The sequence below is a fragment of the Tropicimonas sp. TH_r6 genome, assembly GCF_033101155.1.
In the GTDB taxonomy this organism is placed as follows: Bacteria; Pseudomonadota; Alphaproteobacteria; order Rhodobacterales; family Rhodobacteraceae; genus Tropicimonas.
In genome coordinates, this window is the sequence record NZ_JAWMPX010000016.1 from 55,430 (window position 1) to 112,705 (window position 57,276).

Here is a 57,276-nt window from a genome sequence, read left to right on the forward strand (position 1 = left end):
TCTTCGAAGTCGGCATCGACAATGTCTTCATCGACACTGCTCGGCTCATCCTCACCCTCGGGCGCGGCTTCGCCAGCCTTTTCCTGCTCGGCCTTGTAGATGGCCTCGCCAAGCTTCATCGCGGCTTCGGTCAGGTTCTGGATGCCGGACTTGATCTTGCCAAGGTCCTCGCTTTCCAGCGCTTCTTCGAGCGGACCCATCGCCAGCTCGATCGCCTCGACGGTGGACGGGTCCACCTTGTCAGAGTGATCGGAGAGCGACTTCTTGGTCGAATGCAGCAGGCTCTCGCCCTGGTTCTTCGCCTCGACCAGCTCTTTCTTCTCCTTGTCCGCCTCGGCATTGGCCTCGGCGTCCTTGACCATCTGGTCGATCTCGTCGTCGTTGAGACCACCGGAAGCCTGGATGGTGATGACCTGCTCCTTGCCGGTGCCCTTGTCCTTGGCGGAGACCGACACGATGCCGTTGGCGTCAATGTCGAAGGTTACCTCGATCTGCGGCAGACCGCGCGGCGCCGGCGGGATGTCTTCCAGGTTGAACTGGCCGAGCATCTTGTTGTCCTGCGCCATCTCGCGTTCGCCCTGGAACACCCGGATCGTCACGGCGTTCTGATTGTCCTCGGCGGTCGAGAAGATCTGGCTCTTCTTGGTCGGGATCGTGGTGTTGCGATCGATCAGACGGGTGAAGACACCACCCAGCGTCTCGATGCCGAGCGACAGCGGGGTCACGTCGAGCAGGACCACGTCCTTCACATCACCCTGGAGAACGCCGGCCTGAATGGCGGCGCCGGAGGCAACGACCTCGTCCGGGTTCACACCTTTGTGCGGCTCCTTGCCGAAGAACTTGGTCACTTCCTCGACGACCCGCGGCATACGGGTCATGCCGCCAACCAGAACGATTTCGTCGATCTCGTCAATGGACAGACCGGCATCCTTCAGCGCAGCCTGACAGGGCTTGATCGACTTCTTGATCAGGTCGCCCACGAGGCTTTCCAGCTTGGCGCGGGTCAGCTTCATCACCATGTGCAGCGGCGTGCCGCCATTGGGGTCCATCGAGATGAAAGGCTGGTTGATCTCGGTCTGCTGGCTCGAGCTGAGCTCGATCTTGGCCTTCTCGGCGGCTTCCTTCAGGCGCTGCAGGGCCATCTTGTCTTTCGACAGATCGACGCCGTGCTCCTTCTTGAACTCGTCGGCCAGGTACTGGACGATCCGCATGTCGAAGTCTTCACCGCCGAGGAACGTGTCCCCGTTGGTGGATTTCACTTCGAACAGGCCTTCGTCGATCTCGAGAATCGTGACATCGAAGGTACCGCCGCCGAGGTCATAGACCACGATCGTCTTGGTCTCTTCCTTGTCGAGGCCATAGGCCAGCGCTGCCGCGGTCGGCTCGTTGATGATACGCAGCACTTCGAGACCGGCGATCTTGCCGGCGTCTTTGGTGGCCTGACGCTGGGCGTCGTTGAAATAGGCGGGAACCGTGATGACGGCCTGCGTGACATCCTCACCGAGATAGGACTCGGCGGTCTCTTTCATCTTTTGCAGGATGAAGGCGGAGATCTGCGAGGGCGAGTATTTCTCGCCACGGGCCTCGACCCATGCGTCGCCATTGCCGCCGTCGACAATCTCGAAGGGCACGATCTTGCGGTCCTTCGCGACCGCCGGGTCATCCTCGCGGCGACCGATCAGGCGCTTGACGGCGAAGATGGTGTTCTCGGGGTTCGTGACGGCTTGCCGCTTGGCGGGCTGGCCCACGAGCCGTTCATTCTCAGTAAAGGCGACGATCGACGGGGTCGTACGTGCACCTTCGGCATTCTCGATCACGCGGGGCTGCGACCCATCCATGATGGCGACGCAGCTGTTCGTCGTACCGAGGTCGATACCGATGACTTTGGCCATGTAAAAGTACCTCTCTTGGCGATGTTGCGGGGCGCGGGCCCTGTCAGGCTCCCGAGCCCCAATCCCATATTAACCGGCAGGGTGGCTCCCTTGCCGAGCATCCCGGGGTATATAGGAGTGCAGTCTCCCCCCTGCAAGCCGCGATGCGCCGCCGATATGAGGCAATAATGGTGAAGAAATCGAAACCAACGCCAACAATGACGATTCGCGGTGTCCGCCTGTTTCAGGGTCTGCTGAGTCGTGAGGTACAGACGGAAATGCTGGGGCAACTGCGCGAGATCGCCCGCGCCGCGCCCTTCTTCCGCCCCGTTACCTCGCGCGGGCAGAATATGTCAGTACGCATGACCTCTGCCGGCACGGTCGGCTGGATCAGTGATCGTCGCGGCTATCGTTACGAAACGCAGCATCCGGACGGGAAGGACTGGCCGCCGATCCCGGAATCGATCCTCTCGGTCTGGACCAGCGTGGCGCCCGACGCGCCCCTCCCCGATTCCTGCCTGATCAATTTCTATGATCCCGATGCAAGGATGGGCATGCATCAGGATCGCGACGAGACCGATCTCGACCAGCCCGTCGTCTCGATCTCGCTGGGCGACGAGGCGCTCTTCCGGATCGGCAACCTCACACGCGGCGGAAAGACCGAGTCGGTGTGGCTGAACTCCGGCGATGTGCTGGTGATGGGCGGCCCGGCGCGTCTGGTCTATCATGGAATCGACCGGATCCGCCCCGGCTCCTCGCAGCTCCTGCCCGACGGCGGGCGGATCAACCTGACTCTGCGGGTTGCGCGCTGACAGCGGCTGTGTTGCGCCGCATCGCGAATTTCGGCCGGATTGAGCCGCTGTCACAAATCCGTATCACAAATCTGTTCAATGGGCCGCAGCAAGAAAGGGCGGCAATCAGGTCGCCGGTTTCAGCCAACGGAGAGACCATGAAAACGTCCATCGCCTCCGCGCTTCTCCTGACAAGCGCCCTGACCGCCCCGGCCTTCGCCGAGAGCCTGACCCGCGTGGCCACCGTGCCGCTCGGCGGCGAGATCACCGGCATGTTCCTGGAAGGCGAAGACCTGTTCTTCAACGTCCAGCACCCGGCCGACGATCTCGGCAACACCTTCGCCAAGGCCACAGTCGGCGTCATCGCCAATGCCGATTTCGACGGCGGCGCACTGGCCGTTCCGGAAGGCGACGACATGAAGGTCGTCACGTCGACCCTCGGCGAATTCCAGGTCCTCGTCCAGGAAGGCGATTTCGGCAAGATCGGCCATATCGTCGGCGCCGGCGGCGAGATCAAGGTCTCGAATGACCCTGATTTCAACGCTTATGTCGCCACCGGTGACGGTGAAGGCTACCTCTTCTCCAATTGGGAAGACCGCCCCGGCGGCATGTCCCGCGTCAAGCTGATGCGCGCCGAAGATGGCGCCTACTCGGTTGACGAAGCCGATTCGATGATGATCGACTTCTCCGCCGTTCAGGGTACCTGGGTGAACTGCTTCGGCACGCTGTCGCCCTGGTCGACCCCGCTGACCTCGGAAGAACTCTATTTCGACACCACCGCCGACTGGAACAACGCCGAGTACAAATATATCGACGGCGTCGAGGCCCTCGCCTCCTATGTCGGCAACTGGCCCAACCCCTACCGCTACGGCTATATCGTCGAGATCACCGATCCGACGGGCAGCGCCAACCCGGTGAAACATTTCACCATGGGCCGCTACAGCCACGAGAACTCGGTCGTCATGCCCGACGACAAGACCGTGTATCTCTCCGATGACGGCACCGACGTGGTTGTCTTCAAGTTCATCGCCGACACTGCCGGCGACCTTTCAGCCGGCACGCTCTTTGCCGCCAAGATGACCCAGACCGCCGAGCCCGGTGCCGACGCCGCCACCACCGCGTTCGACATCGAGTGGATCGAACTGGCCCATGGCACCAACACCGACATCGAGGGCTGGATTGCCGAGTATGACGGCATCACCAAGGACGACTACACGGCCGACGCCACCTCCTACATCTCCGATGAGGACGTTGCCGCCTGGGCCGCCGGCGAGGCCGCCGACGACCGCGTTGCCTTCCTCGAAAGCCGCAAGGCTGCTGCCGCCAAGGGTGCGACCGCCGAGTTCCGCAAGATGGAAGGCGTGAACATCAACTACGAGGCGGCCAAGGACGGGTCTGTGCCGTTCATGTACATGGCGATGTCGGAGGTCGCGAAGGGCATGTCCGACGCCGAGGGCGACATCCAGGTCTCCGAGGTCAAGTGCGGAATCGTCTACGAGATGCCGCTCGAGGCCGATTTCAATAGCACCAAGATGATCCCTGTTGTTGCCGGTGGCGCTTATGACAAGAACGCCGAGGCCAATGCCTGCGACGTGAACGCCATCTCCAACCCGGACAACCTGCTGGTGCTGGCCAATGGCGACGTGCTGATCGGTGAAGACACCGGCAAGCACGAGAACAACGCCATGTGGCTGTGGAAGAAGTGATCCTGTCCCAGACGGGATGAGCACCTTTGGGGCCGGGTAAAACCCGGCCCTTTTTCCCTTCAAGGAGCACGTAAGACATGAACCGCTTCGCCGTTCTTGCCCTGACACTTTCTCCGTTTGGCGCAAGCGCCGCCGACCTCTCGGCCTTGACCGACACGAAGATGATGGAACTACGCCCGAATTCTCAGGCGATGGCCGAGGCGCGCCGGATCTATAATCCGGAAGCCCCGATCCCGCCGATGTGCTACACCAAGATCGAGGGCAAGCATAATCCCTGCTATGTCTGTCACCAGTCGAATGACGACCAGACGCGAACCAATTTCATGCAGGATGGCGACCTGCAGGCCGAATATGCCTTCTCCGAGGACGGCCTGACCAACCACCATGTCAATCTCTTCATCGACCGCTCGGTAGACGTCGCCGCGATCTCCGACGCGGAGATCCTCGATTGGATCGAGCAGGACAATTACTCGGACCTTACCGGCCGGCTCGACGCCGCCGGGTTCGAAGGCTGGATTCCGGACCTGGCGGGTTTCGAGTATATGTCGGAGGCTTTCGACGCGGACGGCCTGGCCAAGGACGGCTCCTGGTGGGTCGCCTTCAACTACAAGCCGCAACCCTCGACCTTCTGGCCCACCAATGGCTCGACCGACGATGTGCTGATCCGCCTGCCGGTACGCTTTTACACCACCGCTGATGGCGTGGAGAGCCGGGACGTCTATTTCGCCAATCTCGCGCTGGTCGAAATGGCCTTCCAGGACCTCGACCGCGTCTCCCTGCCCGACGTGGACGAGACCGTGATCGGCACCGATATCGACGGTGACGGCACGCTCGGCATGACCAACCAGATGAAACGTCGGGATTCCTATCTCGGCGCGGCCTCGGGCGAACCCGTCATCCGCATGAACTATCCCGAGCGCACCGACTTCCTGCATTCGGTCCGCTATGTCGGGATCAACGAGGACGGCTCGATCAAGACCGCGCGGCGGATGAAAGAGCTGCGCTACATGGTCAAGTCGCGCCAACTCTCCATCCCGCAACTCGCCTCCCGCTACGGCAACGAGATCCAGGAGAAGCTCGACGAGAACCTGCCGCGTTATATCGACCTGCGCGATCGCGGCATGGATAACGGCATGGGCTGGACCCTGCTTGCCTGGATCGAGGATGCGGACGGCACGCTGCGCCGCCAGACCAATGAAGAGACCTTCTTCTGCCGCGGCTGCCACACCTCCGCCGGCGCAAATATCGACCAGACATGGGCCTTTCCGCGCAAGATGACCGGCGCGGCGGGCTGGGGCTATATCGACCTCAAGAGCCAGATGGACGTGCCCACGCTCGGCGAGGAGATGGGCGAGATCGCGCTCTACCTGCAACGTGCGGGCGGCGGCGACGAGTTCCGCTCCAACACCGAGATGCGTGACCGTTGGTTCCGAAAGGACGGCTCGGTCGATCTGGAGGCGATGGACGGCAAGACCGTCTATGACCTGATCACGCCCTCGCGCGATCGTGCCCTCCAGCTCAACAAGGCCTACCGCGTCCTCGTCTCCGAACAGAGCTTCCTCTTCGGCCGTGACGCAACCGTAACCCCGCCGGTCAATGTCCACGCAACCATCGACGAGGCCACCGCCCCGACCCTGCCGCCGGAATTCCGCTACGAGCATGACATTCGTCTGAACTGGGATCAGTAAGCGCCGGGCGCCGGGCCGCTCCCGGTTCGGCGCCTATTCCAGCACTGCGAGATAGTCCTTGAGAGCGACGACCTCCGCATCCGTGAACGCGAACTCGGGCATCTGATCGAACCCCGGCAGCGCGCGTTCGAGCTGCGTTCGGGTCGCGCCACGAATATCGGGAGAGATATCGTCATCGCCTTGCGCGGTATCGCCGTGGCACTCGACGCAGTTGTCCCGGTAAAGATCCTTTCCCGACGGTACGTCCTCGGCCAACGCAGGGAATGCGGCGGCGATCAGGATCAGAACTGTCAGGCGATTCATGCGGATCTCCACGGTCTTGCGCGCGATTTCGTTCGCAAAGCTATACCGGGTTTATGTGAGTTTCATGATAGTTCGCCAAAGGCGGTCGTGATCTGGCAATTTCCCGAGGACAGCCTTATGTTCCGCCCGAACAACACGACCATGATAGAGGTTCACGTGGACGATTCCCGCGCACGGCTGACAAAAGACGGCATTCGGCTCTACGAACAGGCCGATTTCCCGGGCATGCATGCGGCCGGAAAGCTGGCCGCCGATATTCTCGATCGCGTGGCCGAGCTTGTCGTCCCCGGCCAGACCACGGCCTTTATCGACAAGGCTGTCGAGCAGATGGTGACCGATGCCGGCGCGACCTCGGCGACGATCGGCTACAAGGGTTACCAGCACGCGACCTGCATCTCGGTGAATCATGTCGTGTGCCACGGCATTCCCGGCGACAAGAAGCTGCATGACGGCGATATCCTGAATATCGACGTGACCGTCATCGTCGATGGCTGGTTCGGCGATACCTCGCGGATGTATGTGGCGGGCAAGCTGCCGCGCAAGGCCGAGCGCCTCGTGCAGGTGACGCATGATGCGCTGTTCAAAGGTATCGAGGCGGTCAAGCCGGGCAATACATTCGGCGATATCGGCCACGCGATCCAATCTTACGTCGAGGCCCACCGCATGTCCGTCGTTCGCGATTTCTGCGGCCACGGACTCGGGCGCGTCTTCCACGCCCCGCCCAATGTGCTGCATTACGGGCGCCCCGGCACCGGCCCGACCCTCGAAGAGGGCATGATGTTCACCATCGAACCGATGGTCAATCTCGGGCGCCCCGAGACCAAGGTGCTCTCCGATGACTGGACGGCGGTCACCCGGGACAAGTCCCTTTCGGCCCAGTTCGAGCATTCCATCGGCGTCACGGCGGACGGATTCGAAATCTTCACCCTCTCGCCGGCCGACAAGTTCCACCCCACCTGGGGCTGAGTTGCATCGGAAACCCGGTTTCCGAACCGCGCCCATACATGTCTCACCCTCGCGTGACCTGACGTTTTCTCTGACACAGAGCCTGTTGTGGCTGCGGCTTCCGTTTCGTAAACACGTCCAGCGCCTGCCGTCGGCGGCGTTCCGGATGACATTCACGACAGGAGACTCGTCTCGTGCCCATCACCCTTCGCAGCCTCGCCCTCGCCGCAACCGTCGCCACATCGGCCGGTCTTGCCTCGGCACAGGAAGTGACGCTGCGCTTCCAGCACTTCGTTTCGCCGAAATCGGCCAACCCGACCTATTTCATGGCGCCCTGGGCGGAAGCGATCGAGGCGCAATCGGACGGACGCATCAAGGTCGAGCTCTATCCGACCATGGCGCTCGGCGGGAAGGCGCAAAGCCAGTATGACATGATCCGCGACGGCGTGATCGATGGTGGCTGGGTCATCCCGGGCTACCAGCCGGGCCGGTTCCCCGAGGCCGAGGCGTTGGAACTGCCCTTCATGATGCCGAAATCGGGCGAGAAGAGCTCGGTTGCTGCCTGGAATTTCACCCAGAAACACCTGATGGACGATTTCGCCGATGTCCATCTGATCGCCGCGCATATGCACGGCCCCGGCATTGTCCACAAGAAGGGCGGCGCGATTGGTCAACTCGAGGATTTTGACGGGCTGCGCCTGCGCGGTCCCTCGCGCCCGGCCACGATGCTGCTCGAAAAGCTCGGCGCCAACCCGGTTGGTATGCCGGTCCCCGCCTTCCCCGAGGCACTGGCCAAGGGTGTGCTCGATGGCGGTGTGATCACCTGGGAGATGTCGCCCTCGCTCAAGCTCAACGAGCTGACCGACAGCCACACGGACGTCGCCGGCAACAAGGCGCTCTACAACCTGTTCTTCATCTGGGCGATGAACAAGGACAAGTACGAGAGCCTGCCGGACGATCTCAAGGCGGTGATCGACGCCAATTCCGGCCTGATGGCCTCCGCATGGGCCGGCAAGGCGCATGACACAGGCGATGCGGTCGGCCGTCAGGTCATGGCCGATGACGGCAATGAAATCGCCGAGCTGAGCATGGAGGAAACTGCCCGGATCAAGGCTCTCGGCGAAGAGGTCGTGACCGATTGGACGATGGATGTCAGCAAGCGCGGTCTTGAGGGCTCGACACTTGTCAACGATGTCCGCGAGATGGTCGAAGAGGTCATGCAATAGGCACATCGCATACAGACCAAATGAAAACGGCGTCCCTTGCGGACGCCGTTTTCATTTCCGACAGACTGTATCAACAGGCGCCAACCTGAGCGCCCGCGGGGGCGCGAGGCAAAAGTGTTGGCGCGGTACGCGCCACCGCCAGGTTATTCATCCAGCGCTTGCAGGATGGTGATATGCGTCTCGCCATATTCCCGGCGGTCCAGCAGCTCGAACCCGTCCGGCGGAAGCTGCGGCGCATTCTCTTCCCAGACGATCATAGTTCCGGGCGCAAACCATCCGCCCTCGACACAGGAGTCTATCGCCCGCTCTCCCATCCCCTTGCCATAAGGCGGGTCAAGAAAGACCAGATCGAACCCCGGACCGCGATTGACACCCATCCGCATCGCATCCCGCCGATAGAGCTTGGTCGTGCCATAGGCGCGCATCTTCTCGATGTTTTCCCGACAGAGGGCCCGCCCCTTCGCGCCGTCGTCAATTAAGGTCACCTGTGCGGCCCCACGCGACAGCGCTTCCAGCCCAAGCGCCCCGGTTCCCGCAAACAGGTCGAGCACCCGCGCGCCTTCGACTGGATCGCCATGGCTATGCGCCAACAGGTTGAACAGGCTCTCCCGCACCCGATCCGAGGTTGGCCGCAGATGCGCCGCCGTATCTCCCTTGCCGACCGAGGCCAATGCCAGTCCCTTGTGTGTCCCGCCGATGATCCTCATGCGCGCAACAATGCCTTCAGGTCGCTTGAGGGATCGGCAAGCATCACCGGATCGGCGTTCTTGCCCGCATCGATCAGCCGTTTGCCGACCATATAGGCCCGTGGCGCGTTCATCGCATCGACCGCAAGCAGTCGCTCGCCAGCAAAATACCAATGCGAGACGGCGCCTTCCTTCTCGTCCGGTCGCACAACCACGCGGTCATACCCCGTGTTCAGCCCGGCAATCTGCAGCTTCACGTCATACTGATCCGACCAGAACCAGATCTTCGGATCATAGGCGACATCCGCGCCCAGCATGTTCAACGCCACCAGTTCCGCCTGATCAATCGCGTTCTGCACGCTCTCCAGCCGGATCCGCTCGCCGTGTCGGGGGAAGGAAGCGCAATCGCCCGCCGACCAGATATGCGGGTCCGATGTTCGTCCCTGCGCATCCACTGCAATACCGTTCTCCAGCGCAAGCCCGGCCGCTTCGGCCAGTTCCGTCGCCGGCGTCACACCCACCCCCACGATCACGAGATCGACCGACAGCTCCGTCCCATCCGTCAGCACCGCACCCGAAACACGCTCGTTACCCGTCAACCGTTCCAGCCCGACGCCTTCGCGCAGATCGACCCCATGAGCTTGATGCAACGCCCGGAAGTAGTCCGACGTCTCCTCCGCCGCGACCCGCTGCAGGATCCGCTCAGCCATCTCGACCAGCGTCACCTCGAGCCCCAGCTTCGAGGCCACGGCAGCCGCTTCCAACCCGATATAGCCGCCACCAACGATCAGTACCCGTTTGCCTGCAACCATCTCCGGCGACAGTCGGTCGATATGATGCAGCCCGCGCACCACATGCACGCCGTCCAGCAGCCCGCCAATCGCCGGTGGCAACCGGCGCGGAACGGCGCCTGTCACCAACGCAAGCTGCTCATATTCCAGCACATCTGTCCCGAGGACGATCCTGCGCGCCGCCGCGTCAATTGCGTCGACCCGGCAATCCGTCCGCAGGGTGATGTTGTTCTCCGCATAGAAGCTCTCGGGCCGCAGGAAGAGCCGTTCCACGGCCATCTCCCCCAGCAAATACCCCTTTGACAGGGGAGGGCGCTGATACGGCGGCGCATGTTCCTCGCCAATCAAGGTCACCTTGCCCTGATAGCCGGACGTCCGCAGCCTGGCAGCCAGCGATGCTCCGGCCTGTCCGGCGCCGACGATTACGATTCCCGGCATCTTCACCTCCTGTGGAGCCCGCGCGGCAGACCCTACAACCGACAGCGCCGAATGCAATCGTCCGTGCGGGTCCGCGCCGCCCTCTTCGGCGCACTCAACATGAGTCAGCCAGCTTCGCGTTCCATCACACTGGCCAATGCCAGATCGCTCTCGCTCAAGCCGCCGGTATCATGGGTTGTCAACCGGACGCGCACGGTTCGGTAGATGTTTTCCCATTCCGGGTGATGATTCATGGATTCAGCCTGCAAGGCGACACGGGTCATCCAGCCGAAAGCTTCGACGAAATCGCGGAACTGGAACTGCTTTTCGAGCGCCGTTCCATCGGCATCCAAGGTCCAGCCGAGCGACAGAAGCGCCGCGACCGCGTTGGGATCAGGTCGGGAATCAGTCAATCATGTTCCTCCTCAATGCGCCGGAAGGGGCCGTAGCTGGTCAGGATTTCCTTTTCCTCATCCACGGCCCGTGCTTCCGCCTCCAGAAACTCCGCGATCGCCCGCGCAAACCCGCGATCGGCCACCCAATGCAGCGAATGCGTGGTCACCGGCAGATAGCCTCGCGCCAGCTTGTGCTCGCCCTGTGCCCCTGCCTCGACCGCTTTCAGACCATGGGCAATCGCGTAGTCGATGGCCTGATAGTAGCACGCTTCGAAATGCAGGCAGGCATGCTGTTCGAGTGCTCCCCAATAGCGGCCATAAAGCGTTTCCCTGCCAATGAAATTCAGCGCCCCGGCGATGTTGCGGCCGTCCCGTTCAGCGAGCACGAGCAGGACATCGTCGCGCATAGTCTCGTGCAGGATGTCGAAAAAGGCGCGGGTGAGATAGGGGCTGCCCCACTTTCGGCTGCCGGTATCCTGATAGAAACGCCAGAAATCGTCCCAATGCTCCGGCCCGATCTCGTCGCCGGTCAGCGTCCTGATCCGCCCACCAAAACCCTGCGCAACCCGCCTTTCCTTTCGAATCGTCTTGCGCTTGCGCGAGGACAACGCCGCAAGGAAGCCATCGAAATTCTCGTATCCGGCATTTTCCCAGTGAAACTGTTGATGCACGCGATGCATCAGGCCCATCTGCCGCCCCGCCTCCGCTTCGGCCTCGGTGCAGAACGTGACATGGAGCGAAGACAGTGCATTCTGTGTTGCCAACTGCACCGCCCCCTGCACCAGCGCCGACAGCCCGACCGTTTCGCAATCCGGCTTCACCAGGAAGCGCCGACCGGTGACGGGCGTGAAAGGCACGGCCATCTGCAACTTCGGGTAATAATCCCCACCGGCATTCTCATATGCATGTGCCCAGGAGTGATCGAAAACATACTCACCCTGGCTGTGGCTCTTCGCATAGAGCGGCGCGCAGCCGACAAGCTCACCGTCCAGTTTCGCCACAAGGTAGGAGGGCTGCCAACCACTTCCGGGGCCAACCGACCCGCTCTGTTCGAGGGCATCGAGAAACCGGTGGGTCGTGAAGGGGTCGATGGGCCGAAACCCGTCGGACGTTTCCGGGCAGGCACAGCTGTCCCAGTCGGCGGCCGGGATGGCGCCGATGCTGGGGAGAAGCTGAACGTCGATAGAGGTCTCGGTCATGGGGTCCTGCTTTATCGCGATGCCACAGACTTGACCCTCCGCACGCCGGGATCAAGTCGGCGCGTACCCCTCGAAGGTCACGTTGTCGGCAATCTTGCGCGCCTCGATCTCGGCATCGGCCGAACGGATCGTCCAGCACAATACCGGCAGAGATCCCGCCTTGAGCTCCGCCACACGCGGCGAGTCCAGATCGCGCGCGTCGTGGCTGATGAAGCAGGCGCCCGCCGCCACGAGATCGGGAATCCCGGCAAGACGCTCGCGGGTTGACTGCGGAACCGTCGGCCAGCGACGCGCGTCGAACCCGCAAGTTGTCAACCCGCGCGGCACGTCCGGAGCAAGCGCTCCGAGTGCAATCATTGAATGCGGGTTGAAGGACATGAAAGCAATCGGCCCTTCATACCCCTGGCTTGCCGCAACAACCTCGCGCTCCAATATGCCGACATTCGGGCCGAGAGCACCGTCCTGATCCTTGATTTCCACAAGGAGCGGAACCTGCCCCGACACGATGTCGAGGATTTCGGGGAAGCTCGGAATACCGCCCGAACCGCCTGTCAGCTGGATCTTCGCCAATTCGGCGGCATTGCGCTGTCGGATCGCTCCGACCTCTCCCGTCAACCGTTCGAGGGCATAGTCGTGAAAGACCATCGCCTTGCCATCGGCCGAGAGTTGAAGGTCGATCTCGATCCCGAAACCGCCGGCTATCGCGGCCTCCACGGCCGCGCGGGAGTTTTCGGGACGCCCCGCGCTCAGGTCATGGAGCGCGCGATGGGCGATCGGGCAAGTGAGGAAGTCCGGATGTAAAATCATGGTGTATGGTCAGGCGATCTGGAAGATACCTTCGATCTCGACCGCAACGCCCAAGGGCAGCGCGGCCGCAGAGACTGCGGAGCGGGCGTGGCGGCCGGCGTCTCCAAGCGCTTCGACGAGAAAGTCCGATGCCCCGTTGATGACCTTCGGCTGATCGGCAAAATCGGCAGTGGAGTTCACGAAACCGGTGAGCTTGACAACGCGGACCAACCGATCGAGATCGCCGTTGCAGGCCGCCTTGCATTGGGCGAGCAATGCGACGGCACAGCTCTTGGCCGCCGCTGCGCCGGCCTCGACATCCATCGACTCGCCGAGTTTTCCAAGGATCAGGCCGTCCGGCCCGGTGCAGATCTGTCCCGAGACGTAAACCAGGTCACCGACCGTGACGAAGGGGACGTAGTTCGCCGCCGGGGCAGGTGCGTCGGGCAGGGTCACGCCGAGTTCGGCGAGGCGGGTTTCGATTGTGCCGGACATGGCAAACTCCTCTGGGCGGCCTCAGATTTCGCGAAAGGCCTTGTTGAAGTAATCCGTGAACGGCTTGAGCAGGTAGGCCAGCGGCGTCCGTTCACCCGTCCGGATATAGGCTTCAACAGGCATGCCGGGAAGAACTTCCTTTCCTGATCCCAGAGATTCGACTTCGCCCTCATCGAGGGCTATCTCGGCACGGTAATAGGTCAGGGCTGTGCGCTCGTCTGTGAAGGCATCGGCCGAAACCTTGGAGACATGACCCAGCAATTCCGGCGTGGTCCGCGAATCGAAGACCGGGAAGCGCAGGATAACCTCCTGACCGGTATGAATCTGGTCCACATGGATCGGTTCGATCTTCGTTGCGATAACAAGCGGACGGTCCTGCGGCACGATATAGGCCACCGGTTCGGCGGCTCTGACCACCGAACGTGGTGTATTGACGGACATGCCGTAGACAATGCCAGAAGTCGGTGCGGTGATGTCTTGCCGGGCCAATTGCTCCCGCAGCGATAATCGTTCCTCAACAAGCTCGATCAACTTGTGTTGTTGATCCCTCAACTCCCGGATCGCCTCTTCACGGCGGGCGGAACTCAGTTTCTGGATTTCGATATCGATCTCTGTACGCCGGCCCAGCGTCTCCGCGCGAGAAGCCGCGAGCTCGCCGAGCGCGCCGGAGAGCTGCGCGCGTTCTCGTTGAAGCGAAAGCACGCGCGACGCCTGCGCAAGCCCCTTGTCGAGCAGCTTCTGTTGATCTTCCAGTTCCTTGTCGATCAGGGAAAGCTGCTCCCGATAAGCACGACCCTGAGCATCGATTCCTTCGATCTGACTGCCAATTTGCTCGCTTCTGCGTGCCAGTTGCTCGGACGCGTTGAAAAGCGACCGCAGCCGCGCGTCAAAGAGCCGTCGTTGTCCTTCCACGAGATCGGCAACCTCCGCGCGCGCCTCGGCGGTGGCAAGAAGATCGACTGGAAACGTCACCCGATCCGCAGAATCCCGTTCGGCGCGCAATCGGCCCACCCGGGCGTGAACCTCGTGGAGTTGGCTCTCCACAATCGCCAGTTCCGTTCGGAGCGCAGAGGAATCGAGCACGACGAGCCTTTGGCCAGCCAAAACGCTGTCCCCTTCCTCAACGAGGACCTGGTCGACAATTCCACCTTCAAGATGCTGCACGACCTGACGGTTCTGGTCGACCTCGACTTGTCCCGTAGACACGATTGCCCCGGAGATCCGGGTCATCGCGGCCCAGCTGCCGATGCCGAATACCAGCAGAAACAGCGCGATCCCGCCAAGACAGAGGGGGACGCGAGCAGATGGCAAGGATGGCGTCGTCATTGCACGCCTCCCAACCGTTTCGAGTTCTTGATCTGGCTTGCGTTCTGCACCGTCTCCTTGAGCACATCGTCGCGCGGGCCGAAGGCACGCCGGACGCCGCCATCCAGGACAAGGAGAAGGTCACATTCCTGAATTGCCGCAGGACGGTGCGCCATGATGATGACGGAGCGGTCCCCGGCCTTGATCTGCCGGATCGCGTGGTTGAGCGCCTCGGAACCTTCATTGTCGAGATTGGAATTGGGCTCATCGAGCACGAGAAACTGAGGGTCGCCATAGAGAGCACGGGCCAGGCCGATACGCTGGATCTGCCCTCCGGACAGCCGGTTGGCCGCGGCCTTGATCTGGGTATCGTAGCCGTCAGGCAGGCGAAGGATCATCGCGTGCGCATCGGCCTTGCGCGCTGCCTCTACGATCTGGCGCGGATCCGGCATGGGCGACAACCGGGCGATATTCTCGCCAATCGTGCCGTCAAACAGGCGAATTCGCTGCGGCAAGTAGCCGATATGCTCGCCCAAAACATCCGGGTCGTATTGATCGAGCGCGGCATCGTCGAGGCGAATCTTGCCGCCTGCACACGGCCACACGCCGGTAATGGCACGAGCGAGTGTCGTCTTTCCGGAGCCTGAGGGACCGATAACGCCCATCGCCTTTCCGGGCGGCAACAGGAAGCTGACCATGCGCAGGGAAGACTGTGTCTCACCGGGCGGAACAACCGTTACCTGAATCCCTTCCAGCCGCGCGGCAGGCTTGGGCAGGGGGGTGTGCTGGAGCTCCGGCGGTACCGCGCCGAGCAGTTCCGAGAGGTTCCTCCATCCTCGCGTGAAGCGTTGGATCAACTCCCATTGACCGATTGCCAGTTCGACCGGGGCCAGCGATCGGCCGAGCAGGATGGATCCCGCGATCATTGCACCAGCCGACAGTTCGGCCTGCAAAACAAGATACGCCCCCAGGCCCAGCATTGCCGACTGCAGAAAGAGACGAAGCGCCTTGGTCGCAGAGGTAAAGCCGCCCGCCCGGTCTCCGGCTTCGAGCGTGGCCCGCAAAGCCGCCCCGCGCGCTGTTTGCCAGCGTTCGAATGTCGCGCCGCGCATGCCGAGCGCTTCAATAGACTCGGCCTCGTCGCGCATCTGGTCCGACATCCGATCCGCGACCTGGTTGAGCTGCGTGGCCTCCTGAGTTGGTTGCCGGGTGCGCCATTGATTGAGAAGGGTTACACCGATCAGGATGACTCCGCCTGAAAGTGCGAGAATTCCGAGCCATGGATGAAAGATGAAAATCGCGAAGAGAAATAGCGGCGTCCAGGGAAGGTCGAACATCGCCAGCAAGGCGGGCGATCCATAAAACCTCTGAACGACCTCTAGGTCCCGAAGCCCAGAGGAAGCCGATGCCCGCCCCGGCGCTCCGGTCTCGCTGCGCAGCACGGCGGAAAAAACACGCCTGTCCATGAGGGACTGAAACCGCGCGCCAACCCGCGCCATGACCCTCCCGCGCGCGTAGTCGAGGATCCCCATGAGCAAGTAAAGAAAGGCAACAAGCCCGGTCAGCGCGACCAACGTCTCCTCCGACCGCGAACTCAGCACACGGTCATAGACCTGCAACATGTAGAGCGGACCCGTCAGGACCAGCAGGTTGACGAAGATCGAAAACACGAAGGCCGATAGCAACAAGCCACGGTTTGCCGCCTTCGCGGCGAGGAGTTCGCTCTGATCCGTCTTCAGCCTGACTTCACGCATATTTGCCGCTCTCCCGACTTACGCCCGGTTGTCTATGCTTGCGAGCACCGCTAGGTTCGCCTCCGTTTGGGGCCGAATGGGTCGCCTGCCGGTCTGGAAGGCAAATTATGATAGATGTACTGACAAATCGTTTGCCCCGAGGGGAGAAGCTTGTTTCGCTGTCTGGCGCGTTGGCCTTGACGCTTGGCCTGGTCTCCTGCGGTCCCGCCAACATCCCGTCCGACATCAATGACCCGAACGAAATCGCCAATCGCCGGACCCATGAGTTCAACAAGTCCCTCGACCGCGCGCTCGGCGGCGGCAGCGACTCGCAAACTTCGGCGATGGATGATTCCGAGGCGCTGGATGGTGACGAAGACGCACTCTCGGCTGCGCCCGTCGAACTGGACGCGGCGGCTGGCGAGGTAAGCCCACTACTTATCGCGGTCGCCAATTTTGGCACCAATCTCGATACGCCGCGCAAGATCGTGAACAGCCTCCTGCAGGTTCGCCCCGGCGATGCCGCCCACAACACCCTGCGTTTCGGTATCAATTCGACCATCGGCGTCTTCGGCATCATGGATGTCGCTCGCGCCGCAGGTCTGCCGGAGGTGGACACGGATTTCGGCGAAACGCTGCATGTCTGGGGGGTGCCGGAAGGTCATTACCAGGAGTTGCCGATCGTCGGCCCGTCAACGCAGCGCGACACGGCCGGGCGCACGGTCGACTTCGTCATGAACCCGCTCTGGTATGTCTTCCCCTGGCCACAGAATCTCGTTGCAAACGGCTTCACCTGGGCAGAAGAGGCGACGGATCGGATTCGCTATGGGGAAACCGTCAATTCGATCCTATATGAGTCCGAAGACAGCTACGCGCAGTCCCGGCTGATCTATTTGCAAAACCGGCGTTTCGAGATGAGCCGCGGGGATTTGGCCGAAAATGATGAAAGTCTTGACCTTTTCGAGGAGTTTTACGGTGACTGACCTTACCAGACGATCCTTCGCACGGACCGCCACGCTGGGTCTGGCGGCGGCGATTCTCATTCCCGGCATGTCCGTGGCCTCGACGCCAGCTTCGGCAACGCAGCTGGTCGAGAAGCTGGTTGCCGAGATCAATAGGGTGATTGCCTCAGGCAAGTCCGAGAAAGCGATGTACCGCGATTTCGAGAAGATCTTCGTCCGGTATGCCGACGTGCCGACCATCGCCCTCGTATCGCTTGGAGCGGATGGACGCCGCGCGACAGATGCCCAGAAGCGAGCCTATGTCAGCGCCTACCAGGGCTACATCTCGCGGAAATACGGCAAGCGCTTCCGTGAGTTCATCGGCGGGCGGCTCGAAGTGAAGGGCGCCAAGAAGGTGAAGAAATACATCGAGGTGAAGACCACAGCCTTCCTCAAGGGCGAAGATCCGTTCGAGGTGTCCTTCGTGGTGACGGATCGCTCGGGCACGGAGAAGTTCATCAATATGTATATCGAAGGCGTGAACATGGTGCTGACCGAGAAGACCGAGATCGGCACGATGCTCGACCGCCGCAAGGGCAATATCGACCAGCTTATTGCCGACCTGAAGAAAGCGAGCTGACGCTCAACCGTGCATGTGCAGGATGACAGGGGCGGGCGATGATCGCCCGCCTTTTCAGTTCCGCCGGCCGAATATGTTTCCAACCTCTTTCAGAAGACGCTCGGCGACCGAGTCGCTCTTCCGCGGTTGGGCCTGCTGCGCCGGCGCGTGAGGCGTGGAGCTTGCCGTGGTTGAACTGCCGGGGCTGCGCGGGGCGGCCGTGGGTTGAGGTTGGTCCATCGGCAGCGGCTGGATCGGTTTTCCTTCGTGGATGCGCAGCATTGCCTCATGCCAGATTTCGGCCGGCAAGCCGCCGCCCGTCACCCCGCTCAGCGGCGTGTTGTCGTCATAGCCCATCCAGACCCCGGCCACATAATCCGCAGTGAAGCCGATGAACCATGCATCGCGCGCCGCTTGTGTCGTGCCCGTCTTGCCGGCGGCAGGGCGTTCACCCAGCTTCGCCCGCTGGCCTGTGCCCGCCTCGACAACGCGGCTCATCATGTAGACGAGATTGCGCGCGGCTTGCTCGGTAATGACCCGCTCGCCAATGCCGCCTTTTTCCATACCGTCCTCGCCGCTCTCATCGCCGCCCTGAAGGTCGAGGTCGACCGGGCCATACGCCGTCTCCAGCTGAAGCTCGACGATGCCGTATGGGGTCACCGAACTGCCGCCATTCAGAATGCCAGCATAGGCGCCCGACATCTCCAGCAGTGTCGATTCCGAGACGCCGAGCGCCAGAGCCGGCCCGACGGCCAACTCGTTGTCGATGCCAAAATCACTGGCGACCTTGCGCACATTGTCCCGACCGACGAATTCGGAAATCTTGACCGCAGGGATGTTGAGGCTGCTCGCCAGCGCCTCGGTCAGCGTTACCTTGCCCTTGAATTCCCGGCTGTAATTCTTCGGGCAGTAATCCGACTGTCCGGGAATCGCGACGCAATAGGGCTCGTCGGTCACGCGGTCGAGCGGACCGTAGCCGAGATCCATCGCCGCTGCATAGACGAAGGGCTTGAAGGAGGAGCCGGTCTGCCGCTTGGCCATGGTCGCGCGGTTGAAGGCGCCGGAGACCCGCGTCTCCCGCCCGCCAACCATCGCGCGCACCGCCCCGTCCGCCGACATCACGACAATTGCCGCCTGAGCTTCGGACCCCTCCTTCACCTTCTCCTGGAAGATGAACTGGACGGCTTCCTCGGCGGAGCGCTGGATGCTCTGGTCGAGCGTGGTACGCAGAAGCATGGCCTCAGTCGTCTTGCGGGAGAACAGCTTCGGATGAGAATCCATCACCCAATCTGCGAAATACCCTCCCGTCTGTGCCTGTGCGGCCTCGGAGAGAACCGCAGGATTGGCCCAGGCCGCGTCGCGTTCGGCTTCGGTCAGATAATCCTGATCATACATCAGCCGCACGACCGTATCGGCCCGATCCTGCGAGCGTTTCAGGTTGTTGGTCGGCGCGTAACGCGTCGGGGCCGGCAACAGCCCTGCGAGCATCGCCGCCTGCGCCGGGTCGAGATTGCGGGCGGGAATGCCGAAATAGCGCTGCGCGGCTGCCTCGAACCCGCGCGCCGAGGCGCCGAGATAGGCGCGATTGAAATAGATCACCAGGATCTCGTCCTTGGAGTACTTCACCTCCATCGCAAGGGAGTAGATCGCTTCCTTGAGCTTGCGGCCAATGGTTCCACGCCGGCAATCGGCCTCGTATTGTGCCTCGGTCTGGCCGGTGCTCGGATCATACGGAACGCCAAGGCAAAGCAGCTTGGCGGTCTGCTGGGTGAGCGTCGAGCCGCCATGGCCGGATAGTGCCGAGCGGCCTTCGCTGAGATTGATCCGAATGGCGGAGGCGACACCGCGCGGTGAGACGCCGAGATGCCAGTAGAACCGCTTGTCCTCCGCGGCAACGACCGCGTTCTTCAGATATGGCGACACCTGGTCGATGCTGGTGATCGAGTCGAACTGCTCGCCGCGCCAGGCAAAGACCTCGCCATTGCGATCCATCATCGTGACCGAGCCGCGCGTCCGCCCATCGGTCTGTTCGATGAAGGGGGGGAGCTGGGAATAGAAATAGAAGACCGCCCCGGCCAGAATCAGTCCCATCACCACGGATGTACGCCAGACGACGGACCAGATCAGTCGCATCACGAAGCCGATCGCCCCGCGAATCCAGCCGATGGGACCGCGCCGCTGGGGCGTCCGCCGCGTCTTGCGCGCCGTCTTCTTCGGTTTGGCCTTGCTACGGGTCGCCTTTGTCGCCGCCGGCTTCGAAGCCTTCTTGGCTGCCGTTTTTTTGGGCGCCGATTTCGACGACGCTGCGCCAGTGGCTTTCTTGCCACCGCCCGATGTGTATCGCTTGTCAGCCCGTAGAATCGGGCGTTTTCCGCCTGTGGAGCTCATGAGGCGCCTCGTCTTCGAACTGCTCTTGTTTTGCGCTTGATAGCGCGAAACCTGTCGGATTGGGAGAGCCTAGGTCGCAGGTTGGCATTCATTGACTGATTAAAAATCAGGCAAGATGGTCAATATGTGCAAAAATTGTGCATCACGCACGGATTCTGCCCTGCGTCATACCCTGCTGTTTCTTGAACATCGGCCCATCCATCGGCTGTGTGGCCCCATCACCACCGCCGGGGTCCTCCTCCCGGCCAATCGGAAGGGGAGCAAAGTTGAAACTGATAATTGCAGCAATCAAGCCGTTCAAGCTCGAGGAGGTGCGCGAAGCGCTCACCGCAATCGGCGTGCGTGGCATGATGGTCACCGAGATCAAGGGCTTCGGCTCGCAATCGGGCCATACCGAGATCTATCGCGGCGCGGAATACGCCGTGAACTTCGTGCCGAAGATCAAGCTTGAGATCGTCGTCGGCGCAGAGATGGCCGACCAGGTTGTCGAGACCATCCAGAAGACCGCGAAGACCGACAAGATCGGCGACGGCAAGATCTTCGTTCTCGACGTGAACCAGGCCGTCCGTGTCCGCACCGGTGAAACCGATAGCGACGCGCTCTGAGCCCAAGGCCAAACAGGGAAAACAAGACGATATGAAACTGAAGACATTCCTCCCCATCCTTGCCGCAGCCGCCGCGCTGCCGGGCATGGTGCTTGCCCAGGACGCCGCGCCTGTGGCGGGTATCGATGCGTCCACGGACAGCATCTTTATTCTCAACTCGCTGCTGTTCCTCGTGGGCGGTTTCCTGGTGTTCTGGATGGCTGCTGGCTTCGCGATGCTCGAAGCCGGCCTTGTCCGCTCCAAGAACGTCACGATGCAGCTGACCAAGAACGTCGCGCTCTTCTCGCTGGCCGCGATCTTCTACTACCTGATCGGCTACAACCTGATGTACCCGCTGGGCAACTGGATGATGGGCACCGACGAGACCGGTGGCTATCTCGGCGCCTTCGGCCCAGCCATCCTCGAAGCTGTCGGCATCAGCCGTGAAGCTGCCGACGATTACGGCTATGCCTCTACCGGCTCCGACTTCTTCTTCCAGCTGATGTTCTGCGCCACCACCGCCTCGATCGTTTCCGGCACGCTGGCCGAGCGCATCAAGCTCTGGCCCTTCCTGATCTTCACGATCGTGCTGGTTGCCATCATCTACCCGATCCAGGCCTCCTGGAAATGGGGCGGCGGCTTCCTCGACAGCCAGTACGGCTTCCTCGACTTCGCCGGCTCGACCGTCGTGCACTCGGTCGGTGGCTGGGCTGCCCTCGCCGGCGCCATCCTGCTTGGCCCGAGGATCGGCAAGTACAAGGACGGCCGCGTCCATCCGTACCCCGGTTCGAACCTGGCCCTGGCCACGCTCGGCACGTTCATCCTGTGGCTCGGCTGGTTCGGTTTCAATGGCGGCTCGCAGCTTGCCATGGGCACCGTGGGTGACGTCGCCGATGTGTCCCGCATCTTCGCCAACACCAACACGGCCGCTGCCGGTGGTGCGATCGCCGCGCTTATCCTGACCCAGATCATGTATGGCAAGGTTGACCTCACGATGGTCCTGAACGGCGCCCTCGCTGGCCTCGTCTCCATCACCGCCGAACCACTGACGCCCTCCCTTGGCGGCGCGACCCTCATCGGTGCTGTCGGTGGCGTGATCGTGGTCTTCGCGGTCCCGATGCTCGACAAGCTGAAGATCGACGATGTGGTCGGCGCCATCCCGGTGCACCTCTGCGCCGGTATCTGGGGCACGCTCGCCGTGCTGCTGACCAACGATGACGCGACCTTCATGGGGCAGCTGATCCCGATCATCATCGTCGGTGTCTTCGTCTTCTCTGTCAGCTTCGTGCTCTGGTTCATCCTGAAGGCCACCATGGGCATCCGGGTTGACGCGGAAGCCGAGATCAACGGTCTCGACGTCCACGAGCTTGGCATCGAAGCCTACCCCGAGTTCCACAAAGGCTGACCTCCCTTCCTGTCAGTCAAGACTGGCCCCGGATGCACCTGCATCCGGGGCCTTTTTGCTTCGATTTCCTGTAAATTTTGATGTGTGGTTCTGCGGGTAGAGTTGCCGTTTGCCGCGGTCGCGCAGAAAAAACCGCGAGCCGTGCCATTCAACGCACAGACCCAACGTTGGCTACCGGCTCAATGCGAGCATGCTGGCAGCGGCGCCGTCCACTCCTGAAGAGTCTTGCTCAGCCGTCCTTGCCCGGAACACGGATCGCGTTGCCCGTGGCCATTTCGGTGCCCATATAGGCTTGCCCTTCAGCCTTCCAGGCCCCGAAGCCGCCTGCCATATGCGCGACTGGAGCGAAGCCGGCGGCCAGGGCGGCGCGGGCGACCTTTTCGGAGCGGAGGCCCGAGCCGCAATGGAAGACGATCCGCTTGCCTTGCTGCGAGGGCAGCCGTTCAGCTTCGAAGAAATGCATCGGCAACAGCATCGCGCCGCGGATATGCTCGAAAGCATATTCCTGGATCGTGCGCACATCGACGATTGCGACCTCTCCGGCGCGGAAAGCCGTCGCGACCTCCTCGACCGTCCAGGTTTCCAGATCTCCATTCGGGGTGGTTTCGACGTCCATGTTTCTCTCCTGATCTCTTTTCGCCTGCAGGATTGGCCCCGGCTTGCCGCGTGGTCAATAATAACCTGTGCGTCAAATATGCCTTATCCAAGAATGGTCGCGATGGCGCGCGCCGCAGGGATCACAGTGTCCGGAACCAGCCCGGCCATGTTGATCCGCCCATCCCCGATCATATAGACAGCATGCGTCTGGCGCAGCGCGTCAACCTGCTCGGGCGACGCCGGCAGGCGCGAGAACATGCCATGATGACGGAGCAGGAAATCGAAGTTCTCACATCCGGTTTCGATCCTCAGCGCCTCTGCCAACGCCTCGCGCATCCCACGGACTCGCCCGCGCATGCCCGCAAGCTCTTCCTCCCAGAGGCTCCGTAGCCCGGCGTCGCCGAGGATCTCCGTCACCACCCGGGCGCCGTGATCGGGCGGAAAGGCATAGGCCTGTCGGTTGAGCCAGGCCAGCGTGTCCTGAACGGGCATCGCGAAAGACGGGGTTTCCGTCATCGCCAGAAGGACGCCGACCCGGTCGCGATAGAGGCCGAAATTCTTCGAGGCGGAAATGGTCAGCAGCAGCTCCGGCACGGCTGCCGCCAGTCGGCGCAGTCCGGCCACGTCCTCTTCCAGCCCGAGACCGAAGCCCTGATAGGCGAGATCCACCATCGGCACCGCGCCCCTCTTCAGCAGCACCTTTGCAATCGCGTCCCAATCTTCGGCTGCGAGATCGGCGCCGGTCGGGTTGTGGCAACAGCCATGCAGCAGCACGACATCGCCGGCGCTCACCTGCGAAAGATCCTCCAGCATACCCTCGCGGTCCAGCCCGCCTGTCTCCGCATCATAGTAGCGATAGGAGCGCCATGGGATTTCCAGCGTGTCGAGAATCGCTTCGTGGTTCGGCCAGGTCGGTGCGGAGCAATGGACCACCGCATCGGGCCGCACGATTCGAATCAGCTCGAAGGCCTGCCGCACTGCGCCCGTCCCACCGGGCGTGGCCAGCCCGGCAACACGCCCCGGATCAACAGCGCCGCCAAGCGCGAGTTCGCGCATCGCACCGTGGAAAGCAGGATCGCCTGCCAGCGCGACATATCCCTTCGTCTCCTGGCTCTCCAGCAGCCGCGCCTCGGCCTGTTTCACCGCCGCAAGCACAGGCGTCCGCCCCTCCGGGGTGCGATAGACGCCGACGCCGAGGTCGATCTTTCCGGGGCGGGGATCCTCCGCGAACATCTTCATCACCCGGAGAATCTTGTCGGCTTCCGGTGCCTGGTGGTTTTCGAACATGGGTATCCTTGGTCGGGGCTCAGTCGGGAATTCGGCTCGCATCGATCGGGCGTTTGAGCACACGGGTGTGATCCGTGCGCATGACCGGGTCGAAGCCGCAACGCTGATAGGTCTGCAGCGCGCGAGGGTGATCGAGCGTGTTGGTGTTGACTGTCAGCTTCTGCGTGCCCGGCAGGTCCCAGGCGGTCAGAACCGCGTTCTGCAACAGGAATCGCCCCAGACCGCGCCCGATCGCCTGCGGCACGAGGCCGAAATAGGCGAGGTTGCAGGTCTCGGGAACGCGGTGGTCCAACACGAAGAAGCCATGCGGCCAGCCCTGCCGCATCAGCGTGTAGAGCGATGTCTCCGGGTGGTGCAGCCAGCGCGCGAGATCCTCTTCGCTCCGGTCATGCATCTCTTCCCAGGCATAATCGCGGCCGACGGCATCATAGAGCGACAGGAAAAACCAGACGGGGGGATCCTCTGCCTTGAGCAGCGAGGCCGGCGCGCCCAGAGGCTGATGCGGCCAGCCATAGCTGGGGCGCTCGGTCATCTCCAACCAGGTCACCGTGTATTGCTGCGCAGTTCCGGCCGGGGTGACGCTCATCCGGTTTCGACCTTCAAGTCCGGATAGGCACCCCATTCAGCCCAGGAGCCGTCATAGAGCGCGTTCTGCAGGTGCCCGAGCCGGACGAGCGCAAGCGTGATGATCGCTGCGGAGACGCCGGACCCGCAGGTGGTGATCGCCGGCTTGTGAAGGTCGACGCCGGCACCGGTCAGGATGCGGCGCAGCGCGTCGGTCGACTTCATTGTGCCGTCATCATTGCAGAGGGTTGACCCGGGGATACTGATCGAGCCGGGAATGTGACCTGAGCGCAGCCCCGGACGCGGCTCGGGCTCTTCGCCCCGAAAGCGGCCTTCGGGACGCGCGTCGAGGACCTGCCAGTCGCCCAGCTTGGAGGCGAGCGAGACCTGCGTGACGTCCTTGACCATCTGCGACTGGCGGCGGACGGTGATATGCCGTTCGCGGATCGTGGGCGGCATGTCCTCGATCTCGCGACCTTCGGCCTTCCACTTGCCGAAGCCGCCATCGAGCACCGCCACATCCGAATGACCCATCAGCCGGAAGAGCCACCATACCCGCGGTGCGGAGAAGATCCCGGCCCCGTCATAGACGACGACCTGATGCCCGTCGCCCACACCCATCTTGCGCATCCGCGAGATGAACTTCTCCGGGGGCGGCACCATATGCGGCAGGCTCGAGCGATGATCCGAAATCTCGTCGATATCGAAAAACCGTGCCCCCGGGATGTGCCCGGCGTCATATTCGGCGCGCGCATCGCGTTCCATGGCTGGAAGGTACCAAGAGGCATCGAGCACTCTCAGGTCCGGGTTGTTCAGGTGGGCGGCCAGCCAATCCGTGCTGACAAGCGTCCTGGGGTCGCTGTGATCCATCTCTCCCTCCGTCGGCGCCATCCGTCTGAAATTGCTAGTGCCGAAGGGGCGGGGATTCAAGCATAACCGCGCAGTCGACGCGTTTCCGGTTCCGCCTGATGTGCTGCGTTTCAGCAGATGCCTTCGCGTCTCGGGCAATGGGCGGCGCAAGCAAATGCGAATTGGCCTGAAGATGGGCGGAGGCCGAACGGCCGCTCAAACCTGGTGTGAAAACGATCATTGGCAGGCCGATGGTGCCGGTTTGCTTCCGTTTCAAGCAGCGGAACAGCCAGGGTCAGGGTCGGTTTGTTGAACAAAACACAAAATGCTGTAGATTCTGACAGCACAGCAACTGGCCTTTGGCTTCATGGCAGGAGGCTTCAAGGCTGCAAATCGTCGTTTTGTTTTTCGAGTGAGTTCCGGTGTCTTTTCAAGTGTGTAGTGCAGGTAGACGAATGGCCCAGTTTCAAGCATCACGACGAGTTCCTCGCCTGTCTTCCAGAGCGCTGTGGCGCCCGCGTCGTCAAGGCAGGCAAGGCGGTCTGCCTGCGCCCTGGACGAACCCACGCCTCAAAACAAACATACTCCGCCCTTCATATTCGACCGCAACCATCCCCATATTGAAAACCTGGGTTCATACGCGCCCGGCATGTTCGAGAAAACCTGCGTTGGAGACTTCATGGCTTTGATACATCCCGGAAATGCGGTCATTCGAAAGCAGAAGGTCATCGGCCGCGTTGCCCTTGGTCTTGCCATCCTGTTTGTTGGACTCTCCGGGGCAGGTCTGATCTTCCCCCGGTGGAAAGCTCCGGATATCCGAGCCGTTCACTTCCAGGTTGGCAGCCGTCTTGCCGCCGAGGACATCCCGACAATCAACGCTGTTGCCGATCTACTCCTCGATGCGCCGGGCAGCATCGCAATCGTGACCGGGCATACCGGTTCCGACGGTGATCCGGCCGCCAATCTTCGACTTTCGAGGGATCGGGCCAATGTCGTGGTTCAGGAGCTCGTCACGGCGGGCATTCCGGAGGACCGCATCGTCGCTCGCGGCGCAGCCGGCGCCGCACCGCCCCCGCAACAGCCGGGCGAAAGCAGCGCCTCTCTTGCCGCTCGCACCAAGCGCGCAGAGATCCGATTGGTCGAGCGCAACCTGATTGACCTGGGGAGTTCACAGTGAGGCGTCTTGCGTGCCTCTTCCCGGGAGCACTCGGTGCCGCGGCTGTCCTGATCACATGGCGTGTTTTCGACGGCGCCGAAATCGCGCGCGAGATAGAAGCCGCAACCGCGATCCTCGCGGGTCTTATCACATGGGGACTTGCTGAATTCGGTCTTCCGCGCGCAATGGCGCGGGAATCCGAAATCGAGAAGAAGCTCGTCAATGCCGGCCTGGATACCAACCAGGAAGCTCTTCGCGCGCTCTCCTATGCCGAGGAGGCACGGGACCGTGTTGCTCGCATGCGCGGAGCGGCGCAGAAACGGACAAAACCACTCCTGGCCGCCCTGGAGGCTTTCGAGGACAAGCTTGCCCCGCTGCTCGAAGACACGGTCACCTCTCCGGAGACCGCTCGGCGGGCGGATGATCTCCTGCGGCGCACCCTGCCGCGACTCGAGGAAGCCTTCGTCGAGTACTGCGCCTTTGCCGATCGCGGCGACGGCGTCGTCGATACTCAGGAAACAAGAGATCGCATGATCCAGACCCTCGCCGAAACAGGCGAGAAGGTCGACGGCGCACGACGCGCCATCATCCAGACGACACGAGACGATGTCGATGTGTCCCTGGGTGTGCTCGAAGATACGCTCGCCCGCTCTCGCTGAAACGAAAGGACGAAACTCAATGCGACCATTTTCAACCGCCCGCGTGATGGCGGTGACGTCGGCCCTTCTGGCCTCTCTTTCTCCCGCCGTCGCCGAGGATTATCCCGTGCGCGATTGTCGTGATCCGGGCGTTGTCCTGCCCATGGTTCCGTCCGGGTTCGATGCGATCGCGACGCATGCGACCGACGACCTGATGGGCCCCAGTATCTTCCAGCGAAACGCCAAGACCGAAGGCGGCGATGGGTTCGAAATCGAGGTTCGGACCTACCCGTCCTTCGAAGCCCAACTGGCCGATTACCTCGCTTGCGAAACGCCGTTCATGCGCGTCACGCATGCCCAGATGTCCCATATCTCGGATCTGACCGAACCCAACCCGGCCACGGCCATGGTTCCGATCTTCTTCTACGGCTGGTCCAATGGTGCGGACGCCGTCATCAGCCGTGGCCATACCAAGGTCTCCGAGCTCTCAGGTGCACAGATCGTAACGGATGCTGCCCGCCTCGACCTCGCGCTTCAGCTTGGTCAGGACGTTGACACCTTCCCCTCCATCACAGTCTCGGAGGATCCGGCCGGCAGCTTTGCCTCCAATTCGGCGCTCGACTTCGCCATCGTCTCCGCCCCGCAGGCCGAGATCCTGACCGCTGGCGGTGTCGGAACCGGGGCCGAAGGCTCGGTGGATGGTGCGCGCGAGGTCCTCACCACAACCTCGGCCAATCGCGTCATTGGCCATATGCTTGTTGTCCGAAAGGACTTCTACGACGCCAATCCCGAGATCACCCGTGCGACCGTGCGTGCGCTGCTGAAAGCGGAAGAGATCTTCCGCGAAGACGCCAAGAAGCAAGTGGTCGATTTCGAGCGCGCCTCGGAGATGGTGCTTGGGGACGCCGCGCTCGAAGACCAGATGATGACGCTCTGGCGCGGCGTGGAGACCGTCGGGCTTGCCGGCCTGGTCGACTGGGGGGATCCGGCCAGTGCCCGCTCCTTCCGCACCCTGATCAATGCCGGACAAACCGCGATGGTTGCGGCCGGTCTTCGCGACGCGGCCGTCGCGCTCAACGATCCCGAGATCGACTTTGCCTCGCTTGGGGATGACATCTGGGACAAGCGACGCACCCAGACCTCCGGTTTCGACCAGGATGCCGCGACCGCCGCTATCCAGGCCATGAGCAATGAGGATATCGACGATTCCACCATCGCCTCCGTCACAATTCTCTTTGAGCCCCAACAGGCTGTCTTCCCGGTTTCCCAATATCAGGATGCCTTTGAGGAGGCTCTCGAAAAGTCCCGCATTTATGCTGGCGCGGTCCTCTCTATCGAAGCGCATTCTTCCTATCTCGGCTATCTCCGCGGTGTCCTGAAATCCGGCTGGGAGCCGCCGAAGCAGAAGCGGGAGCTTGCCTCGTTGCGCAATATCTCGACCGCACGGGCGCTCTCGGTGCGGGATGCCCTGCTCGAAACCGCCGAGCAGATTGGATACACGATCGACAAGAGCCAGATCACCATTGACGGCCGCGGCATCGAAGATCCGCTGGGCGGCTTCTGCAACGACCTCCCCTGCCCACCGAAAACCGAAGAGGAATGGAAAGCGTCCCGACGCGTGATCTTTCGTGTGATCGGCATGGAGTCCGAGGCTGAAGTCTTCACTCCGCTGAACGAATGGTGAGGAACCAGCCCATGAAACCGATTTATTTTCGGCTCGGACTCCTTGCCCTGCTCAGTCTGTCCCTCGCAGCCTGCAAGGAAGATGCGCCCGAGCCCGACGCCCAGAGCGCGCCAGAGGTCCAGCGCGCGCCGCCTCCGACAGTCTCCGTCGCAGTTCTCGGCGCCACCCAATGGCCCTCCGACGAGATCGTCGCCCAGGTCGGTGAGATCGAAACCGCCGCGGATCCATTCGCCGAGAACAACATGCTCGTTCTCGACATGTCGGGCTCGATGGAGGCCAGAGAATGCTCGGGTGACGATCATTCAAGCCGGGCAGAGGCCGCAAAGACGGCCGTTCTGACCTGGCTCTCTGCCAATCCCGGAGACAATGTGGGCCTGGTTACTTTCTCCGCCGATGGAACGAAGCTCGACTTCCCTCTCGGTCAGGGATCGGCCCATGCCGAGGCAATCGTCAATCGTATCCAGTCTCTTCAGCCAAAGGGTGGAACGCCACTCCTTCTGGCCATGAACATGGGGTATGAAGAGCTTGCAAAACAGGCGGTGCGACAGGGGGGAACCGGCAGTTACCGGCTCATCGTGATCACCGATGGCGAGGCCTCCAAGGGGCATGACCCGCGCGATCTTGTCTCCCGGATCGCATCCAACCCGGCAGATATGGTCGAATTGCACACGATCGGCTTCTGTATCTCGGGCAAGCACTCCCTGAAGGATACCGATCGGGTCTTCTATACAGACGCGAACTCCCCGGCCGACCTGAAGGCCGGACTCGACGCAACCCAGGGGGAAACCGCATCGTTCGATGCGGGAAACACCACTTTCGAGGAACTGCAGCAATGATTTCCAAGTCCTTTTCCCGACGCGGGTTCCTCGGCCTGACGGCCGGGGGCGCCGCCGGTCTTCTTTCCTCCGGTCCGGCTCTCGCCAGCTCGCTTTCCGCGCCCGACGTGATCATCGGCTGGACGCCCTGGTCGGATGCGGAAGTCGTCACCAAGCTTGCCGCACGGGTCCTGCGCCGAGACATGGACAAGGATGTGGAGCTGACCCTGGCCGATATCTCGGCGCAGTTCCGCACGATTGCCAAGGGCGATGTCGATGTCATGCTGATGTCCTGGGAACCGGGCCTTCATGCCAATTACCTGCGCCGCTACGGGGACGACCTGGTGGATCTCGGAGAGATCTACGAGGGCAATATCGGCCTGGCCGTTCCCGAATGGGTGCCGGAGGATCTCATCTCGTCGATCGAGGATCTCGCGAAGCCGGAGGTCCAGGAGGCCCTGGGCGGGCGGATCGTGGGCATCGATCCCGGCGCCGGCCTGATGGCCACCACACGGCAGGCGATGCAGGATTACGGTCTCGGGGCTTATGAGCTGGAGGAAGGCACGGGACCGAAGATGGTCCGCGAGATCGCCAAGGCCCAGCGGAATGAAACGCCTGTCGTCGTTACGGCCTGGAGGCCGCACATGAAGTTCGAACTCTACGGGATGCGCTATATCGAGGACCCAAAGGGGCTTTATGCTGACATATCCAGCATCCACGCACGTGCGAACCGCAATTTCCCAGATCGAGCACCCGGAATTGCAGAAATGCTCTCGGCCATACATCTCGAGATCAGCGATATTGAGCAAATCATGGTTGCCGGTCGGCAAGACGGCATTGATGTTGCGATTGACGCCTGGATTGCGGCCAACCGCGACGTCGTGTCCGGCTGGCTCCCGTGAACCGTTACTCCGAGAGGACGTTCGCAAGAGGCTTGAAGCGACGAATCCTTTTCGGGAGAAAGCCTGAAGGATCGGCCGGGATACTCGGCATGGGGACAGGGCCACCTTCATGGTTTCTTGTGAGCTATGCCTGACCCGCTATTCCTATCGACTGCGGATTTGCCCCCAGAACTGGTCCTTTGAGAGTGGAAATAGGTGGTCGCGGGATTTCGGACCAGTTGCTAAGGTGGATCGCCTGACGAGAGACGCGATCCAAGATCACGAAGAGAAAGAACCAATCGCTCGAGTTCAAGGCCAAGGTTGCGCTTGAGGCGATCCGCGAAGAGATGACGCTGGCGGAGCTGTCGAAGAAGTACGGTGTGCATGCGACCCAGATCGGCACGTGGAAACGAGCGGCGATCCAAAACATGGCGTCTGCGTTTGCGGGCCTTCGTCGGTACTGAATGCTCTGGATCAGCGCAGCAAGACCCTCAAGCAGGCTGCGGATGAAGTGCCCGCCATGGAACCGCTGCAGGAGACTGCCTACAATCCGATTTCTAGCGCCGACGCGGTCATCCGATATGCTGGCAGCTTTGTGCCCTCTTGGGCAGGGACGATCGCAATCGACCTGCTGCCAGCGATCCTCGTCTTCGTTCTTGCTATTGCGCAGGCTGCGATCCGCAGCGGTCGGGACGGTCTCAGCATCGAGGAGACATTGACGCTTGCCGATCTCAAGGCGGCAATCAATGCAATGAAGGATGTCGAGATTTCGATGGGCGTCGCTGACAGTGAGATCCAGCGTCGTGTCGCTTCGATCGATCCTGAGCCGACAACAAAGCTTGAAGCGGCCGAATAGCCATGTGGTCCCCTCAGGCTTCGATGTCCCGCGTTTCGATGCGTCGCGCTTTGCGTTGGGCACTGATCGCTCAATGCGTGATCGCTGCGTTTCTGGTTCTTTCGGGTTTTCAGACCCGTTGGCTGCCACGACTTGGTCGGGATGAGCTGCTCCCGACCGGTCCGGCCAGCCCCGGTGATCAGGTCCGCCGGCACGACCCCTCCCGAACCGGGCCAGGGAACAACGGGCCTGAAAACCTGCCGGGCATCGAGATTCCGGAAGACCTGCCAACCCAGCTGGAGTTCACGCAATATTCGCCTGAGGGGCTGGGAGAGCCCGTGCTGATCAATGGTCCAATTGAACTTGGAGACGCCCAGCGCTTCGGTGCTTTCCTTGCGGGGCTGCGGACAACGCCCGAACTGTTCGCACTTCACAGTCCTGCGGCATGGTCGAGGAGGCATTGAAGATCGGTCGAACCATTCGCGAAATGGAAGCAGATACCGTGATGTTGCCCGGTACGTCCTGCATGTCGGCATGCCCCTATCTTCTTGCCGCCGGGAGCGAGCGTTCTGTTTCGCTGTAGAGTGCGGTGGGATTGCATCAGCACTACTACGAAACACCCGGTTATTTGCCGGTGTTCTTTGCCGTTGAGGATATCCAGACAAGTCAGCGCAGGACCATGGAGTACCTGATCGAGATGGGGATAGACCCGGGCGCAATGGTCCATTCCCTGGCGACACCTCCGGACGAGATCTACCAGCTCGTTGAAGAGGAGCTGATCGAGAGCAGTCTGGCGACGAAGATGGTTGATTGACCGCAAGCGCCGGTGAAGCCGGCTCCGAAATGACATGGCATCCCTGTCGGGAGGATGCATTGCCCCTTAAAAAAGAGATGAAAAGAAAGTCATCTCGTCAATCAAATGGGTTGAGTGGACATATTACAGGACCCGCCGCTTCACGTGCCCTAGTCGTCACCCGACTGGGTCCGCTGAGGTTGCAGAAGAGACCGGTTCCATTTGTTGTGCATCCCGAACGGCCTTGGCGGCCACGGCAGCATGCTAGAAGGCACCCGCGGCCCGTACTTCAGATGCGGATGCCGCGGACTGGTTCATATTGAAGTTCTCGTTTTCAAAAATCTCGTCATCCACTAGGCATCGGTGATGCGATCCCGACACCGTCCCACGTTCGCCAGAACTAACAAGGCCGTGGTGCGACGGTGACGTAGCAGGCCCGACCACTCCGTCTTTGCAGTTTACTTGAGTGCTAGGACCGACCCAAGACAGTCAGAAGGCATAGTCTTCGCCATTCACGCTCTAGTTATTTCGGCTCCTAGGTTTCAGAGCAACATCGACCCGACCCAACATCCCTTGCCGTTCGGCGCAAAAGAAGAAAGCCGCGAACAGGGCATCCGCAAAACGGCGCGCTGCGAAATTCGGGAGCAATTGATCCAAGGTATACTCCCTGGCTTAACCTCAGCCCGACAGGCTCGTTCGTGTGAGGGCGAGTCGCATCTGCTTTTCCGTCTCCAGAATGGCGAAGACCAAGGCCCCAATGACAACGATCAGCACACCGTCCATCAGCGGCACAGGAGATGTTTTGAAAACTGTTTGCAGTGGAGGAAGATAGGTGATGGCAAATTGCGCCGTGGTCACCGCCAGCAGACAGGCCCAGATGACGGGCGTGCCGCGCGCTGCCGCCCAGGTGATGGAGGCGCCGTGAATGTTGCGGATGAAGAAGAGATAGAAGATCTCCAGCACCACCAGCATGTTCATCGCCATGGTGCGCGCCAGATCGAGCGGATAGCCCGCATTGATCGCGTAGAAGAACGTCCCGAAGACCGCGCAGAGGAACAGGCTCGACGCAAACAGGATCTGCCAGACCAGCGCCCCCGTCAGGATCGGCGCATCGCGTCGCCGCGGCGGGCGGTGCATGGTGCCGGTCTCCGTTGGCTCGAAGGCGAGCGAGAGGCCGAGCGTGACTGCGGTGATCAGGTTGACCCAGAGGATCTGCACCGCCGTGATCGGCAAGGCCATTCCCGCGAACAGGGCCAGAACGATGGTCAGGCCCTCGCCGGCATTGGTCGGCAAGGTCCAGCTGATCACCTTGGTAATATTGTCATAGACCGTGCGCCCTTCGCGCACTGCGGCCACGATCGAGGCGAAATTGTCATCGGCGAGCACGAATTCCGCGGCATCCTTGGCGGCTTCGCTCCCCTTCTGACCCATCGCGATCCCCGCATCGGCCCGCTTCAGCGCAGGGGCATCATTCACTCCGTCGCCGGTCATTGCCACAGTCAGGCCACGCGATTGCAGCGCGGTCACGAGGCGTAGCTTGTCCGCCGGTGAGGTGCGCGCAAAGATGTCGGTTGCAACCGCGGCCTCGGCCAGCACGGCATCTTCCATCGCCTCGATGTCGTTTCCGGTCAGCACCTGCCGCGGGTTCTCAAGGCCGATCCGTTCTGCGATTGCGCGTGCCGTTGCAGCATGGTCGCCGGTGATCATCTTCACCCGGATTCCAGCCGTGCGGCACTCATTGACTGCTTCGATGACCTCGGCGCGCGGAGGATCGATCAGCCCGATCAACCCGATCAGCGTGAGCCGCCCGTCCAGATCGGCTGTGTTCAGGATGACATGCGTCTGGTCCACTGCGCGCACCGCAACAGCGATGACCCGCTGGCCGTCTGACGCCAGCTCCTCGACCATATCGTGCCAATGCGACGGCTTCAGCCCTTCGGTGACGCCGTCGGATATGCGCTGATCCGCGCACATCGCAAGCACCGCTTCGGGCGCACCCTTGACGTGGATCCTTGCATGCCCCTCGTGATCGTGATGCAGCGTCGCCATGTAGCGGTGAGACGCATCAAATGCGATCGTATCCGTGCGCGTCCAGCCGCGGAGCGGTTCGGCGCCTTCCTTGGTGATCTTGCCGGCCAGGGCAATCAACGCGCCTTCCATCGGATCGCCCTCGACCCGCCAACCCGTCGGAGCGGCGGCCAGCATCGCGTCATTGCAAAGCCCTGCGGCCTGGGCGAATTCCATCAAAACCGCATGTTCGTCCGGTTGGACATCGGCCTCACGCCACTTGACCGCCCCCTCGGGCGCGTAGCCGTTGCCATCGACCGAGTAGAGATGTTCGGCCGCAGCCAATGTGCTGGCCATCATCTCGTTGCGGGTGAGCGTGCCGGTCTTGTCCGAACAGATGACCGACACGGCCCCCAGGGTTTCCATCGCTGGCAGGACACGCACGATCGCGTTTCGGCGTGCCATCGCCTGCACACCGACCGCCAATGTGATCGTGAGCACGGCCGGCAAACCTTCCGGGATCGCGGCGACAGAGAGCCCGACCACGGCCATAAAGAGATCCGCGAAAGCAAGTTTTCCGACAAAATGGCCGTAGGCCAGAAGGCTCGCCGCGACGAGCAGGATGAAAACGGTCAGCCATTTGGCGAACAGGTCCATCTGCCGGACAAGCGGCGTGGTCAGGGTTTCGACCTCCGACAGCATACCGCTGATCCGCCCGATCTGGGTCTCCAGTCCGGTCGCGACAACCACACCACGCCCGACGCCGGTTGCCACCAGCGTGCCTGAGAACAGCATCGAACTCCTGTCTCCGAGCGCCGCGCCGGTCGGGACGGGGGCGGTGCCCTTGTCCACAGGAACGGATTCCCCTGTCAGGATCGCTTCTTCCAGACGAAGGCTTCGCGCCTCGATCAGGCGCAGATCCGCAGGGACGCGATCGCCAGCGCCGATCAGAACGATATCGCCCGGCACCAACTCCGCCGCATCAACACTGATCCGCCGCCCATCCCGCAGGACCGCCGAACGGGGGGCGAGCATCCCCCGGATGGCGTCCAGCGCGTCCTCTGCCCGGCCTTCCTGAACGAAACCGATGACGGCATTGACCAGCACGACGGCAAGGATAACACCGGAATCCACCCAGTGCTCGAGCGCCATCGTCACGATAGCCGCGCCAATCAGAACGTAGATGAGCACGCTGTGAAACTGCGCCAGGAACCGCAGGACCGGGCTGCGCCGCGGAGGTTCCGGAAGGCAGTTCGGGCCGTAACGCTCCAGCCTGCGTGTTACCTCAGAGCTGTCGAGGCCAGATGCCGTCGCTTGAAGCGCTGCCAGCACGTCTTCCGTGGTCGCGTCGTAAAAACGGTTTTTTGCCATCTCCGGCATGGGTTTGTGCCTGTTTCGCACCGATCCTTGCGCAAATCACGAAAGCGCCTGGAGAGGACTCGGTCAGGCGCCTTTCGTCGCGAGGACCAGTCTACGCCAGATCAGGGGGCGACGCCTTGACATCGCGCAGAATGGTCTCTGTCCAGCGTCAGGAAACCTCGCGCGTGAGTGTTTCGATTACCGTTCCTGAGTTTGGTCCATCGTCCAGCTCGCAGAGGCGCAGATGAAACCGGTACCGGTTCCCGTCCGGGGCCAGAACCTTGAGATCATCGGTATCTGCCGCGGTCTCCATCCTGTGCCGGGCATATTCCGCGCCGAACCTTCGTGGCGGCAGATCTCTGTTTATGAAGGCCTCGATCTCCCCGGAGCCGGTGAGGTCGCCGGATGCAGAGGCTGTCGACCAAACACCGTCCGGATGGAACAGGCGCGCTGCTCCAGCGCCGTCGCGCCTGTCCACGCAATCCAGGAATCTCAGCAGCAAGGATCGCCTGGAATGCCTGGCCGCGTATTGCGTGTGCAGCAAACGGTGCGCCTCGGGAGAGTTCGGCACGCCCAACTCGGAGGCATACAAGGCCTGAACATCCGTATTTTCAAAGGAGCGGCGGCGCGGTGCCTGTGCGTCGATCCCGTAGATCGCCTTGGCGCGTTTCTGGAGGATGTTCGGGTCCATGGATTTCGGTTCGCCGCCGCCGCCAAGGCAACCGCCGACGCAGGCCATGACCTCGATGGCGATATAGTCCCGTCGCCACGCCTCCGTCTCCAGCATCCGCTGGGCCGCTGCAATGCCATTGCACACGGCGACGGTTCCGATGCCGGGTATCGTCGCTTCCTTTATGCCGTCTTCCACGCCGCGCAGGCCATGCCACTCCAACGGGAACGTGTCATCCACGCCCGCGAGGTGCGATGCCGTGCGGAGCATCGCTTCCATGACACCGCCCGACGCGCCAAAGATCTGTGCCGCGCCCGTGCTCTCTCCAAGCGGGCAGTCGAATTGACCATCGTCGGAGAGCCCACCAAAGGCGATCCCGCGCGCCCGGATCATCCTGGCCAGCTCCCGAGTGGTCAGCGCGTGATCCACGTCGCCGGACATTCCTGGGCGCACGGCCTCGTCCTTCTTGGCGGTGCAGGGCATGACGCTGACGACATAGGGCTCCGCACGTCCCGCTGCGAAATCCGGTCCCAGTGTGCGCGAGAAGCCGCCCCGTTTGGCGATTGCACCATGCATTTGCTGAGGCGATTTCGTCGTGCTCAGATGCGGCAGGAGATCCGGCCGGTTCAGTTCGACCCAGTTCACCCAGCCGGGGCAACAGGATGTGAACAGCGGCAGGTGCGTCCCGGCCTCGATGCGCGCCAGCAGTTCGGAACCTTCCTCCATGATCGTGAGATCGGCGGCGAAATTCGTGTCGAAAACATGGTCGAACCCAAGCAATCTCAGCGCGTTGATCAACTGGCCGGTGCTGACGGTCCCGGGCGCCAGGCCGAACTCCTCGCTGATCGCGATGCGGGTCGCCGGGGCGACCTGGACGACCGAAATGCGCCGATGCCCATCGAGCGTGTGAAGCACCTCATGCCAGTGCGGGGTTTCGATCAGTGCGCCGACCGGACAGACAAGCGTGCACTGACCGCAGGAAATGCAGTTGGTTTGCCGCAGGGGGGTGTCAAAGACGGTCACGGGGCGGCGATCGAAGCCCCTCTCTCCAAAGCCGATGATATTCTGGTTCTGGCCGGCCTCTCCACAGGCTTCGGCACACAAACCGCATTCGATGCATTTCGAGAGATCCCGCCAGATGCTGGGCGAGGTATGGTCGGTGGAAAGGATGTCTTGAGGGTCTGCCGGGCCAGCGGGCACCTTGGGCCAACGGTCTTCCCACTGGTGTTCACTGACAAGGTGCTGGAGTTGACACGCGCCGTTGACTTCGCAGCGCATGCAGTCATTCGGATGGCGCGCCAGGATCCACTCCGCATCCGCGCGCCGGAAGGCCTGCAGGGCCTCGGAATCCGTTGTCACAATATCGCCGTCTCTCGCCAGGGTCTTGCAAGCCGGTGTTGGCTCGTCTTCGCCCTCAACCTCCACGAGGCACATGCGACAGACTGCCTGCGCGGGCAGGCCAGGATAGTGACAAAGCGTCGGAACATGGACACCTGCGGCCTTTGCGGCATCAAGCAGGTTTGCACCCTCTTCAAGGTCTACCAGCCGTCCATTGACCGAAAGCGTGATCATGCCTTTCGACTCCAGATATCTGGAGTATACCACAAATGAACATCAATTGCAGACTTCAGGCGCCTTTGCCCGCTTGGTCCGACTTGCCTCAACTGAACCGTGGTGAATGGTCGGCCTCGGTACCAACGGGGCGATGCTTTACGGCGCGGAGCCTGCCGTCATGCGCATAACGACCAAGGGCGCTTTTCTGTCCCAAGGCGAGCAAGTTGCGCCCCCGAGATACAGCCGCTTCGTGCTGTCGGCGGCCATTGCGAAAATGCCGTAGAATCGCAACACTGTCCGCTCTGCCGACCTTGATCCCCTGCGCTGCGAAGGTCTGTTGAGAGCCCTCTTTGCCGAATGTTGCGCCGAGTACGAACTGATGGTTTGCCCGAGCTTCCGGTCTTCTGAGGACATCTGTCGGATGTCCGCAAAGCATTTCCTGGGGTGACTTCCAGTTTCAGAACTACGGCCCTTTGCGCTCGGCGCCTATGCCGACGGATTGGCGACATTCGGCGCGTGATTAGGAGAAAGAGGAAACTCGCCTTCAGGACGAATTTCGCAACGACACCTCGCCGATGCAGAAACCGACAGGGAGGGCGGACACCGGAAATTCGCCGAAGGCGCGAGCCAGTCATGCCTCGACGTTTGGAGCCGACAGTCGGGCAACCTCGAAACCGGGTCTTGCTCTGCCGTGCCGCACGTCGGCTTAGAGCCCATTGTGCAGAATGCTGCCGCGGGCACGAACTGGTAGGATGCCGACAGAGTTGCCGCCCTCGGCAAAGGGACAAATCGCATTTCCGAACTCTTCGAACTCAATTGCGGGTCAATTTCCCACTTTTCGCCGTTCCGCTTCCGTGCGGACGGTCTGGATTTCCCTGATCCGCTCTGGCCAAGTGGACTTTATGAAGGCAAGGATGTTCCAGATTTCCTGATCACTCAGAACCTCACTGAAGCCGGGCATGTTGCTTTCGAACTCGATGCCCTGGCGTGCAAGCGTCTCCGCGCCTCCCAGTTGCGTATAGGTGAAGAGCAACGCATCGCCGTGATGCCACGTATGGCCGGTTTCATCGTGTGGAGGAGCTGGCAGGAGGCCGTCTCCATCAGGTGATTGCCAGTCTTCCTGACCTTCGAGATTGGAGCCGTGGCAGGATGCACAATGTTCCTGGTAAAGAGATTGTCCAACTGCTGTGTCGACATCTTCCGGCTGCATGAATGCCCGGCCTGCGTTCCCGAGCAGAAGCCAACTTGCAAGCCCCGCAAGGATGGCACCGGTGATGAAAGCAGCCGACGCGCGTGGCAAGAATGATGACCAACCCGCCATGTCATTTCGCCCTTTCGCGGAACTTCTTGTGACAAGCGGCACAGGTTCGCCCGATCATCACGAACACATGCTCCGCGGGCATCTCGGCAAGTTGTTCGACCGTCAAACTGGCGCCGTCACCGACCATTGTCAGGCCGGACATGTCCCCGCCTTCATTTGCAACGGCCTGTTCCAGACCCGCAGCGAGCGTTTCCAGGCGCAAAGCGAGCGCTTCGAACTCGTCCCAGTCGGACCAGATCGCGTCCGTCGCTTCGGATGGCATCCCACCGCTGCCCTCCGGAAACCTGGCCGTTATTGCCTCTCCGGAATGCAGCGAAAGGACTTTCGCGCCTGTTGCGACGGAGGCTTCGTCATAGCTTGTCGCTCCTTTCATCATCGGCGCCAGCGATTTCATGACGTTCTCCATGGCGGTCATTCCGTCCATGCGTTCCTTAACGATTCCTGTCGCACCGCCATGCGCCCAAGCCGTCGCTGCCAAGGCGGACAAGCCCAGTGCTGCCAAAAGTCGAAATCCAGTTTTCATTGAATGCCGTTCTCCCGCTGAAGCTCCCGCACGTAGAGCGTGATGTTGGCCACGTCGGCATCGGTCAGCCCGTCGATGGGGGGCATGTTGCCAAAAGACCAATGGTGCGCACGAACGCCGTTCTTTGCGGCCATCAGAAACGACATGTCGCCGTGATGACTCGGTTCGTAGACTTTGTGGATCAGAGGTGGTGCAACGCCGTCCTGCCCGGCAGCACTCGGGCCGTGGCATTCGGCGCATCGGGCGTCAAAGCCGCGCTTTCCGATCTGGGCCTTGGCAGATAACTCTGAAGGAACGCGAACCTCTACCATTGGTGATCCGTGCTCGGGGACGGAACCGTCAGCAACCTCAGGACCTGCGCCGCGCATCGCAAAGACCCCGACACACCCTGCAGCGATCAGGGCTGAGACGAGCATGGCACGTTGCGTTGCTTTCCTACTCATCAGAGAACAACGCTACGCCCTTTGGCCCATAGGAGAAGACCTTCAAGGTTCCGTATTTTTCTGGCGCCATGTCCGGGGAGTTTTCCGGCATTCCCGGAAGGACGATACCGGCGACATCGGGCCGCCGGGCAAGCAACCGATCGATGATTTCCGCAGGGACATGCCCATGCACACCGTAGCCGCCCACTGCCGAATGATGACAGGACAGCCCTCCTTCGGGCACCCCGGCAGCTTCGGCACGTTCCGGCACGTTCTCGTCGTCGATAATGGTCACGTCGTAGCCATGATCGGTCAGATACTCGGCATATGACGTGCAGCATCCGCAACTCGGGTCCCGATAGATCTTGATGAGTTCAGTGGCATGCGCGGGGGCTGTCGCGAAGAGGCTGGCGACAACAAGGAGATGTTTCATAGGGTTTCCTTCGAAGAACTGAACATGCGGATCATGGGATGCCCCTTCACCAGGGAGGCGGATCGCGGATTTGTGGATGGGAACCTGCCCCGAACGCATTCGGACTGGCTTCCGAGTTGCGGTTGGGGGCAGTAAAGGTCATCGCGCGAAGGCGATGAGTGCGTCACAGAATGTCGGTGCTTCGCGGAGGAAACGGGTCTGGTGTGCCGGTTCGGCCTCTTTGACCGTGTTGGGTCGTGTGAGCCGCTTGGCCCGGAACAACTGGCGGGATCGACACTTCGGTCGGAAGGAATGCCAACTGAACGGCATCGCAGGCATCGGCACAGACAGCGTTTTGATTACTCGCCATGGGATCACAGCCTGCACACCCGGACATATCGGCATCCATCACGTGATGGGTCATTCCCTCCATCGTCATTGGGTCATGTGAACTGGATTGCACCGCCGGTCCCAGAACGAACACAGCGAGCACGCAAATCCAGACAAGGCGCATGACAGCAATCATACCGCCACTGTGCTCCGAGACGATGACCTTGTCGATGCATCACCTCGCCGCTTCTCGGAAGCGTGATGGGCCTTCCATCGAAAAACTCGCATGCAAAAGGCGCCTTCGACCTAGGTCCCCTTGCGCAGTCAGCCGACCTTCCTGCAGCAGACGTGAGCGGCGGCTCTGTCCGCTTACTCGTCCTTGGTGTTGGGCGCTGCGAACGTCCGGTTCTCATCTGCATGGACCACTGTCAAATGACGACGGCAGGAAATTCTGCGTTGCCGAGAATGGCTGAGATGTCGGCAATGGGCATGATGGCTCCTACGATCCGCCACGCCCTGCCACGACACCAACCCGACGTTGGTGCGCCATCTTATCACGCAGATTCGGCGGCGCGGCCAAGGTCGGGCATGAGCCCTTTCTTCCGAATGCTGCGGCCCGCACGGACTGGTAGATTGCCGACCTTACTGCCGTTCGCTGCAGTCGCGAAACTTCCTGACCTTCCCAAATAAAAGTCGAACATGGACATTTGAAGCGGACGTTCGCGGCACTGCCAGTTGTTCTGGAAACGAACCGGATTGACCCCACTCGACCGCGCCCTTGACAGGGCTCCTTCAAGAAAATTACATGCAGTAAAATTACTACATATAGACACCATGCAAGACGAACAACTCGATCTCATATTCAAGGCACTCGCTGACAGCACACGCCGCCGCATCATCGACCACCTGAGCAGGCATGAGGCTCAGTCACTATTCGAGGTGTGTGCTGCATCTGTTGCCGAGGATGGCGTAGCCTTGTCCCGCCAGACGGTCTCACAGCATCTCTCTGTCATCGAAAAGGCAGGCTTGATCGAGACGACATGGAAAGGACGCACGAAAGCCCATTCGTTGCGGATCACCGAGGATCATACCGCCGCAGCGTCATGGCTGGCGAACTACAAGGAAAAGGAACCGACGATATGAAAACCTATGTGACCAACGTCTTTGTCGACAACCAGGAAAAGGCAGAAAAGTTCTACACCGAAGCCCTTGGTTTCACCGTGAAGAACAATGTCCCAATGGGCGAGAACCGTTGGCTGACCGTTGTTTCCGCTGAAGACCCGAACGGACCTGAGTTGTTGCTCGAACCAAGCGATCATCCTGCCGTGAAGCCTTACAAGGAAGCACTTGTCGCTGACGGCATCCCCGCACATTCGTTTCAGGTGCGGGACCTTGAGGCAGAACGAAAACGACTGGGCGATCTGGGCGTTGAGTTCACCGTCGAGCCTATGGATGCTGGGCCTGTCCGCATGGCGGTTCTCGACGACACATGCGGCAACCTCATTCAGCTCATCGAGATGACGGACGCTACTCAAATAGCAGGTGAATGAACTCGAACTGAACCGATCTCAATCTGTGCGGCGGAATCTTTCGGGAGCTATGGCTGAATTTGGGTGATGCGGCCTGATCAGGCGGCGCGGTTTCCGGTCTCTTCGTTGGCGACACCGTCGCAGAACTTGATGCCTTCGATGACCAATGGCAACTGGTTTGCTCCGGAGAGGCGGCGCCATTTCCTTGAGGCGGCCTGGACCAGCTTGAAAACCATCAGCTTCGCCGTCTTCTGCGACAGCGCACCTTTGGTTCGGACGGTTCGATGCCGCACGGTGGCGAAGACGCTCTCGATTGGGGTGCTTGTTCTCAGATGGTCCCAGTGTTCCGCGGGGAAATCGTAGAATGCCAGGAGGGCTTCGCGGTTTTTCGTCAGGCATTCGACGGCCTTGGCGTATTTTGCGGCGTATTTCCCGGCGAAGGTTTGCATGGCGAACTGGGCCGCAGCGCGCGTCTCGGCCTGCCAGATTTCCCGGAGGTCGGATTTCACGCCGGGCTGCATCGACTTGGGGTACTTGTTGAGCAAATTGGCAACCTTGTGCACCCAGCATCGTTGGTGGCGGGTCGTGGGAAAGACTTCATCAAGCGCTTTCCAGAACCCCATGGCTCCGTCGCCGACGGCGATCCCTGGAGGGATCGCAAGTCCCCGTACCTTGATGTCCACCAGCAATTAGCGCCAGCTCTGAGCGCTCTCCCGCACACCGACCTGGAATCCCACCAGTTCCTTCTTTTCTTCGGGCGTGGCGCCGATGATGACGAGGATGCACTCGGCCTGAGGCTCCATCCGCGCCTAGAGATAGACGCCGTCTGCCCAGACATAGACGTAGCGGCGGGCCGAAAGGTCGCGATGTTGCCAGCGGTCGTATTCCTGCTGCCAGTCGCCGGTCAGCCGCGAAATCACACCGGGCGACAGGTTTGGGGCATCTGATCCGAGGAGCGCGCTCAGAGCTTACTGGAAGTCCCCAGTGGATATGCCACCCAGGTAGAGGACCGGCAACATTGCATCGAGGATTTTCAAACGACGGGCCCACCGCGGAAGAATGGCGGAAGAGAACCGGATCTTCTCAGCCTCGGGAACAGCGGTTCGGTCACGCACCTTCGGACGCTGCACCTCCGGCGCACCGATCCCCGTCCGGATCGTTCGCTCCGGGCCTTATCCGTGCCGGACAAGACGCTTGCGTCCATCGGGAAGCTGTTCGTCTGAGAACTGAGAAACGAACGCATCGGCCTCAGCCTTGAGCGCGGCGGCCAGCATGCGGCGCGCGCCTTCTCGGGCAATCTCGGTCAGCGGGTCGTCAACCGAATCTGGCTGACGAAGGGGGATCACTGCTGTATCGCTCTTCATGGCGTATCTCTCCATCTGGAGGTTTCGGCAGGCTTCATCACCGCCAAGATATGCCACCCTTTCACACCCCATCACCCAGTTTCGGCCAAAGCTCTTCCCGATCTCGCGACCCCATTAGTGAGCGCCGCCGCAGGCTTCCTTCGCGACGACACAGGGCTCAAGTCGACCGAAGAAATCGAGTAGCTGACTGCGCCTCAGCTTCTTGCGAAGCACAGGATTGCCTTGCGCATCTGCGCCGTGCACATGGGAAACACTCTTCGCAAGATCCAGTCCGATAATGGTAATCTCTGAAAAAACCGCCTCCAATGTGGATTGTGACAAACCCACCGTGGCACATCAGACGCAGTCGGGGGCGGTTACAGCAACAAAGCCGGGCCTGATCGTAACGGATTACCTCGCGACGCCGGCCGAGGATAGGCGAGTTTTATCAATCGAGACATTCTAGTGCACCACGAACTCCGCATGAAGCGCACCCGCCGCCTTGATGCTCTTGAGGATATCGATCAAGTCGCGTGGAGCCACACCAAGCGCATTCAGTCCTGCCACGACTTCTGCAAGAGACGTGCTGCCGTCAATTTCTGCAAGGCCAATTCCCGGTTCTTCCTCTATCTGCGCTGTCGAACGCGGAACCACTATTGAATGGCCCGGTGCGAATGGATTTGGCTGAACGGCAACTGGCGTTTCTTCAATCCGAAGGGTAAGGTTTCCTTGCGAGACAGCAACACGCGAAATCCTGACATCATCTCCCATAACGATCGTTCCAGAGCGCTGGTCTACAACAACCCGAGCCTTTCGTTCCGGTTCGACCGTCAAGTTCTCTATACGGCTGATAGCACGAGCCGGTGAGCCCGCACGGGTTGCCACAATGTCGAACTCCACTGTTCCTGAGTCCAGCATTAGCGCGACCTGGCGACCGAATGAACGATTTATCGCCGTCTCTATACGCCCTGCTGTCGTGAAGTCTGGGACTCGCAACGCAAGTCGAAGCGATTGGAGAGCAGTAAAATCGAAGTCGATTTCCCGTTCGACCCGTGCGCCGGCTGGAATCACGCCAGAAGTTGGGACGCCCGTTACAACGGAAGCTGCGTCGCCCTCGGCAGCGGCCCCGCCGGCTATGACCGCGCCTTGGCCGACAGCATAAATCTGGCCGTCAGCCGCTGTCAGAGGTGTCATGACCAGAGTTCCGCCCATCAGGCTCTTTGCGTCCCCGATCGCAGAAACCGATACGTCTATCCTGCTACCGGATCGCGCAAATGGCGGGAGTGTTGCGGTGACAAATACGGCAGCAACATTCTTTGGACGAAACTGTTCTCCGGTTACGTTGACGCCTAATCTCTCCAGCATATTGGACATAATCTCTTCGGTAAATGGAGCGTTTCGGATTCCATCTCCCGTTCCATTCAGGCCGACGACCAGGCCATACCCAACAAGATCGTTACCTCGAACGCCGTCGAACTCAACGAGGTCCTTGATCCGGACTTGGCCTGCGTTACAACTCAACGTCGTGAGCGCAACTGCGACAATTGCAATGAGAAAATGTTTCATCACAGGAAGTTGGTTAGGTTTAGGTTGGAGGTTCTAACCGTCAAAGTGTAAAGCATTTCGATCTGAGTTTCGATTTGTGTAAGTTTTGTAGCGCGATCATATGGATCCGCCGTCATTAGCTCGCTGAGAGCGAGATCCATTGAAGTTCGTTCAGAGATCATTTCTACTTGTGCGTCCTCTATTGTCTCTTGCAATGCGCCCACATCAGCACGAGAGACGAGTAGATCTTGATTTGCTCTCAGCAGAATTTCTCCCGCGCGCTCCGCCAAAAGAACTTGTTGGTCACTGGAAAAAACAACGGAAGGCGAGTCCACAAAAATAGCCATGGCTATTCCTGAAAGTGTATCCTGGATTTCTTGGTTCTGTGCAGTGATGTCGAACTCCACTGTTTGACCTGCGCCAACCGTCATGGGAGACAATGTCTGACTCGATCCCAAGTATGCTGACCCAGCAGCAAACCAATCCCGAACAACCGCCTCTACGTCGGAGACGGTGGCAGCTCCGCTGGCTGTGATTTCTGTCTCAAGGTTGGAGAGGATATCACTCGCATCTGCAATTGCGGACGTATCCGTTGCGACCCCACCGAATACGGTACGTCCAGCGTAGCTGGTATTCAGCCATGAGATGATTGCCTCAAAGTCCTGCCTTGCTCCGGCGACGCTTGCTGAGGCACTCGTGGCAGTCCCCGAGTTTCCGGCAGCGAGAAGTTCTACGGAAAGGTTGCCGGTCGCCTCCTGAATTGACCCTAACGAAGACTGCATTGCATCGGAAAAACCTTCGGCTTCTGTTGCAGCAAGCTCGAATGCCTCAAGACGCTTCAACGAAGTCTGGATGCCTGAGATCGCTCGGTAGCTTCCTCCCAACGCGGTATCACGTATAGAAACCTTTCCGCTGGAAAGTTCCTGAACCAAGGTGTCCATTTCGGATTGAAGTCGCGAATTCTGACTTCGAAGCATGGTGCTCGTCGCGAGATCACCAATCGATGACACTGCCATGATCAGAGCTCCAGTATTTGTTGCATGAGTTGGTCGATGGTATCAATGACGCGCGCGTTCGCCGCATAGACCGTTTCGATCATCAGCAGTTTCTGCATTTCGTCATCTGTATCGACGCTGTCTTCCGCGAGCTCATAAGCCAGAGCGTCTGCTCGAGCTGTATGGAAAGCCTGTGAGGCTTCCTGATTTCGGAAACTCGAATCAATCGAGGACAGGAAGTCGGAGGCCAGTCCGGTAAAGGAACGAGAAAGTCCGGTGGATGGTCCGCTCGTCGGAGATGTGGCTTCGGCGATTCTATCTGCAAGTGCAGATATCAGGCTGGAATCTCCGACCGCACCAGAGACGGCCGCTCCGATACCATCCCGAAGGCGCCATACCTCGCCGCCTTCAGCGGGATCAACCAAACTGTTGACCTTCAAGCTGTTGGCAATGCCCACTTCTTCAGTTGACACGAAAGCCAAGTCGTTGTCCGTGAACAACCCTGTTCCGCTGGTCGCGATCGAAGGATCGAGGGTGCTATCCTCGAATCTCTCGATGAGATTTCGCGCGATTGCGTCAATAGATGACTGGGCTTCTGTGGCTATCGAGTCGCGGACTTCGAAGGCGGCGGCCAGGCGACCACCTTCGATAGACCCATAGGTCGAGTTGATCGATAGCGGCTCGCCGTTCAGTTCAAGGCCCGAGAGTTGGCCGTTCTCGATTGTCATGTTTGGCGTGATGATGATGTGCGGGGTAAAGGAAAGCTCTGCCGCTGGGCCGTCGATGAGGGTGGCACCCCCAGAGGTGAACAAGGCGACCTGGTTGCCATCCCGATTGACCTGGCGGATCGGTATAATTTCAGACAGCGAGTCGATGATAGACTGTCTTTCATCCATCAATGCGGCCGTATCTTGACCGCTGTTGCCCATCTTGAAAACCTGCCAGTTCAGCGTTTCGACCTGTTGCAACATCGTGTTGGTATCTTCGACCATGGTCGCGATGTCGGCATCGGCGTCCATCCGCACATCCGATATCTCGTCGGCGATGCCATTGATGCTTTCAGCCAGGGAAACCGCCGCCGAGATTGCATCTTGCAGGCGGACGGTTTCTTCCGGCCGGCTAGACGCCGAGATCAGGGCGGATTCGAAAGCGTCAATTCGATCTGTGAGAGAGCCATCCTCGGTTGGGAAGCCGATTGCTGTCTCGATCCGGAGCCATGCGTCCGCTTGAGTTTCGGCGTTGGCTGAGTTGGCATTGGCCTCGCGTTGATCCGCGAGGGCGCGTTCGTTGACAAGCCTGGTGATACCTACGACTTTCACACCAGCCCCGTTCCCACCAACGGTTTCCGAGGCGAGCTGGATCTCTCGTTTGGCATATCCATCTGTCATCGCATTGGAAACGTTGGCAGAGACAACATCGATCGACCGGGAGGCCGCGGTCAGGCCGGACAAGGCACTGGCAAGGGACGATGTGAGCGACATGGCTTACGACCTCCTGGGCGCTGGATAGATCCTAGCGCTTGATGTTTGTGGTTTCCTGCAGCATCTCGTCCACGGTCTGGATAACCTTGGCGTTGGACGAATAGGCGCGCTGCGTGGTGATCAGGTTGGTCAATTCATTCGCGACGTCGACCGTCGATTCCTCGAGAGCATAACTGACAATGTCGCCTGTCGCGCCGTCACCGGCGTCCCAGAGGTAGAAACTGCCGCTTTCGGACGAGATCTCGTAGGTCTGGTTGTCGAGCGAGGTCAGACCATTGGGATTCGACATGGAGACCAGCGGGATCTGATAAACGACGCGAGAGATGCCGATATCGAAATTGGCGATGACATAGCCGTTCGAGTCCACCTCAACAGAGGTCATGTTGCCGACTGGCGAGCCGTCTTTGGTTATCGAAGTCGGCGCAAAGCTGTCCGAAAGCTGCGTCAGTCCGGCGGAGTCATGTGTAGCGCCGATATCGATTTCGATCGGCCCGCCATCCACATTCACAGTGAGGATCCCGGTCGTAGCATCATAGACCGACGCCAATGTGGCATCCACGTCATCGATCGTCTCGGTGGCTGTGTTCGCGGTGACGTTTTCGATCGTGCCGCCATAGTCGCGGTCGTCCGCGAACTCGATATCATAGGCTGCGATGATTTCTCCAACTGTGGCGGAGTCCTCGATCGTCATGCTCCATGAGTTGGTGGCAGTCCCTACAACGGTGGAGACTTCCGGCGTGAAGGTAATCGTAAGTGATTGAGACCGGCCGAGATTGTCATAGTACTCGATAGGCAGGGTCAATGAGTCGCCCTCACCGGTGGATTCGGTCTCGGTCGCGGGAAGGTTCACACCAAGCGAGATATTCTCTGTCGGTTCGCCGGCAAACTGGTTCACGTTGATCTGCACGGGCTCAAGGCTATCGGCGGTGTCGCGAGCAAACTCCGGCATCGTTCCGTCAGCTTCGGCGGGCCACCCCATGAGGACCAGTCCACTTTCGGTCTTGAGAATGCCGTCCTCATCGGTCCGGAAAGATCCAGTCGTCGTCAGCAACATGGCTTCTTCGCCGTTGTCGGTAGCGACGTCGGATTCCGTCGTCACCGGAAGAAAGCCGTTGCCGCGGACTGCAATGTCGGTCGAGTTCGACGTCGTTACCAGAGCACCGGTTTCGTCGATGATTCGGTTTGTCGTCACGCGAACGCCACCGGCGGAATAGGAACCGCTCCCACCATCGATCACCATCGAGTGGAAATCTGTTACCGCGCGCTTGTAACCATAGGTCGAGGAGTTGGCGATGTTGTCAGAAATCGTTGCCAGCTGGGTTGCATTGGCGGCAAGGCCTGCAACCCCGGCATTCAAGGAAGAAGAAATGGTCATAGATCGGCGCCTTTCTGCTGCTGCGACCAGATTGGCCACGATACTGGCGCCCCCGCTTTAATGCCGGGCTAACAGATAAAGTTTTAGCTTCTTTCAATTCAGTCCAGGTCGGTTCGAAGCAATACGATCTCAAGGCGATCATTCCGCATCGACATGGGGTTTTCGACCGCAGGATGACGATCCGCGTAGCTTGCAATGCGTTCGATTCTTTCTTCGCCAAGAGCCCGGGCGAGTTGCACTCTGGCAAATTGCGCGCGTGCCAGGGAATGATCCCAAACCGGGTTTTCGGCCAAAACGATCGCATGGGACCGACTGAAGCCTTTCACGGCCACGTCATTGGTCGCATAGGAAAAAACACGCCCAACCATTGCCAGAAGCGATTCCAGCAGCGGTGTTGGTTCCGCCCCGCCGGCCTGGAAAAGCGGCTCGCCTTCCGTTGCGAAAAGTTCGACAATCAGTCCTTCATCCGTGACCCGGGTCACGATGTGGCGCATGGCATTTTCCATCGCCATGCTCTCACCACCCCCGCCGAGCAGCATTTCCTCGATGCCGCGGAGCTCCCGGTCTTGTTTCGTCGGAACACCCGGGGTGCCAACAGTTCGCACGGACGCAAATCGGTTGGACGCTCCGATTCCATTTTGTGCCAACGTGTCTTCGGTGAAGACAGAATCCCCGCCGAGGCTGCCATCGCCGCCTCCGGAGATTCGATTGAGTGGAATCGTCGGCGAGAAGTAATCCGCGATTCCTTTCCTCTGCTTTTCTGTTGTCGCGTTCAGCAGCCACATCAGCATGAAAAAGGCCATCATGGCCGTTACGAAGTCCGCATAGGCGACTTTCCACGCACCACCGTGGTGTCCGCCACCGCTGACAACCTTTTTCCGCTTGATGATGACTGGCGCGTTGGACCCAACGCTCATACCACCACCTCATTTAACACCCGTCCCTTTGGTAGCAGCCTGCTATGAAGGATCCGTTTACGGGCGCTGGAGAGCGTTGACCCGGCGCCGTAGCGTGTTGTGACCCTTCCGGTTGTGGGCTCCGCGCGTCGCGCAAGGCGGCAGAGCGCTCGAAAAGCGCTCTTGGCGTGTGTTTGCAGGACCGTGGCGGTGGCTATCGGCATGTCGTCTGCGAGGACGTCGACGCGGATATAATGATCCGTGACGTATTTACTCGCACGGATCGGCGGGCGCCCTTGTGGCGCTGGCGCTGATCGACGCTTCACCGGGGGAGAACGGCTGATTCCTTAACAAAGTGTTGATGATGCGGCGGGGCTGGCAAGCAGGCCTTTACCAATTTGGGGAAATCTCGTCGCGCGTTGAACGAATTGTCGAAAGAGATGCTGATCTCTCCTGTCCGAGCCTTCTCCGTTTTCTGCCACATGGCTGGCTATGTGCGGGGACTGGGTCGCAGTCGGGGGCGTGCGAAGGCCCAATCTCCGACGGCACAGGACAGAGCCTTGCAGGAAAGGAACCCCGAATGAGCACCTGGCAGACTGACCCCTTCGTGACCGAGGAATTCCCCCATTGGGCCAAGCCGGCGACGCTGGATGTCGATCCCGGGAGCGGCAATGTGCAGCTCGAACGGCGTAATGCGGCTGGCGAGTGGGAAGGGTTCGAGACTTTCGATACGGCGGGTGTCTACAAGATCGAAGTGGTGAATTGCCCGGAAATGCGGATCAATCCGACAGTGGACGCGAGTTTCCGCTGGACCTGGGCTGGCTGAGACTGCGTCCTGCCTCCTCCCCGGGGCGCAGAAAAGAGGCCGGGCATGGAAACATGCCCGGCCTCTTTTTTGCGTGATACCGAGTTGACGGATCGTCAGTCCGCGTCTTTGCCTCCAAGGAAGCCTCGGGTAGCGTCCACAAGACCTCCGAGATCAATGATCGCGCTTTCGCTGACCACGGCTTCGCTGTCCATTCCCTCGACGATGTGACGGTATTCATCCAGGAAACCTGCAGGCAGCGTGTGTGCGATGCCTTGGTGGCAGTCGATGCAGGTCATGTTTTCGTCCAGCGCCCGCTGATGTTCGGCGGCGGCGCGATTCTCCTGAATGGTGAAGTCCATATAGTCGAAATTGTGACAGTTGCGGCATTCCCGGCTGTCAGTCTTCTTCATCTTGGTCCAGACGGCTCCGGCCATATGAAGCCGGCGGTCCTCGTATTTCGCATCCGTGTCGATCGTGCCCATAATCTCATGATAGAGATCCTTGGACGCCATGATCTTCGCCTTGACCTTGTGCTGCCATTCCTTGGGGACGTGGCAATCGGGACAGGTCGCGCGGACGCCCGAGTGATTGTTGTAGTGCACCGTCTCCGTGTATTCGTCGAAGTTCTTCGCCATCGTATGACAGCCGATGCAGAACTCCTCGTTGTTGGTTTCCTCCAGCGCCCAGTGGAAGCCGCCCCAGAAGAGTACGCCCCCTATGAACCCGGCGATGAGCAGGAATCCGAGGCTCAGGACGCCGGTGGGGCTCCAGAAGCCGTTCCAGATCCGCCGCAGAAAGCCCGGACGTTTTCCATTCGAGTGATCAGCCATAGCTTTTTGCTCCTTCTTGCCGGAGGCCTTAGCGCGTGGCCGTGGATTCGAACGTATTGTCAACAAGTGCCGGCGCATTGACCTGCGGCACGTGACACTGACTACAGAACCAGCGAGTGCCGGCGACATGATCCATCTCGGTGCCGTCGCGGTCGAGATAATGGGTCATGGACAGGGTCGGGGCGTTCCGCTCGCCCGCGTTGGTCCAGTCATGGCAGGTCAGGCACTGGTTTGCCTTGAGGTCTACCTGGTACTGGTCGATGGAATGCGGGATCAGCGGCGGTTGCTGGCGGTATTCGCGCGTGAACCTCTGCGTTTCCTGCTGAAAGACCTGTTCGAGTGGAACCGGGTCTTCGACACCGGCGCCACGAAGGGTTGAAAGGCCACCGGCGGTTTGTGCAAACCCGATCCCGGCCAGGATCAGGGAGGTTGCCAGGGCAAGGATACCTGCAAGGACCGGCTTCTTCATGTTGGTTCTCCGTTGCTCAGTTCACGCTGCATTTTGTGTCGGCGACTCGGGATTCGAGGCCGCCTCTGTCGAGGCATCGACATGGGTGTCGAAGCGGTTGGTAAAGGCGAAGACGTCCATTGCGCAGACGTCGATGCATCGCCCGCAATTGGTGCAATCGGGCGAGAGGATAAGGGGCGTCGCTTCGCCCTTGCCCTTGAGGGCCGGCGAGATGACATGGATTTCGGGGCAGACCGCATAGCAATCCATGCAGTCGTCGCAAGCGTCGCGCTTGACAGCGGAAATGCGCAGGAGGCTCTTGCTCCCCAGCAGGCCATAAAACGCTCCCACGGGACAGACATGGCCGCACCAGCCGTGGCGCGCCACGAAGAGGTCGAAGATGAAGATCGCTCCGACCAGCCCCCAGACCCACCCCATACCGAAGACGAGCCCGCGATGGAGCATTGTGACCGGGTTCACGACTTCCCAGGCGATCGTGCCTGTCAGGAAGGAGATCAGAAGCACAGTGCCGAGAATCCAGAGCCGCGCCGAACGCTTGGGCTGCCAGCCCTTCTGGATATTGAGCTTGCGATGCAACCAGCTCGCGCCATCGGTGACCGGGTTGATTGGGCAGACCCAGGAGCAATAGACGCGCCCGCCGACAAGGGCATAGACCAGCATCACGAGCAAACCGCCGATGATCGCGGTGGTTTCGGGCCAGTGACCGGTGGCGAACATCTGTGTCAGGATGAACGGGTCGTTCAGCGGCAGGAAATTGAACGTCATGGATCCTGCGAGCGTCCCCTTGACCCACCAGATGCCGAACCACGGCCCCATAAGGAAGAGGAACAGGAAGAAGAACTGTGAAACCCGACGCCAGATCAGGAACTTGTATGCTCCATACCAGCCCTTTTCCTCCAGCGCTTCCTGGCCAACGGGGATATGAACCTTGCCTTTGGTGCTCATTGTCCCACCTCCGGAAGCTTGAAAACGGGCTCGAAGCCGCCGCCGAAGTTGCCCTCGGGCGTGGCTGGCAACCCGTCCACCAACCCGTTGATATAGCCGCCAGGCGCGGCGAGGTTGTCGGTGCCGGGTCCTGGCAGACGGTCGGGCAGGTCGATAATGCCTTCGACCACGGGCGCGCCTTTGGCGTCCTTCTCTTCCCACCCCTTGCGGTAATGTTCATGTGGTGTGCCGCGGGCCAGACGCACCGGCAGCACCTTGATCGCGGCCTCGGGCAGGATGCATTTCTTTTCGCAGATGCCGCAGCCGGTGCAGTGTTCTGCGTGCACAACCGGCTCGAAGATCGCATGCGCGCCCGAGCGTTCGTTGTGCCGAGGTTCCAGCGTGATCGCCTCGTCGATCATCGGGCAGACGCGGTAACAGACGTCGCAGCGCAGTCCGAGGAAGTTCAGGCAGTTTTCCTGATCGACAAGAACGGCCGTGCCCATCTGGGCGTTTTCGATATTCGTCAACGCCTTGTCCAGCGCGCCTGTCGGGCAGGCGGCGATGCAAGGAATGTCGTCACACATCTCGCAGGGAATATCCCGCGCGGTGAAATAGGGGGTGCCGGTGGCCGGGCCGTCCTCGCCGAGATCGGCCAGGACCAGCGTGTCATAGGGACAATCCCGCACGCAAAGACCGCAGCGGACACAGGCGGCGAGGAAATCATCCTCGTTCAGCGCTCCCGGGGGCCGAAGGGCCTGATCCGGAAGCGCCTTTGCGTCGCGCGCCATGTAAGCAAGCAGAGATCCGCCCACGGCACAGCCCGCCGCCATGCGGGCTGTATCCGTCAGAAATCGACGACGGTCGATCTTCTTGGGCTTTGCTGGCGTTGCCATGCTTCGTTCCTAGAGCTCAGGGTTGGCGCGCGTTTCCTGGAGTGCGATCAGGCCCGTTCGACCTTGCAGGCACATTTCTTGTAGTCCGTCTCTTTCGAGAGCGGGCAGGTCGCGTCCAGCGTCAGCTTGTTGGTGAGCTGGCCTTCGTCGAACCACGGCATGAACACGAGGCCGCGCGGAACCTTGTTCCGGCCACGGGTCTCCACGCGGGAGGCAACCTCGCCCCGACGAGTCGAAATGACGATCTCCATGCCACGGCGCAGACCACGGTCCTTGGCGTCCTGCGGATGCATGTAGACAACAGCCGAGGGGAAGGACCGGTGCAGCTCGGGCACACGGCGGGTCATCGAACCGGAATGCCAGTGTTCCAGAACGCGACCGGTGCAGAGCCAAAGGTTGAACTCTTCGTCCGGCTCTTCGGCGGCGGCTTCATACGGTGCGAAGATGATATTCGCCTTGCCATCTGGCTTGCCGTAGAACTTCACGCCCTCGCCTTCCTTGACATAGGGGTCATACCCTTCGCGGAAGCGGTAGAGCGTCTCCTTGCCGTCAACCACCGGCCAGCGCAGGCCGCGTGCCTGATGGTAGACATCGAAATCGGCGAGGTCATGCGCATGGCCCCGGCCGAAGCTCGCATATTCCTCGAACAGGCCCTTCTGGACGTAGTAGCCAAAATCCTCGGACTCGTCGTTGTCGAACCCTTCGGCCGTCTCGGAGAGCGGGTACTTGTTGACCGTGCCGTTCTCGTAGAGCACCTCATAGAGCGTCTTGCCGGCCAGCTCGGGCATGGTCGCGACCAGCTCCTCGCCCCAGGCTTCCTCGACCGTGAAACGCTTGGAGAACTCCATCACCTGCCAGACATCCGACTTGGCTTCACCCGGTGCCTTTACCTGCTGACGCCAGAACTGCGTGCGCCGTTCGGCATTGCCATAGGCGCCTTCCTTCTCGACCCACATCGCGGTGGGCAGGATCAGGTCGGCGGCCAGCGCCGTGACCGTCGGGTAAGGGTCCGAAACGGTGATGAAGTTGTCGGGATTCCGATAGCCCGGATAGCCCTCGTCGTTCATGTTCGGCGCGGCCTGCATGTTGTTGTTGCACTGCACCCAATGGCAGTTCAGGTCGCCATCCTTGAGTTTGCGGTGCATCAGGACCGCGTGGAAGCCCGGCTTCGGCGGGATGGTCCCGGCCGGAACACCCCAGGTGGTCTCGCAGATCTCGCGGTGCTTGTCGTTGGCGACAACCATATCAGCCGGCAAGCGGTGTGCAAAGGTGCCGACCTCGCGGGCCGTGCCACAGGCGGAAGGCTGGCCGGTCAGCGAGAAGGGCGAGTTGCCCGGCTCGGAGATTTTGCCGACGAGCAGGTGAACGTTGTACATCAGCGAGTTCGCCCAGGACCCACGGGTGTGCTGGTTGAAACCCATCGTCCAGAGCGACATCACCTTGCGGTTCGGATCGGCATATTGCTTGGCCAGCGCCTCAAGTTGCGCGGCCGGAACGCCGGAAAGCTCCTCGGTATACTCAAGCGTGTATTTGGACACGGCTTCGGCATACTCCTCGAAGCTGATCTTCTCCAACTTGCCGGAATTCGGATTCTCGGCTTCCTGCTGGCGCGGATCGTTGTCGCGCAGGCCATAGCCAATGTCGGTCGCCGTCTTGGTGATGTTGACGTTCTTCTCGACGAACTCCTTGTTCACCATGTCATTCGAGATGATGTAGTTCGCGATGTAATTCAGGATCGCCAGATCGGTCTGCGGATTGAAGATCATGCCGTTATCGGCCAGCTCGAAGGAGCGGTGCTCGAAGGTCGACAGCACATGCACTTCGCAGCCCGGCTTGGTCAGGCGCGTGTCGGTGAGGCGCGACCACAGGATCGGGTGCATCTCGGCCATGTTCGACCCCCAGAGCACGAACGTGTCTGCATGTTCCAGATCGTCATAGCAGCCCATCGGCTCGTCGATGCCGAAGGTGCGGATGAAGCCGACAACTGCCGAGGCCATGCAGTGGCGCGCATTCGGGTCGATATTGTTGGAGCGCAACCCGGCCTTCATGAACTTGGCGGCTGCATAGCCTTCCCAGACCGTCCACTGGCCCGAGCCGAACATCGAGACCGCGGTCGGCCCCTTCTCCTTGAGCGAGGCCTTCCACTTCTCGGCCATCACATCGAAGGCTTCGTCCCAGCTTACAGGCTCGAAATCGCCATTCTTGTCATAGACGCCGCCAGACTTGCGCAGCATCGGCATGGTCAAGCGGTCCTGACCATACATGATCTTCGAGAGGAAATAGCCCTTGATGCAGTTGAGGCCGCGGTTGACCGGCGCATCCGGGTCGCCCTGCGTGGCGACAACCCTGCCCTCCTTGGTGCCCACAAGCACAGAGCAACCGGTGCCACAGAAGCGGCAGGCCGCCTTGTCCCAGCGGATGTCCGGCGCGCGGACTTGCGCCTCGACGGCGTTGGGAAGTGTGATACCGGCGGCCGAGGCCGTTGCGGCGGCTGCGGTGGATTTCAGAAAAGTCCGGCGGGAGTCTGACACGGTCATTGGCTTGGCTCCGGTTTCAAGTGTTGCTGGGGACGACCTGCTGCGGCGCGTTTTCGCCGTCCTGCAGGTCCTCGAAGTGATGATAGGTAAGCGTGACCGAAATCACGCCGGGGATCTGGTGCATCTCCATTATGAGCTCGGAGGCCCGTGCCTCCTCGGTGTCCTCGACGACGACGACATGGCGTCCGTCCTCGCTGCGGGCATGCACCTCCACGCCTCGCATCGCGTTCATCGCATCGCCCACGGCGTCAACGCGCTCGGGCATGGAGTGAACGAGGCATCCGCAGATATTCATGCGGTCAGCTCCCCTTGTTGTTCTGTGTTTCGTGCGAAATCTATGGCCGTTTCCGGACAGGCGCCCGCGCAGGCGCCGCAACCGGTGCAGCTCTCAAGGTCGATCAACGGCCGTGACCTCCCGCCGGTCTCAAGCCGGAAACGGATTGCGCGGGCTTCGCAGAAATCCTCGCAGGCACGGCAGGTCACACCCCGGACCGACAGACACTGGTTGGAAACCCGCGCCACCCAGTTCCATCTCTCCCGTCCGGCTTCCGAAAGCGCGCCGGTCGGACAAGCCTTTATGCAGTCTTCGCAAAAGCTGCATTCGCCATTTGAGAAATCGATCAGCGCCTTGCCGTCATGACCGCGCCGGATGACGTTTTCGGGACAGGCCGGGATAC

General features: G+C 60.9%; 52 protein-coding genes and 3 pseudogenes (2 of these 55 only partly in view). 20 read left to right on the top strand and 35 right to left on the bottom strand.

Going from position 1 to position 57,276, the window contains the following annotated elements:
• Positions 1-1,892: the 5' portion of a molecular chaperone DnaK gene (dnaK, locus tag R3X27_RS15600; RefSeq protein WP_317709800.1), read on the bottom strand. The gene continues 22 nt to the left of window position 1, outside the view; 1,892 of the gene's 1,914 nt are visible here — the first part of the coding sequence; its start codon is at positions 1,890-1,892; its stop codon lies beyond the left edge, outside the window.
• Between the two features lie 167 nt (positions 1,893-2,059).
• On the opposite strand from dnaK, the gene R3X27_RS15605 reads away from it, so the two are divergent.
• From R3X27_RS15605 to R3X27_RS15615, 3 genes are all read left to right on the top strand, one after another.
• On the top strand, positions 2,060-2,683 hold the full coding sequence (locus R3X27_RS15605; protein WP_317709801.1) for an alpha-ketoglutarate-dependent dioxygenase AlkB: 624 nt from the start codon (positions 2,060-2,062) through the stop codon (positions 2,681-2,683).
• Positions 2,684-2,820: 137 nt separating this feature from the next.
• Complete coding sequence (locus R3X27_RS15610; protein WP_317709802.1) at positions 2,821-4,368, top strand: alkaline phosphatase PhoX; 1,548 nt, start codon at positions 2,821-2,823, stop codon at positions 4,366-4,368.
• 77 nt (positions 4,369-4,445) lie between these two features.
• Positions 4,446-6,056, top strand: a complete 1,611-nt coding sequence (locus R3X27_RS15615; protein ID WP_317709803.1) for a hypothetical protein — start codon at positions 4,446-4,448, stop codon at positions 6,054-6,056.
• 33 nt (positions 6,057-6,089) lie between these two features.
• Here R3X27_RS15615 and R3X27_RS15620 read toward each other — a convergent pair whose 3' ends face one another.
• Entirely contained in the window at positions 6,090-6,359 is a 270-nt protein-coding gene (locus R3X27_RS15620) for a cytochrome c (protein WP_317709804.1), read from the bottom strand.
• Positions 6,360-6,476: 117 nt separating this feature from the next.
• Between R3X27_RS15620 and map the strand changes: the two genes are divergently transcribed.
• Complete coding sequence (gene map, locus R3X27_RS15625) at positions 6,477-7,325, top strand: type I methionyl aminopeptidase (RefSeq protein ID WP_317709805.1); 849 nt, start codon at positions 6,477-6,479, stop codon at positions 7,323-7,325.
• 173 nt (positions 7,326-7,498) lie between these two features.
• Complete coding sequence (locus tag R3X27_RS15630) at positions 7,499-8,530, top strand: TRAP transporter substrate-binding protein (protein ID WP_317709806.1); 1,032 nt, start codon at positions 7,499-7,501, stop codon at positions 8,528-8,530.
• Positions 8,531-8,673: 143 nt separating this feature from the next.
• Here the strand turns inward: R3X27_RS15630 and rsmD are convergent, their stop codons facing one another.
• The 8 genes from rsmD to R3X27_RS15670 form a co-directional block, all read right to left on the bottom strand.
• Positions 8,674-9,237, bottom strand: a complete 564-nt coding sequence (gene rsmD, locus R3X27_RS15635; RefSeq protein ID WP_317709807.1) for a 16S rRNA (guanine(966)-N(2))-methyltransferase RsmD — start codon at positions 9,235-9,237, stop codon at positions 8,674-8,676.
• Positions 9,234-10,445 (bottom strand): NAD(P)/FAD-dependent oxidoreductase, encoded by a 1,212-nt coding sequence (locus R3X27_RS15640; protein ID WP_317709808.1) that lies wholly within the window; start codon positions 10,443-10,445, stop codon positions 9,234-9,236. The genes rsmD and R3X27_RS15640 overlap by 4 nt, the downstream gene beginning before the upstream one ends.
• 104 nt (positions 10,446-10,549) lie before the next feature.
• Positions 10,550-10,837: a 4a-hydroxytetrahydrobiopterin dehydratase gene (locus R3X27_RS15645; protein ID WP_317709809.1), complete on the bottom strand. Its 288-nt coding sequence runs from the start codon at positions 10,835-10,837 to the stop codon at positions 10,550-10,552.
• A complete protein-coding gene (locus R3X27_RS15650; RefSeq protein WP_317709810.1) occupies positions 10,834-12,018 on the bottom strand; it encodes a GNAT family N-acetyltransferase in 1,185 nt (394 codons plus the stop codon). Before R3X27_RS15650 ends, R3X27_RS15645 begins: the two co-directional genes overlap by 4 nt.
• Before the next feature lie 51 nt (positions 12,019-12,069).
• Positions 12,070-12,825: a glycerophosphodiester phosphodiesterase family protein gene (locus R3X27_RS15655; RefSeq protein WP_317709811.1), complete on the bottom strand. Its 756-nt coding sequence runs from the start codon at positions 12,823-12,825 to the stop codon at positions 12,070-12,072.
• A 9-nt stretch (positions 12,826-12,834) separates the two neighbouring features.
• Entirely contained in the window at positions 12,835-13,299 is a 465-nt protein-coding gene (locus R3X27_RS15660) for a RidA family protein (RefSeq protein WP_317709812.1), read from the bottom strand.
• 21 nt (positions 13,300-13,320) lie between these two features.
• Complete coding sequence (locus tag R3X27_RS15665; RefSeq protein WP_317709813.1) at positions 13,321-14,625, bottom strand: HlyD family type I secretion periplasmic adaptor subunit; 1,305 nt, start codon at positions 14,623-14,625, stop codon at positions 13,321-13,323.
• The gene (locus R3X27_RS15670) at positions 14,622-16,358 is read right to left on the bottom strand and encodes a type I secretion system permease/ATPase (protein ID WP_317709814.1); all 1,737 of its coding nucleotides are present in this window, start codon (positions 16,356-16,358) and stop codon (positions 14,622-14,624) included. Before R3X27_RS15670 ends, R3X27_RS15665 begins: the two co-directional genes overlap by 4 nt.
• A 107-nt stretch (positions 16,359-16,465) precedes the next feature.
• On the opposite strand from R3X27_RS15670, the gene R3X27_RS15675 reads away from it, so the two are divergent.
• Positions 16,466-17,320, top strand: coding sequence for a VacJ family lipoprotein (locus R3X27_RS15675; RefSeq protein ID WP_317709815.1), 855 nt, complete (start codon positions 16,466-16,468; stop codon positions 17,318-17,320).
• Positions 17,313-17,918 carry a phospholipid-binding protein MlaC gene (locus tag R3X27_RS15680; protein ID WP_411572501.1) on the top strand — a complete coding sequence of 202 codons (606 nt, stop codon included), beginning with the start codon at positions 17,313-17,315 and terminating at the stop codon, positions 17,916-17,918. Before R3X27_RS15675 ends, R3X27_RS15680 begins: the two co-directional genes overlap by 8 nt.
• 54 nt (positions 17,919-17,972) lie before the next feature.
• On the opposite strand, the gene R3X27_RS15685 is transcribed toward R3X27_RS15680, so the two are convergent.
• Complete coding sequence (locus R3X27_RS15685; protein WP_317709816.1) at positions 17,973-20,285, bottom strand: transglycosylase domain-containing protein; 2,313 nt, start codon at positions 20,283-20,285, stop codon at positions 17,973-17,975.
• Between the two features lie 266 nt (positions 20,286-20,551).
• On the opposite strand from R3X27_RS15685, the gene R3X27_RS15690 reads away from it, so the two are divergent.
• Complete coding sequence (locus R3X27_RS15690; RefSeq protein ID WP_317709817.1) at positions 20,552-20,890, top strand: P-II family nitrogen regulator; 339 nt, start codon at positions 20,552-20,554, stop codon at positions 20,888-20,890.
• A 31-nt stretch (positions 20,891-20,921) separates the two neighbouring features.
• Complete coding sequence (locus R3X27_RS15695; protein WP_317709818.1) at positions 20,922-22,274, top strand: ammonium transporter; 1,353 nt, start codon at positions 20,922-20,924, stop codon at positions 22,272-22,274.
• Between the two features lie 229 nt (positions 22,275-22,503).
• Here R3X27_RS15695 and R3X27_RS15700 read toward each other — a convergent pair whose 3' ends face one another.
• From R3X27_RS15700 to sseA, 4 genes are all read right to left on the bottom strand, one after another.
• A complete protein-coding gene (locus tag R3X27_RS15700; RefSeq protein WP_317709819.1) occupies positions 22,504-22,890 on the bottom strand; it encodes a rhodanese-like domain-containing protein in 387 nt (128 codons plus the stop codon).
• An 83-nt stretch (positions 22,891-22,973) separates the two neighbouring features.
• Positions 22,974-24,158, bottom strand: a complete 1,185-nt coding sequence (locus R3X27_RS15705) for an amino acid aminotransferase (protein ID WP_317709820.1) — start codon at positions 24,156-24,158, stop codon at positions 22,974-22,976.
• A gap of 19 nt (positions 24,159-24,177) precedes the next feature.
• Positions 24,178-24,744 (bottom strand): GNAT family N-acetyltransferase, encoded by a 567-nt coding sequence (locus R3X27_RS15710; protein ID WP_317709821.1) that lies wholly within the window; start codon positions 24,742-24,744, stop codon positions 24,178-24,180.
• Positions 24,741-25,592: a 3-mercaptopyruvate sulfurtransferase gene (gene sseA / locus R3X27_RS15715; RefSeq protein WP_317709822.1), complete on the bottom strand. Its 852-nt coding sequence runs from the start codon at positions 25,590-25,592 to the stop codon at positions 24,741-24,743. Before sseA ends, R3X27_RS15710 begins: the two co-directional genes overlap by 4 nt.
• A gap of 658 nt (positions 25,593-26,250) precedes the next feature.
• On the opposite strand from sseA, the gene R3X27_RS15720 reads away from it, so the two are divergent.
• From R3X27_RS15720 to R3X27_RS15750, 8 genes and pseudogenes are all read left to right on the top strand, one after another.
• On the top strand, positions 26,251-26,748 hold the full coding sequence (locus R3X27_RS15720; RefSeq protein WP_317709823.1) for an OmpA family protein: 498 nt from the start codon (positions 26,251-26,253) through the stop codon (positions 26,746-26,748).
• On the top strand, positions 26,745-27,386 hold the full coding sequence (locus R3X27_RS15725; RefSeq protein WP_317709824.1) for a hypothetical protein: 642 nt from the start codon (positions 26,745-26,747) through the stop codon (positions 27,384-27,386). Before R3X27_RS15720 ends, R3X27_RS15725 begins: the two co-directional genes overlap by 4 nt.
• A gap of 19 nt (positions 27,387-27,405) precedes the next feature.
• Complete coding sequence (locus R3X27_RS15730) at positions 27,406-29,049, top strand: hypothetical protein (RefSeq protein ID WP_317709825.1); 1,644 nt, start codon at positions 27,406-27,408, stop codon at positions 29,047-29,049.
• Positions 29,050-29,060: 11 nt separating this feature from the next.
• Positions 29,061-29,885: a VWA domain-containing protein gene (locus R3X27_RS15735; RefSeq protein WP_317709826.1), complete on the top strand. Its 825-nt coding sequence runs from the start codon at positions 29,061-29,063 to the stop codon at positions 29,883-29,885.
• Positions 29,882-30,766 (top strand): glycine betaine ABC transporter substrate-binding protein, encoded by an 885-nt coding sequence (locus tag R3X27_RS15740; protein WP_317709827.1) that lies wholly within the window; start codon positions 29,882-29,884, stop codon positions 30,764-30,766. Before R3X27_RS15735 ends, R3X27_RS15740 begins: the two co-directional genes overlap by 4 nt.
• Before the next feature lie 257 nt (positions 30,767-31,023).
• Positions 31,024-31,194, top strand: a pseudogene (locus tag R3X27_RS25665) (transposase); the annotation flags it as partial.
• Positions 31,149-31,601, top strand: a complete 453-nt coding sequence (locus R3X27_RS15745) for a hypothetical protein (RefSeq protein WP_317709828.1) — start codon at positions 31,149-31,151, stop codon at positions 31,599-31,601. The pseudogene R3X27_RS25665 and the gene R3X27_RS15745, both read left to right, overlap by 46 nt.
• 568 nt (positions 31,602-32,169) lie before the next feature.
• Positions 32,170-32,394 (top strand): hypothetical protein, encoded by a 225-nt coding sequence (locus R3X27_RS15750; protein ID WP_317709829.1) that lies wholly within the window; start codon positions 32,170-32,172, stop codon positions 32,392-32,394.
• 657 nt (positions 32,395-33,051) lie between these two features.
• Here the strand turns inward: R3X27_RS15750 and R3X27_RS15755 are convergent.
• From R3X27_RS15755 to R3X27_RS15780, 6 genes are all read right to left on the bottom strand, one after another.
• Positions 33,052-35,760, bottom strand: a complete 2,709-nt coding sequence (locus R3X27_RS15755) for a cation-transporting P-type ATPase (protein ID WP_411572502.1) — start codon at positions 35,758-35,760, stop codon at positions 33,052-33,054.
• A gap of 148 nt (positions 35,761-35,908) precedes the next feature.
• Positions 35,909-37,981, bottom strand: coding sequence for a [FeFe] hydrogenase, group A (locus R3X27_RS15760; RefSeq protein ID WP_317709830.1), 2,073 nt, complete (start codon positions 37,979-37,981; stop codon positions 35,909-35,911).
• Positions 37,982-38,786: 805 nt separating this feature from the next.
• Entirely contained in the window at positions 38,787-39,284 is a 498-nt protein-coding gene (locus R3X27_RS15765; protein WP_411572503.1) for a c-type cytochrome, read from the bottom strand.
• A gap of 1 nt (position 39,285) precedes the next feature.
• Complete coding sequence (locus R3X27_RS15770; RefSeq protein WP_317709831.1) at positions 39,286-39,807, bottom strand: cytochrome c; 522 nt, start codon at positions 39,805-39,807, stop codon at positions 39,286-39,288.
• On the bottom strand, positions 39,804-40,175 hold the full coding sequence (locus R3X27_RS15775; RefSeq protein ID WP_317709860.1) for a c-type cytochrome: 372 nt from the start codon (positions 40,173-40,175) through the stop codon (positions 39,804-39,806). The genes R3X27_RS15770 and R3X27_RS15775 overlap by 4 nt, the downstream gene beginning before the upstream one ends.
• Before the next feature lie 67 nt (positions 40,176-40,242).
• Positions 40,243-40,662 (bottom strand): DUF411 domain-containing protein, encoded by a 420-nt coding sequence (locus R3X27_RS15780; protein WP_317709832.1) that lies wholly within the window; start codon positions 40,660-40,662, stop codon positions 40,243-40,245.
• Between the two features lie 1,065 nt (positions 40,663-41,727).
• On the opposite strand from R3X27_RS15780, the gene R3X27_RS15785 reads away from it, so the two are divergent.
• Both R3X27_RS15785 and R3X27_RS15790 read left to right on the top strand, forming a co-directional pair.
• Positions 41,728-42,114, top strand: coding sequence for a winged helix-turn-helix domain-containing protein (locus tag R3X27_RS15785; RefSeq protein ID WP_317709833.1), 387 nt, complete (start codon positions 41,728-41,730; stop codon positions 42,112-42,114).
• Positions 42,111-42,521, top strand: a complete 411-nt coding sequence (locus tag R3X27_RS15790; protein WP_317709834.1) for a VOC family protein — start codon at positions 42,111-42,113, stop codon at positions 42,519-42,521. The genes R3X27_RS15785 and R3X27_RS15790 overlap by 4 nt, the downstream gene beginning before the upstream one ends.
• 77 nt (positions 42,522-42,598) lie before the next feature.
• Here R3X27_RS15790 and R3X27_RS15795 read toward each other — a convergent pair.
• The 7 genes and pseudogenes from R3X27_RS15795 to R3X27_RS15825 form a co-directional block, all read right to left on the bottom strand.
• A pseudogene (locus R3X27_RS15795) lies at positions 42,599-43,864 on the bottom strand (IS256 family transposase).
• Between the two features lie 117 nt (positions 43,865-43,981).
• Positions 43,982-44,170, bottom strand: a pseudogene (locus R3X27_RS15800) (IS110 family transposase); the annotation flags it as partial.
• 135 nt (positions 44,171-44,305) lie between these two features.
• Complete coding sequence (locus R3X27_RS15805; RefSeq protein ID WP_317709835.1) at positions 44,306-45,409, bottom strand: flagellar basal body P-ring protein FlgI; 1,104 nt, start codon at positions 45,407-45,409, stop codon at positions 44,306-44,308.
• A complete protein-coding gene (locus tag R3X27_RS15810) occupies positions 45,409-46,404 on the bottom strand; it encodes a flagellin (RefSeq protein WP_317709836.1) in 996 nt (331 codons plus the stop codon). Before R3X27_RS15810 ends, R3X27_RS15805 begins: the two co-directional genes overlap by 1 nt.
• A 2-nt stretch (positions 46,405-46,406) precedes the next feature.
• Entirely contained in the window at positions 46,407-47,864 is a 1,458-nt protein-coding gene (gene flgK / locus R3X27_RS15815; protein ID WP_317709837.1) for a flagellar hook-associated protein FlgK, read from the bottom strand.
• 31 nt (positions 47,865-47,895) lie between these two features.
• Complete coding sequence (locus R3X27_RS15820; RefSeq protein ID WP_411572504.1) at positions 47,896-49,278, bottom strand: flagellar hook protein FlgE; 1,383 nt, start codon at positions 49,276-49,278, stop codon at positions 47,896-47,898.
• Between the two features lie 59 nt (positions 49,279-49,337).
• Positions 49,338-50,156, bottom strand: a complete 819-nt coding sequence (locus R3X27_RS15825) for a flagellar motor protein MotB (RefSeq protein ID WP_317709838.1) — start codon at positions 50,154-50,156, stop codon at positions 49,338-49,340.
• A 559-nt stretch (positions 50,157-50,715) separates the two neighbouring features.
• Here R3X27_RS15825 and R3X27_RS15830 point away from each other — a divergent pair.
• A complete protein-coding gene (locus R3X27_RS15830) occupies positions 50,716-50,961 on the top strand; it encodes a hypothetical protein (RefSeq protein ID WP_317709839.1) in 246 nt (81 codons plus the stop codon).
• Between the two features lie 95 nt (positions 50,962-51,056).
• On the opposite strand, the gene R3X27_RS15835 is transcribed toward R3X27_RS15830, so the two are convergent.
• The 7 genes in view from R3X27_RS15835 to napF are tightly spaced (at most 47 nt apart) and all read right to left on the bottom strand, a layout consistent with a single transcriptional unit that may run on beyond the window.
• Complete coding sequence (locus tag R3X27_RS15835; protein ID WP_317709840.1) at positions 51,057-51,773, bottom strand: NapC/NirT family cytochrome c; 717 nt, start codon at positions 51,771-51,773, stop codon at positions 51,057-51,059.
• Between the two features lie 28 nt (positions 51,774-51,801).
• Entirely contained in the window at positions 51,802-52,242 is a 441-nt protein-coding gene (locus tag R3X27_RS15840) for a nitrate reductase cytochrome c-type subunit (RefSeq protein ID WP_317709841.1), read from the bottom strand.
• A 21-nt stretch (positions 52,243-52,263) separates the two neighbouring features.
• Complete coding sequence (gene napH, locus R3X27_RS15845) at positions 52,264-53,187, bottom strand: quinol dehydrogenase ferredoxin subunit NapH (protein ID WP_317709842.1); 924 nt, start codon at positions 53,185-53,187, stop codon at positions 52,264-52,266.
• Complete coding sequence (napG, locus tag R3X27_RS15850; protein ID WP_317709843.1) at positions 53,184-54,062, bottom strand: ferredoxin-type protein NapG; 879 nt, start codon at positions 54,060-54,062, stop codon at positions 53,184-53,186. The genes napH and napG overlap by 4 nt, the downstream gene beginning before the upstream one ends.
• A gap of 47 nt (positions 54,063-54,109) precedes the next feature.
• Complete coding sequence (gene napA, locus R3X27_RS15855; RefSeq protein WP_317709844.1) at positions 54,110-56,599, bottom strand: nitrate reductase catalytic subunit NapA; 2,490 nt, start codon at positions 56,597-56,599, stop codon at positions 54,110-54,112.
• Between the two features lie 16 nt (positions 56,600-56,615).
• Positions 56,616-56,894, bottom strand: coding sequence for a chaperone NapD (locus tag R3X27_RS15860; protein ID WP_317709845.1), 279 nt, complete (start codon positions 56,892-56,894; stop codon positions 56,616-56,618).
• A protein-coding gene (napF, locus tag R3X27_RS15865) for a ferredoxin-type protein NapF (RefSeq protein WP_317709846.1) crosses the window boundary here: on the bottom strand, positions 56,891-57,276 show its 3' portion. Its footprint extends 124 nt past the window's final position; the window shows 386 of its 510 coding nt (coding positions 125-510); its start codon lies beyond the right edge, outside the window — the gene reads right to left on this strand; the stop codon is at positions 56,891-56,893. The genes R3X27_RS15860 and napF overlap by 4 nt, the downstream gene beginning before the upstream one ends.

What these genes read in the sequence shown, in the direction of transcription:
- R3X27_RS15605 (WP_317709801.1), top strand. Translation starts at nt 2,060, where the DNA reads ATGGTGAAGAAATCGAAACCAACGCCAACAATGACGATTCGCGGTGTC.
- R3X27_RS15610 (WP_317709802.1), top strand. Translation starts at nt 2,821, where the DNA reads ATGAAAACGTCCATCGCCTCCGCGCTTCTCCTGACAAGCGCCCTGACC.
- R3X27_RS15615 (WP_317709803.1), top strand. Translation starts at nt 4,446, where the DNA reads ATGAACCGCTTCGCCGTTCTTGCCCTGACACTTTCTCCGTTTGGCGCA.
- R3X27_RS15620 (WP_317709804.1), bottom strand. Translation starts at nt 6,359, where the DNA reads ATGAATCGCCTGACAGTTCTGATCCTGATCGCCGCCGCATTCCCTGCG.
- map (WP_317709805.1), top strand. Translation starts at nt 6,477, where the DNA reads ATGTTCCGCCCGAACAACACGACCATGATAGAGGTTCACGTGGACGAT.
- rsmD (WP_317709807.1), bottom strand. Translation starts at nt 9,237, where the DNA reads ATGAGGATCATCGGCGGGACACACAAGGGACTGGCATTGGCCTCGGTC.
- R3X27_RS15640 (WP_317709808.1), bottom strand. Translation starts at nt 10,445, where the DNA reads ATGCCGGGAATCGTAATCGTCGGCGCCGGACAGGCCGGAGCATCGCTG.
- R3X27_RS15650 (WP_317709810.1), bottom strand. Translation starts at nt 12,018, where the DNA reads ATGACCGAGACCTCTATCGACGTTCAGCTTCTCCCCAGCATCGGCGCC.
- R3X27_RS15655 (WP_317709811.1), bottom strand. Translation starts at nt 12,825, where the DNA reads ATGATTTTACATCCGGACTTCCTCACTTGCCCGATCGCCCATCGCGCG.
- R3X27_RS15660 (WP_317709812.1), bottom strand. Translation starts at nt 13,299, where the DNA reads ATGTCCGGCACAATCGAAACCCGCCTCGCCGAACTCGGCGTGACCCTG.
- R3X27_RS15665 (WP_317709813.1), bottom strand. Translation starts at nt 14,625, where the DNA reads ATGACGACGCCATCCTTGCCATCTGCTCGCGTCCCCCTCTGTCTTGGC.
- R3X27_RS15670 (WP_317709814.1), bottom strand. Translation starts at nt 16,358, where the DNA reads ATGCGTGAAGTCAGGCTGAAGACGGATCAGAGCGAACTCCTCGCCGCG.
- R3X27_RS15675 (WP_317709815.1), top strand. Translation starts at nt 16,466, where the DNA reads ATGATAGATGTACTGACAAATCGTTTGCCCCGAGGGGAGAAGCTTGTT.
- R3X27_RS15685 (WP_317709816.1), bottom strand. Translation starts at nt 20,285, where the DNA reads ATGAGCTCCACAGGCGGAAAACGCCCGATTCTACGGGCTGACAAGCGA.
- R3X27_RS15695 (WP_317709818.1), top strand. Translation starts at nt 20,922, where the DNA reads ATGAAACTGAAGACATTCCTCCCCATCCTTGCCGCAGCCGCCGCGCTG.
- R3X27_RS15700 (WP_317709819.1), bottom strand. Translation starts at nt 22,890, where the DNA reads ATGGACGTCGAAACCACCCCGAATGGAGATCTGGAAACCTGGACGGTC.
- R3X27_RS15705 (WP_317709820.1), bottom strand. Translation starts at nt 24,158, where the DNA reads ATGTTCGAAAACCACCAGGCACCGGAAGCCGACAAGATTCTCCGGGTG.
- R3X27_RS15710 (WP_317709821.1), bottom strand. Translation starts at nt 24,744, where the DNA reads ATGAGCGTCACCCCGGCCGGAACTGCGCAGCAATACACGGTGACCTGG.
- sseA (WP_317709822.1), bottom strand. Translation starts at nt 25,592, where the DNA reads ATGGATCACAGCGACCCCAGGACGCTTGTCAGCACGGATTGGCTGGCC.
- R3X27_RS15720 (WP_317709823.1), top strand. Translation starts at nt 26,251, where the DNA reads ATGGCTTTGATACATCCCGGAAATGCGGTCATTCGAAAGCAGAAGGTC.
- R3X27_RS15730 (WP_317709825.1), top strand. Translation starts at nt 27,406, where the DNA reads ATGCGACCATTTTCAACCGCCCGCGTGATGGCGGTGACGTCGGCCCTT.
- R3X27_RS15735 (WP_317709826.1), top strand. Translation starts at nt 29,061, where the DNA reads ATGAAACCGATTTATTTTCGGCTCGGACTCCTTGCCCTGCTCAGTCTG.
- R3X27_RS15740 (WP_317709827.1), top strand. Translation starts at nt 29,882, where the DNA reads ATGATTTCCAAGTCCTTTTCCCGACGCGGGTTCCTCGGCCTGACGGCC.
- R3X27_RS15755 (WP_411572502.1), bottom strand. Translation starts at nt 35,760, where the DNA reads ATGCCGGAGATGGCAAAAAACCGTTTTTACGACGCGACCACGGAAGAC.
- R3X27_RS15760 (WP_317709830.1), bottom strand. Translation starts at nt 37,981, where the DNA reads ATGATCACGCTTTCGGTCAATGGACGGCTGGTAGACCTTGAAGAGGGT.
- R3X27_RS15765 (WP_411572503.1), bottom strand. Translation starts at nt 39,284, where the DNA reads ATGGCGGGTTGGTCATCATTCTTGCCACGCGCGTCGGCTGCTTTCATC.
- R3X27_RS15770 (WP_317709831.1), bottom strand. Translation starts at nt 39,807, where the DNA reads ATGAAAACTGGATTTCGACTTTTGGCAGCACTGGGCTTGTCCGCCTTG.
- R3X27_RS15775 (WP_317709860.1), bottom strand. Translation starts at nt 40,175, where the DNA reads ATGCGCGGCGCAGGTCCTGAGGTTGCTGACGGTTCCGTCCCCGAGCAC.
- R3X27_RS15780 (WP_317709832.1), bottom strand. Translation starts at nt 40,662, where the DNA reads ATGAAACATCTCCTTGTTGTCGCCAGCCTCTTCGCGACAGCCCCCGCG.
- R3X27_RS15790 (WP_317709834.1), top strand. Translation starts at nt 42,111, where the DNA reads ATGAAAACCTATGTGACCAACGTCTTTGTCGACAACCAGGAAAAGGCA.
- R3X27_RS15805 (WP_317709835.1), bottom strand. Translation starts at nt 45,409, where the DNA reads ATGAAACATTTTCTCATTGCAATTGTCGCAGTTGCGCTCACGACGTTG.
- R3X27_RS15810 (WP_317709836.1), bottom strand. Translation starts at nt 46,404, where the DNA reads ATGGCAGTGTCATCGATTGGTGATCTCGCGACGAGCACCATGCTTCGA.
- flgK (WP_317709837.1), bottom strand. Translation starts at nt 47,864, where the DNA reads ATGTCGCTCACATCGTCCCTTGCCAGTGCCTTGTCCGGCCTGACCGCG.
- R3X27_RS15825 (WP_317709838.1), bottom strand. Translation starts at nt 50,156, where the DNA reads ATGAGCGTTGGGTCCAACGCGCCAGTCATCATCAAGCGGAAAAAGGTT.
- R3X27_RS15830 (WP_317709839.1), top strand. Translation starts at nt 50,716, where the DNA reads ATGAGCACCTGGCAGACTGACCCCTTCGTGACCGAGGAATTCCCCCAT.
- R3X27_RS15835 (WP_317709840.1), bottom strand. Translation starts at nt 51,773, where the DNA reads ATGGCTGATCACTCGAATGGAAAACGTCCGGGCTTTCTGCGGCGGATC.
- R3X27_RS15840 (WP_317709841.1), bottom strand. Translation starts at nt 52,242, where the DNA reads ATGAAGAAGCCGGTCCTTGCAGGTATCCTTGCCCTGGCAACCTCCCTG.
- napH (WP_317709842.1), bottom strand. Translation starts at nt 53,187, where the DNA reads ATGAGCACCAAAGGCAAGGTTCATATCCCCGTTGGCCAGGAAGCGCTG.
- napG (WP_317709843.1), bottom strand. Translation starts at nt 54,062, where the DNA reads ATGGCAACGCCAGCAAAGCCCAAGAAGATCGACCGTCGTCGATTTCTG.
- napA (WP_317709844.1), bottom strand. Translation starts at nt 56,599, where the DNA reads ATGACCGTGTCAGACTCCCGCCGGACTTTTCTGAAATCCACCGCAGCC.
- R3X27_RS15860 (WP_317709845.1), bottom strand. Translation starts at nt 56,894, where the DNA reads ATGAATATCTGCGGATGCCTCGTTCACTCCATGCCCGAGCGCGTTGAC.